The 40,371-nt window shown below is 69.5% G+C and carries 39 protein-coding genes (1 of these 39 running past the window's edge); 17 read left to right on the top strand and 22 right to left on the bottom strand.

Features of this window, described 5'->3' with window-relative positions:
- Positions 1-512: 512 nt before the first annotated feature.
- The 4 genes from ACZ7OI_RS27975 to ccrA all read right to left on the bottom strand — a co-directional run bounded on the left by ACZ7OI_RS27975 (position 513) and on the right by ccrA (position 4,877).
- Positions 513-1,637 (bottom strand): adenylate/guanylate cyclase domain-containing protein, encoded by a 1,125-nt coding sequence (locus ACZ7OI_RS27975; protein WP_470267116.1) that lies wholly within the window; start codon positions 1,635-1,637, stop codon positions 513-515.
- A gap of 4 nt (positions 1,638-1,641) precedes the next feature.
- Positions 1,642-2,091 carry a universal stress protein gene (locus tag ACZ7OI_RS27970; protein WP_470267115.1) on the bottom strand — a complete coding sequence of 150 codons (450 nt, stop codon included), beginning with the start codon at positions 2,089-2,091 and terminating at the stop codon, positions 1,642-1,644.
- 56 nt (positions 2,092-2,147) lie between these two features.
- Positions 2,148-3,407: a chromosome segregation protein gene (locus ACZ7OI_RS27965; protein WP_470267169.1), complete on the bottom strand. Its 1,260-nt coding sequence runs from the start codon at positions 3,405-3,407 to the stop codon at positions 2,148-2,150.
- A 129-nt stretch (positions 3,408-3,536) separates the two neighbouring features.
- On the bottom strand, positions 3,537-4,877 hold the full coding sequence (ccrA, locus tag ACZ7OI_RS27960; protein ID WP_470267114.1) for a crotonyl-CoA carboxylase/reductase: 1,341 nt from the start codon (positions 4,875-4,877) through the stop codon (positions 3,537-3,539).
- A gap of 201 nt (positions 4,878-5,078) precedes the next feature.
- Between ccrA and ACZ7OI_RS27955 the strand changes: the two genes are divergently transcribed.
- Positions 5,079-5,447: an SPW repeat domain-containing protein gene (locus tag ACZ7OI_RS27955; protein ID WP_116206640.1), complete on the top strand. Its 369-nt coding sequence runs from the start codon at positions 5,079-5,081 to the stop codon at positions 5,445-5,447.
- Positions 5,448-5,480: 33 nt separating this feature from the next.
- Positions 5,481-6,074, top strand: a complete 594-nt coding sequence (locus ACZ7OI_RS27950) for a TetR/AcrR family transcriptional regulator (protein ID WP_470267113.1) — start codon at positions 5,481-5,483, stop codon at positions 6,072-6,074.
- Positions 6,075-6,131: 57 nt separating this feature from the next.
- Here the strand turns inward: ACZ7OI_RS27950 and mce are convergent, their stop codons facing one another.
- Positions 6,132-6,587 carry a methylmalonyl-CoA epimerase gene (gene mce, locus ACZ7OI_RS27945; RefSeq protein ID WP_370939745.1) on the bottom strand — a complete coding sequence of 152 codons (456 nt, stop codon included), beginning with the start codon at positions 6,585-6,587 and terminating at the stop codon, positions 6,132-6,134.
- Positions 6,588-6,727: 140 nt separating this feature from the next.
- Between mce and ACZ7OI_RS27940 the strand changes: the two genes are divergently transcribed.
- Positions 6,728-7,915, top strand: a complete 1,188-nt coding sequence (locus tag ACZ7OI_RS27940; protein WP_470267112.1) for an acetyl-CoA C-acetyltransferase — start codon at positions 6,728-6,730, stop codon at positions 7,913-7,915.
- Position 7,916: 1 nt separating this feature from the next.
- Complete coding sequence (gene meaB / locus ACZ7OI_RS27935) at positions 7,917-8,879, top strand: methylmalonyl Co-A mutase-associated GTPase MeaB (protein WP_470267111.1); 963 nt, start codon at positions 7,917-7,919, stop codon at positions 8,877-8,879.
- 42 nt (positions 8,880-8,921) lie between these two features.
- Here the strand turns inward: meaB and ACZ7OI_RS27930 are convergent, their stop codons facing one another.
- Positions 8,922-9,890, bottom strand: coding sequence for a trypsin-like serine peptidase (locus ACZ7OI_RS27930; protein ID WP_470267110.1), 969 nt, complete (start codon positions 9,888-9,890; stop codon positions 8,922-8,924).
- Positions 9,891-10,007: 117 nt separating this feature from the next.
- Between ACZ7OI_RS27930 and ACZ7OI_RS27925 the strand changes: the two genes are divergently transcribed.
- The 4 genes from ACZ7OI_RS27925 (at position 10,008) to ACZ7OI_RS27910 (ending at position 12,252) form a co-directional block, all read left to right on the top strand.
- Positions 10,008-10,745, top strand: coding sequence for a peptidylprolyl isomerase (locus ACZ7OI_RS27925; RefSeq protein ID WP_470267109.1), 738 nt, complete (start codon positions 10,008-10,010; stop codon positions 10,743-10,745).
- A 108-nt stretch (positions 10,746-10,853) separates the two neighbouring features.
- Complete coding sequence (locus tag ACZ7OI_RS27920; RefSeq protein ID WP_470267168.1) at positions 10,854-11,060, top strand: hypothetical protein; 207 nt, start codon at positions 10,854-10,856, stop codon at positions 11,058-11,060.
- Entirely contained in the window at positions 11,057-11,515 is a 459-nt protein-coding gene (locus tag ACZ7OI_RS27915) for a carboxymuconolactone decarboxylase family protein (RefSeq protein ID WP_470267108.1), read from the top strand. The genes ACZ7OI_RS27920 and ACZ7OI_RS27915 overlap by 4 nt, the downstream gene beginning before the upstream one ends.
- Positions 11,512-12,252: an isocitrate lyase/PEP mutase family protein gene (locus ACZ7OI_RS27910; protein ID WP_470267107.1), complete on the top strand. Its 741-nt coding sequence runs from the start codon at positions 11,512-11,514 to the stop codon at positions 12,250-12,252. The genes ACZ7OI_RS27915 and ACZ7OI_RS27910 overlap by 4 nt, the downstream gene beginning before the upstream one ends.
- Before the next feature lie 55 nt (positions 12,253-12,307).
- On the opposite strand, the gene ACZ7OI_RS27905 is transcribed toward ACZ7OI_RS27910, so the two are convergent.
- From ACZ7OI_RS27905 to ACZ7OI_RS27855, 11 genes are all read right to left on the bottom strand, one after another.
- Positions 12,308-13,939 (bottom strand): solute symporter family protein, encoded by a 1,632-nt coding sequence (locus ACZ7OI_RS27905; RefSeq protein ID WP_470267106.1) that lies wholly within the window; start codon positions 13,937-13,939, stop codon positions 12,308-12,310.
- Entirely contained in the window at positions 13,936-14,286 is a 351-nt protein-coding gene (locus tag ACZ7OI_RS27900; RefSeq protein WP_470267105.1) for a DUF485 domain-containing protein, read from the bottom strand. The genes ACZ7OI_RS27905 and ACZ7OI_RS27900 overlap by 4 nt, the downstream gene beginning before the upstream one ends.
- A gap of 72 nt (positions 14,287-14,358) precedes the next feature.
- Complete coding sequence (locus ACZ7OI_RS27895; protein WP_470267104.1) at positions 14,359-16,071, bottom strand: sodium/solute symporter; 1,713 nt, start codon at positions 16,069-16,071, stop codon at positions 14,359-14,361.
- A 1-nt stretch (position 16,072) separates the two neighbouring features.
- Positions 16,073-16,423, bottom strand: coding sequence for a DUF485 domain-containing protein (locus tag ACZ7OI_RS27890; protein ID WP_470267103.1), 351 nt, complete (start codon positions 16,421-16,423; stop codon positions 16,073-16,075).
- A gap of 82 nt (positions 16,424-16,505) precedes the next feature.
- Complete coding sequence (locus ACZ7OI_RS27885) at positions 16,506-17,261, bottom strand: LytR/AlgR family response regulator transcription factor (protein WP_344269743.1); 756 nt, start codon at positions 17,259-17,261, stop codon at positions 16,506-16,508.
- A complete protein-coding gene (locus ACZ7OI_RS27880) occupies positions 17,258-18,307 on the bottom strand; it encodes a sensor histidine kinase (RefSeq protein ID WP_470267102.1) in 1,050 nt (349 codons plus the stop codon). The genes ACZ7OI_RS27885 and ACZ7OI_RS27880 overlap by 4 nt, the downstream gene beginning before the upstream one ends.
- A gap of 99 nt (positions 18,308-18,406) precedes the next feature.
- Positions 18,407-19,408, bottom strand: coding sequence for an ABC transporter substrate-binding protein (locus ACZ7OI_RS27875; protein ID WP_470267101.1), 1,002 nt, complete (start codon positions 19,406-19,408; stop codon positions 18,407-18,409).
- A gap of 31 nt (positions 19,409-19,439) precedes the next feature.
- On the bottom strand, positions 19,440-20,483 hold the full coding sequence (locus ACZ7OI_RS27870; RefSeq protein WP_470267100.1) for an ABC transporter permease: 1,044 nt from the start codon (positions 20,481-20,483) through the stop codon (positions 19,440-19,442).
- Positions 20,480-21,244 carry an ATP-binding cassette domain-containing protein gene (locus ACZ7OI_RS27865; protein ID WP_470267099.1) on the bottom strand — a complete coding sequence of 255 codons (765 nt, stop codon included), beginning with the start codon at positions 21,242-21,244 and terminating at the stop codon, positions 20,480-20,482. Before ACZ7OI_RS27865 ends, ACZ7OI_RS27870 begins: the two co-directional genes overlap by 4 nt.
- Before the next feature lie 5 nt (positions 21,245-21,249).
- The gene (locus ACZ7OI_RS27860; RefSeq protein WP_470267098.1) at positions 21,250-22,287 is read right to left on the bottom strand and encodes a class I mannose-6-phosphate isomerase; all 1,038 of its coding nucleotides are present in this window, start codon (positions 22,285-22,287) and stop codon (positions 21,250-21,252) included.
- A complete protein-coding gene (locus ACZ7OI_RS27855) occupies positions 22,284-23,267 on the bottom strand; it encodes a LacI family DNA-binding transcriptional regulator (RefSeq protein ID WP_470230535.1) in 984 nt (327 codons plus the stop codon). The genes ACZ7OI_RS27860 and ACZ7OI_RS27855 overlap by 4 nt, the downstream gene beginning before the upstream one ends.
- Positions 23,268-23,583: 316 nt before the next feature.
- On the opposite strand from ACZ7OI_RS27855, the gene ACZ7OI_RS27850 reads away from it, so the two are divergent.
- From ACZ7OI_RS27850 to ACZ7OI_RS27840, 3 genes are all read left to right on the top strand, one after another.
- Complete coding sequence (locus ACZ7OI_RS27850) at positions 23,584-26,829, top strand: GH92 family glycosyl hydrolase (protein ID WP_470267097.1); 3,246 nt, start codon at positions 23,584-23,586, stop codon at positions 26,827-26,829.
- 82 nt (positions 26,830-26,911) lie between these two features.
- Positions 26,912-29,299, top strand: coding sequence for a GH92 family glycosyl hydrolase (locus ACZ7OI_RS27845; protein ID WP_470267096.1), 2,388 nt, complete (start codon positions 26,912-26,914; stop codon positions 29,297-29,299).
- A gap of 315 nt (positions 29,300-29,614) precedes the next feature.
- Positions 29,615-29,983, top strand: a complete 369-nt coding sequence (locus ACZ7OI_RS27840) for a DUF3817 domain-containing protein (RefSeq protein ID WP_470230538.1) — start codon at positions 29,615-29,617, stop codon at positions 29,981-29,983.
- Between the two features lie 50 nt (positions 29,984-30,033).
- Here the strand turns inward: ACZ7OI_RS27840 and ACZ7OI_RS27835 are convergent, their stop codons facing one another.
- Complete coding sequence (locus ACZ7OI_RS27835; protein WP_370939727.1) at positions 30,034-30,534, bottom strand: MarR family winged helix-turn-helix transcriptional regulator; 501 nt, start codon at positions 30,532-30,534, stop codon at positions 30,034-30,036.
- 70 nt (positions 30,535-30,604) lie between these two features.
- On the opposite strand from ACZ7OI_RS27835, the gene ACZ7OI_RS27830 reads away from it, so the two are divergent.
- The gene (locus ACZ7OI_RS27830; RefSeq protein ID WP_470267095.1) at positions 30,605-30,910 is read left to right on the top strand and encodes a thiamine-binding protein; all 306 of its coding nucleotides are present in this window, start codon (positions 30,605-30,607) and stop codon (positions 30,908-30,910) included.
- Positions 30,911-30,925: 15 nt separating this feature from the next.
- Here ACZ7OI_RS27830 and ACZ7OI_RS27825 read toward each other — a convergent pair whose 3' ends face one another.
- The gene (locus ACZ7OI_RS27825; RefSeq protein WP_470267094.1) at positions 30,926-31,333 is read right to left on the bottom strand and encodes a hypothetical protein; all 408 of its coding nucleotides are present in this window, start codon (positions 31,331-31,333) and stop codon (positions 30,926-30,928) included.
- 155 nt (positions 31,334-31,488) lie between these two features.
- Here ACZ7OI_RS27825 and ACZ7OI_RS27820 point away from each other — a divergent pair, with 155 nt between their 5' ends.
- Positions 31,489-32,409, top strand: a complete 921-nt coding sequence (locus tag ACZ7OI_RS27820) for a tetratricopeptide repeat protein (protein ID WP_470267093.1) — start codon at positions 31,489-31,491, stop codon at positions 32,407-32,409.
- A 60-nt stretch (positions 32,410-32,469) separates the two neighbouring features.
- On the opposite strand, the gene ACZ7OI_RS27815 is transcribed toward ACZ7OI_RS27820, so the two are convergent.
- The gene (locus ACZ7OI_RS27815) at positions 32,470-33,912 is read right to left on the bottom strand and encodes a neutral zinc metallopeptidase (protein ID WP_470267092.1); all 1,443 of its coding nucleotides are present in this window, start codon (positions 33,910-33,912) and stop codon (positions 32,470-32,472) included.
- A 128-nt stretch (positions 33,913-34,040) separates the two neighbouring features.
- Between ACZ7OI_RS27815 and glgP the strand changes: the two genes are divergently transcribed.
- A complete protein-coding gene (gene glgP, locus ACZ7OI_RS27810; protein ID WP_470267091.1) occupies positions 34,041-36,584 on the top strand; it encodes an alpha-glucan family phosphorylase in 2,544 nt (847 codons plus the stop codon).
- Positions 36,585-36,672: 88 nt separating this feature from the next.
- Here glgP and ACZ7OI_RS27805 read toward each other — a convergent pair whose 3' ends face one another.
- Positions 36,673-37,068, bottom strand: coding sequence for a rhodanese-like domain-containing protein (locus ACZ7OI_RS27805; protein ID WP_470267090.1), 396 nt, complete (start codon positions 37,066-37,068; stop codon positions 36,673-36,675).
- A complete protein-coding gene (locus ACZ7OI_RS27800; RefSeq protein ID WP_470267089.1) occupies positions 37,065-37,610 on the bottom strand; it encodes a cysteine dioxygenase in 546 nt (181 codons plus the stop codon). The genes ACZ7OI_RS27805 and ACZ7OI_RS27800 overlap by 4 nt, the downstream gene beginning before the upstream one ends.
- Before the next feature lie 284 nt (positions 37,611-37,894).
- Here ACZ7OI_RS27800 and ACZ7OI_RS27795 point away from each other — a divergent pair, with 284 nt between their 5' ends.
- From ACZ7OI_RS27795 to ACZ7OI_RS27785, 3 genes are all read left to right on the top strand, one after another.
- Entirely contained in the window at positions 37,895-38,707 is an 813-nt protein-coding gene (locus ACZ7OI_RS27795) for an ABC transporter ATP-binding protein (RefSeq protein WP_470267088.1), read from the top strand.
- A 63-nt stretch (positions 38,708-38,770) separates the two neighbouring features.
- A complete protein-coding gene (locus ACZ7OI_RS27790; RefSeq protein WP_470267087.1) occupies positions 38,771-39,550 on the top strand; it encodes an enoyl-CoA hydratase/isomerase family protein in 780 nt (259 codons plus the stop codon).
- A 20-nt stretch (positions 39,551-39,570) separates the two neighbouring features.
- A protein-coding gene (locus tag ACZ7OI_RS27785; RefSeq protein ID WP_470267167.1) for a methyltransferase domain-containing protein crosses the window boundary here: on the top strand, positions 39,571-40,371 show its 5' portion. It continues 156 nt past the right edge of the window; 801 of the gene's 957 nt are visible here — the first part of the coding sequence; its start codon is at positions 39,571-39,573; its stop codon lies off the right edge, out of view.

Here is a 40,371-nt window from a genome sequence, read left to right as displayed (position 1 = left end):
GGTGGTTGGGGGGGGACACCCAGAGGTGGAGTGGGACGACGGTGGGGGGGTCTTTGCAAGGGGGGAAAAGATTCCTGAAAAACCACCTCCGCGCCGTGTTTTTGGCTTCGTGTCGGGGTGCGGGGGGTGTGGCTGCGCTGAGTTGGCTGGGTGGGGTGGCTGCGGTGGGGTGGGGGGTGCGCGGGGGTGAGTGCTCTGGTGGGTATGGCGCGCGGCTGCTTGTTGGGAGGCTCGGCTAGTGCCTGGCGGCTTTGGCGTGCGGCTGCGCCGGTTGAGCAGGTGGGGCCTGCGGCTAGCGCCCGGCGAGTTCAGCGCGCGGCTGCCGGCTGAGCGGGTGGGGCGCACGGCTAGCGCCTGGTGACTTCAGCACCCGGCCCCGGTTGGGCGGGGGCTGTGAAGGGCCCCTTGAGGGAACCCAAGTCCGTGAAGGGGCTCCTCACGGACTACGGCGGGTCGTGAGGGGAACCCTGACGGAATCAGAGTCCCTCAGGGTGGCCCTCACGGAACGGGCGTCACCGGCGTCGGCGGCGTTTCCGTGACGTGGGGGGCGTGGGCGGAGTGGGGAAGTCGTCGGGGGCGGGAGTTTCGGGCGGAGCGGGGTCGCCTAGGCCCAGCATTTCCGCGGCCAGCGCCTGAGACGACGCGAAGCGGCCGGTGGGTTTGTCCTTCGCCCTGCGCAACGCCGACGGGCGGAGCCGGTTGTAGCCGCGTACTGCGATGGGGCGGCGGGTGCGGAGGTCGAACTCCGGCAGCGATTCCAGCTCCCCGGCGAGTTCTCGGTCCACCAGCACGGTTCCGGGGCGCGCGGCTGACGTGAGCCGGGCGGCCAGGTTCACGACGGAGCCGTAGACATCCCCGAAGCGGGACAGCACCCGGCCCGACGCCATTCCGGCTCGGACTGCGGGCAGGCCGCCGTCCTCGCCGGTGCGTTCGGCCAGCGTCAGGGCGATTTCCGCGCCGTCGGCGGGGGAGTCGGTGACGAAGAGGACCTCGTCGCCGATCATTTTCACGACCCGGCCGTGGTGTTCGGCGATGACCTCGGTGGCCAGGGATTCGAAGCCGTCCAGGACCTGGGTCAGCTCTTCCTCGTCGGCTTCTCTCGTGAAACGGGTGTAGCCGACCATGTCCACGAAGCCGACGACCAGGGCGCGCGTTTCCAGATCCTCATCGGGGCTGGCGAAGGCGCGACCGGCAAACGCGGCCAGGTGGCGGCGCCAGACGTAGTTCTGTACTTGCTCCAGTTCCGGCAGCAGGCGTTCCACCAGACGGGTCACCTGGCGGTCGCTGCGGGCGAGTTCCGGATTCTCGGTGATCAGTTCCCACAGCATGTGGACCTGCCACTCGGCCAGCCGGGAAAGGTGCTGGCCGAGGGCACGGGTCACCGCGACTTCCATGCCGGGCGCGACTAGTCCGGAGCTCACCAGACCGTCGGCGATGCGCATGGCTTCGACGTCCGCGTCGGTGAACACCATCTCGTCGTCTTCGACGGTGGCGAAACCCAGTGCCCGCCACAGCCGGCGCGAGCGTTCTTCGGGTACGCCCGCCCGTTTCGCCACTTCGAGCCGGGTGTAGCGGCGGGGCCCGCCGAGCAGGGCGCGTTCCAGGCGCTGCTGCAGGTCCCGGGAAGTATCGGCCACGGACTCAGGTGGTGTGCACGATCAGCACGTCGACGCCCGACTTCCGGGCCACTTCCGCCGGGACCGAGCCCAGGATCCGCCCGGCGAGGGTGTTCAGGCCGCGGTTGCCGACCACCAGCAGGTCAGCCTTGCGGTCCTTCACGACCTTCCGCAGCATGTCGACCGGCTGGCCTTCCAGCGCGACCGTTTCGATGTTCGCGGCACCGACCTTCGCGGCACGATCCCGCGCGGACTGCAGCGTGTCCTCAGCGGGCGCGGACCCGACTACCTGGTAAGCCTCGTCGCCCAGCTCGTCCTGCGCGCGTTCCACGTCTTGGCGGCTGGCCGGGTGGTACGCGCAGACGACGACGAGCGTCGCCCCTGCGTCAGCAGCCACCCCAGCGGCCTTGTCCACCGCGGCGAAGGACGAGTCGGACCCGTCCGTGCCCACCACCACAGTCCGATAGACAGCCATCCACAACCTCCCGGCGATCGGTCAGCGGGGCGGCGCGGCCCCTTCGCGGGGGAAGGTTACTCGCCAGTCGGTTTTCCCGCCGGGCGCGGTTGCGGCTGCGGCTTGGGCACGTCGGACGTGCGCAGCCGGACGGTCTGCTCGACGTCGCGGTTCGCCGCGGGCTTTCCGCTGTTCGCGGGGGCGTTTTTGGCACCCTGACCAGCGGAGTTCTGCCCGGCCGGAGTGCTGGGCTTGCCGCCCTGCGCACCCGCTGCGGTGGCGCCGCCTGCCTGCGTGCCGATCGCGGCGGACTTCGGCCCGGACCCGTTGGCCTCCTCGACGGCCGCCTTGATGTCCGCGGGAACGGCTCCGTCGGTCTCGCCGAGCACGTGCTGCGCCTCGGCCAGCACGGTGCGCGCCGACCGGACCTGCTCGGCCAGGCTCGCCCGGACCGTGCGCAGGGCCTCGACCCGCTCGTTGGCCTGGGTGATCCGGCGGTTGGACTCGTCGGTGGCGGTGCGGACGCGGCGGCGGGCCTCGTCGGCCGCTTCCGCGAGCCGCGCGTTGGCCTCGGTGATCGAGTCCTGGCGGCGCTTGTTCGCGTCGGCGACCGATTCGCGCTGGCGACGGTCGATGTCGGCCTTGGCCGCGGTCTCTTCTTCCAGCACCTTCGCCCGGATCGCGGCCGCGTCCTCGGCGGCCTCGCGGACCCGGCGTTCGGCCTCGGCCTTGCTGGCTGCCTCCTGCTCGGCCAGCACGCGCATCGCCTCGGCGCGGCGGGTGGCCATGGCGATCTCGAAGTCTTCCTCGACCTGCGTGCGGCGGGCCTCGGACTCCGCGTCGAGCTTCTTGCGCTCGGCCTCGGCCTCGTCGGTGATCCGCTTCGCCTCGGCGCGCGCGTCCTCGAGCACCTTGCGGTGCTCGGCTTCCATCTCCTTGCGGCGCAGGTCGAGCTCGGTGAGCAGCTGCTCGTACCGGGCGCGCATGGCGCTGGCGTCGGTCTCCGCCTTGGCCCGGATGTGGCCGGCTTCGGCCTCGGCGCGGGCGCGGGTGTCGGCGGCCTCGTCCTGCGCCAGCCGCAGCATCCGCTGGAGGCGCTCGGACAGGCCCTCGACGCTCGTCGGCGGCTGCGCGAGCCGGTCGACCTGACCGCGCAGATCGGCGATCTCGCCGCGCGCGACTTCCAGCTGCCGGGCCAGGTCGCCGGACTGGGCGATGGCGGCGTCGCGGTCGGCGGTGAGCATCTTCAGGTCGCCGTCGAGCCGTTCGAGGTGCTCGTCGACCTGCGCTCGGGCGTACCCCCGCTTCGCTACGTCGAAGCCGGCTCCCAGCGGCACGAGTTCGCGTTCATCGCCAAGACTCATGCCCCCACCGTAGTCGCTCCGCGGTCACGGACGGGTGAGCACCCACGGGGTCCGGCCGCTCGTGCGGCGAGCGGCCGGACCGAAGAGGCAGGTGGTCTGCCCTCAAGCGCCGCGGAAGGCGTTGATTCCGTCGAGGTGCTTGGCGCGCAGCTCTTCGTCGCGGACGCCGAGCCCTTCCTCCGGGGCGAGGGCGAGCACGCCGACCTTGCCCTGGTGTGCGTTGCGGTGCACGTCAAGGGCGGCTTGGCCGGTCTCTTCGAGCGAGTACGTCTTCGACAGCGTCGGGTGGATGAGGCCCTTCGCGATCAGCCGGTTGGCCTCCCACGATTCGCGGTAATTGGCGAAGTGCGAGCCGATGATCCGCTTGAGGTTCATCCACAGGTACCGGTTGTCGTACTGGTGCATGTAGCCCGAGGTGGACGCGCAGGTGACGATGGTGCCGCCCTTGCGTGCGGCGTAGACGGAAGCGCCGAAGGTCTCGCGGCCCGGGTGCTCGAACACGATGTCCGGGTCCTCGCCGCCGGTCAGCTCGCGGATCTTCGCGCCGAAGCGCTGCCATTCCTTCGGGTCCTGCTCGTTCTCGTTCTTCCAGAACTTGTAGCCCTCGGCGGTGCGGTCGATGATCAGCTCCGCGCCGAGCTTGCGGCAGATCTCGGCTTTTTCGGGGCTGGACACGACACACACCGGGATCGCGCCGCCGTTGAGCGCGTACTGCGTCGCGTACGAGCCGAGCCCGCCCGACGCGCCCCAGATCAGCACGACGTCGCCCTGCTTCATGTCCGCGCCGTTGCGCGACACCAACTGCCGGTACGCGGTCGAGTTCACCAGGCCGGGCGAGGCGGATTCCTCCCAGGTCAGGTGCGCCGGCTTCGGCATCAGCTGGTTGGCCTTGACCAGCGCGATCTCGGCGAGCCCGCCGAAGTTCGTCTCGAAGCCCCAGATCCGCTGCTCGGTGTCGAGCATCGTGTCGTTGTGCCCGTCCGGGCCTTCCAGTTCGACGTTCAGGCAGTGCGCGACGACCTCGTCGCCGGGCTTCCAGTTGTGCACGCCCGCGCCGGTGCGCAGCACGACGCCGGACAGGTCGGAGCCGACGACGTGGTACGGCAGGTCGTGCCGCTTGGCCAGCGGCGAGAGCTTCCCGTACTTGCGGAGGAATTTGAACGTCGGGATCGGCTCGAAGATCGACGTCCAGACGGTGTTGTAGTTGATCGCGCTGGCCATCACCGCGACCAGCGCCTCGCCCGGGCCGAGCTCCGGCGTCGGGACGTCGTCGACGTGCAGCGAGCGGCGCGGGTCCTTGTCCCGGCTTTCGAGGCCCTCGAACATGTCGACCTCGTCCGCGTGCACGGTGACGCCCCGGTAGGTCTCGGGCACGGGCAGCTCGGCGATCGCGTCGAGGCGGCCGTTCAGGATCGCCTGCTGGATCTCGTCGAGGTGCGACATCGGGAACCTCCAGGGGTCGGTCGCGGCGCGCGACAGGACGAAATTACTCGTCGGTAACCGGGGGCCTCACTGTACGAGACAAAGGCCTTGTGTACGAGTCGAAGTGTGACCAACGAATCTTGACCGGCTGGCCAGTCAAGGCGCATAGTCGGAATTGGGAAATCTCCCTGAACGGCTCTTTTCCGGCGGAGGTGAGCACGAATGAGTGAAGTCTCGACGCGCGCCTGGACGCGGCCCTACGACTGGGCCGAGGTCGTGATTGGTGTTGTCGCCGCTCTTTCACCCCTTTGGCTGAGCACGAACACCACGATGGTGTGGACGATGGTGGTCCTCGGTGCGCTGATCGCGATCGACGGCCTGGTGTCGCTCGCGACGCCGAGCATGGTTTACGGCGAGGGCGTGCAGATCGTCCTCGGCGCGTTGCTGTTCATCGCGCCGTGGGTGATGGGGTATACGGAATTCAACGGGGCGTCGTGGACGTCCTGGGTCGGCGGTGCGCTGACGATCATCGCCGGCGCGGCCGCGATGCCGGAGGCCAACGCCGCCCACCGGATGGCGGGCCAGCACTGATCGGGGCAGCGGAGCTCCGGCTAGGAAGGTGACATGACCGACGACTCGGCGAAGGAACGGATCCTGTGCGCGGCGGAGGAGCTGTTCGCCGAGTCCGGCTTCGAGGCGACCCCGACGTCCCGCATCGCGGAGCGCGCCGGGGTCCCGAAGGGCCTGGTCCACTATTACTTCCGCCGCAAGTCCGACCTGCTGGCCGCGTTGGTCGACCGGCTGCCGGACGAACGCATCGAACCCGCCGCGGTCGTCGTTCCCGGCGACCTGGCGGGTTCCCTGCGCAGACTGGTCGGCGAACTCGACCGTCGGTTCACCGGCTCGCTCGGGCTCTCGCACCTGTTGTGGCGCGAGGCCGACACGCACCACGTGGTCCGCGACGCGCTGTCCGAACGCTTCCAGCAACTGGTCCGGCTGATGCGGTCGGTGATCGTGGCCGCGACCGGCGGACGGCTCGCCGGGGCGGACATCGACAACGCGTCCGGGCTGTTGGCCCGAGCGGTCACCCACCGGCACGCGACGGCCCGGCACACCGGGGACGACCGACCGGCGGAGTTCGACGGCGAGCTGACGTTCGTGGCGAACGCCTTGGCGGCGCGGGTGCCGAAGGGAAAGCCGCCAGCTCCGGCTTCGTGAGAGTTCTCGTGAGTGTTTATGCCGGTTAGAACCGGCGTCGCCGCTCACGAGCTTTTTTTAGCGCGCGGGCTCGACCAGCTCGACCAAAACCCCGCCCGCGTCCTTCGGATGCACGAAGTTGACCCGGCTGTTCGACGTTCCGCGCTTGGCCGCGTCGTACAGCAGCCGCAGTCCCTGCGCCCGAAGCGCCTCCGCCGCGGCGTCCACATCGGACACTCGCAGCGCGAGCTGCTGAAGGCCGGGCCCGTTGCGGCCGATGAACTTCGCGATCGTCGAATCGTCCCGGGACGGGGCGAGCAGCTGGATCATCGTCTCGGTGCCCGCGGTACCCGGGGCGCGCAGCATCGCCTCGCGCACGCCCTGCTCGTCGTTCACCTCCTCGTGCGCGACCTCCAGGCCGAAGTGGTCGCGGTGGAAGGCGATGGCCGCGTCGAGGTCGGGCACGGCGATGCCGACGTGGTCGATCGCGGTCACGAAGGGCTTGAGCACGGATGCGCTGGGCTCGGTGTCCATACCGGGGAGGATAAGCCCCGCCCGGCCTCGGACAACCCCGCGTGCGCCCCCTCACACTGGCTCCATCAAGACGCGCCGGGAAGCCCGTCCAGGCCGTATCGTGGGAACACTGCCAGTGCACCGATGCTTTGGAGGACGACGTGTCCGGTTCCGTGATCCTGGGCGCTGCCCGTACCCCGATCGGGCGGCTGCTCGGCTCGTTGAAGGACTTCTCGGGAGCCCAGCTGGGCGGGATCGCGATCAAGGTCGCGCTCGAACGGGCGGGCGTCTCCCCGGACCAGGTCCAGTACACGATCATGGGCCAGGTGCTCACCGCCGGCGCGGGCCAGATCCCGGCGCGCCAGGCCGCGGTCGCCGCGGGCATCCCGATGGACGTTCCGGCGCTGACGATCAACAAGGTCTGCCTTTCCGGCCTCGACGCGATCGCGCTCGCCGACCAGCTGATCCGCGCGGGCGAGTTCGACCTCGTCGTCGCGGGCGGCCAGGAGTCGATGACGCAGGCGCCGCACCTGCTGCCGAAGTCCCGCGCGGGCTTCAAATACGGCGACACCACGCTGGTCGACCACATGGCCTACGACGGCCTGTTCTGCGCGTTCGACCAGGTCGCGATGGGCGTTTCGACGGAGAAGCACAACGCTCGCTACAGCGTCACCCGCGAGCAGCAGGACGCGTTCTCCGCGCGTTCGCACCAGCGGGCCGCGGCCGCGATCGAGGCCGGGTTCTTCCGCGAGGAGATCGCGCCGGTGTCGATCCCGCAGCGCAAGGGCGACCCGGTCGTGTTCTCCACCGACGAGGGCGTGCGCGCGGACACCACTGGCGACAGCCTCGCGAAGCTGCGTCCGGCGTTCGCCTCGGACGGCACCATCACCGCGGGGTCGGCGTCGCAGATTTCCGACGGCGCGGCCGCGGTGATCGTGGCCAGCCCGGAGAAGGCGGCCGAGCTGGGCATCACGCCGCTGGCCGAGATCGGCGCGCACGGCGTCGTCGCCGGTCCGGACGCGAGCCTGCACGAGCAGCCGTCGAACGCGATCCTCGCCGCGCTGAAGAAGGCGAAGCTGGAGGTCGGCGACCTGGACCTGGTGGAGATCAACGAGGCGTTCGCCGCGGTCGGCCTGGTGTCGAGCGAGAAGCTCGGGCTGGACGAGTCGAAGGTGAACGTCAACGGCGGCGCGATCGCGCTCGGCCACCCGATCGGCGCTTCCGGTGCGCGGCTGGCCGTGCACCTGGTGCACGAGCTGCGCCGTCGCGGCGGCGGTCTCGGCGCGGCCGCGCTGTGCGGCGGCGGCGGCCAGGGCGACGCGCTGCTGATCCGCGTTCCGTCGGCGTAAGTTGCCCGGCCCGGACCTCGATGAGCTGGTCGGCCGCGCGCGGGAAGGACAACCGCGCGCGGTCGCCCGGCTCATTTCGCTTGTCGAGGACTCTTCGCCGCGAGTCGCGGACATCGCCCGAGCGTTGACGCCCTACACCGGGCGCGCTCGCGTCGTCGGGCTGACCGGTCCGCCCGGGGTCGGCAAATCGACGTCGACGTCCGCGCTGCTCACCGCCTTGCGCGGCGAGGGTTTGCGGGTCGGGGTGCTGGCGATCGACCCGTCGTCTCCGTTCTCCGGCGGTGCTTTGCTCGGCGACCGGATCCGGATGACCGAGCACGCCACGGATCCCGGCGTCTTCATCCGCTCGATGGCCACCCGGGGACATCTCGGCGGCCTTTCGTGGGCTACCCCGCAGGCGGTGCGGGTGCTGGACGCCGCCGGGTTCGACGTGGTGCTGATCGAGACTGTCGGGGTTGGACAGTCCGAAGTGGACGTTGTGAAACTGGCCGACACCACGGTGGTATTGCTGGCCCCGGGAATGGGCGACGGCATCCAGGCGGCGAAGGCCGGTGTCTTGGAGATCGCGGACGTGTTCGTGGTCAACAAAGCCGATCGCGACGGCGCCGACGCGACGGTGCACGACCTGAAGCAGATGATCACCTTGGCGCGTCGCGAATTGCGCGGGCCGAGTTGGCGACAGCCGATCGTCCGCACAGTCGCGGCGAAGGGCGAGGGCGTCGATGAGGTGGTGTCGGCGTTGCGCACACATCACGAATGGCTTGTCGCGCATGGGGAATTGGACCGCCGCCGCGCCGCCCGCGCCCGGGAGGAAGTCGCCGCGATCGCGTTGCGGAGGTTGCACGCGGAGCTGGCGGATCTCCGGCACGGCGACCGGCTGGGCGACTTGGCGGCGCGAGTGGTGGCCCGGGAACTGGACCCGTTCGCGGCGGCGGACCGGTTGATCGCGGAGCTGAAGGGCTAACGGCTCGTGAGTGTTTATCCCGGTTCTAACCGGAATAAATACTCACGACCTTTGCGCGGTCTCGTACAACGGCTTCGTCACCTTGCTGCTGAACTGCGGCCCCACTAAGTACCGTGTGCAGCCCGCATCGCGCTCGCACGGTTTCCCGTCCGCGGCAAAGAATCCCGCGTGAGTGTTGTCTCCGACGACCGTGCCTAGACCGGTCGTCGGGTTGAAGTCCCGCAACCGGGGGCCGCCGCTCGAACCGCCGCCCATGACGCACGCCGTGCCCCACTGATCGGGAGAGTCCGGATAAGTCGGCGTGCCGGTCCACTGCCGTGCGGTGCCGGTGCAATACGCCAGCCGCGCCCCGGTGTACTCCGGCAGGCCCTCGCGAGCCGGATCGGATGCCGCCCGCGGGTAGCCGAACTGGGTCACCTTCGCCGCGCCTGGCCGGTCGAACCCGATCTGCTGCGCGCCGACCGCGTCCTGTACCAGTTGTCCTGATTCGTTCGGGCCGAGGACCGCGAAGGCTTGGTCGTAGGTGTCGAACTTCCGCGCGTTCTGCTGATCGTTCGCGAGCCAGGTGCGGTCGGCGACGCCGATCCGGGCGGCGAACTTTCCGTACGGCGCCTGGCCGTCGTGGTAGCCGGGGACGAACATGAGGTGCGCGTTCCAGGCGTTGTGCTCACCGAGGAGATCGGTGTCGTTGACGCAGTGCCCGGCCGTGACGATCGTGCTGCGGTTCTTGCTGCGGACGACGGTCGCCGTGCAGCTCGCGTCCTCGCCGTGGTCGGTGTAGAACAGCCGGCCGACCGTCTTCGGGAGCGGGTCCGGCCACGGGGCGCCGTCGGGACCGCTCTTCGGCGGGTTCTGCGACGACGGCTCGGTCAGCGCGGCCAGCCGTTGCGGGGTCCAGTAGGCGAACACCGCCTGCTGTTCGGCGGCGGAGGACGCGAGCGGTTGCTGCACGGGACCGGCGGGAACGGCGAGCAGTCCGGCGACCAGCCCGGCGAGAAGGGGAGTGATCATGAAACCGCACGGTAGGAGACGGGTGTCAGGAACCGGTCAGGATGCGACTTTCGCCGGAAGCGCGGGCAGTTTCCCGTCCCTATACTGCGATCCTCCGTGCACTGGGAGGGAACCGGAATGAAGAAACTGCTCGTGTCCGTGCTGACCGCGTTGTCGCTGGTCGCCGTTGCTGCACCGGCTTCGGCGGCTCCGGTGCCGCCGAAGGTCACCTCGGGGCCGTGCCAGTACACCTCGACGCCGGACGATCCCGCCGTGCGCCCGGTTTCGCTCCCGCGCGATCCGAAGCACACGCCGGACCGCGGCAGCGTCGACGTCGCCGTGTTCTCCAACCAGGGCCTGCTCCCGCTGAAGCTCAACCGCGCGCAGGCTCCGTGCACCGTGCAGAGCTTCCTGCACTTGGCGGCCAACGGCTTCTACAACCAGACGACCTGTCACCGGCTCACCGCGTACCCGACGCTGAAGGTCCTGCAGTGCGGCGACCCGTCGGGCACCGGCGAGGGCGGCCCTGGCTACAAGTTCCGCGACGAACTCCCCACGACGCTCCCGCCCGCGCCCTCCGACCCGACCGGCAAGCGCCGGACGTACGCGCGCGGCCTGCTGGCCATGGCGAATGCCGGACCGGACACGAACGGCTCGCAGTTCTTCGTGGTGTACGGCGATTCCAGCCTGCTGCCGAACTACACGGTCTTCGGCACGGTCGGCTCGGCCGGGCTGCGCACGCTGGACCGCGTCGCGGCGGGCGGCATCCAGCCGGACGCGGACACGCCGCCCGGGAAGACGCCGGTGGACGGGAAGCCGGTCCGGAAGACGGATCTCGAGCTGGTTTTGCCGTTGTGCTTGTTCTGTGGTCGCTGAGGTCGCGCCTGGCCGGGTAGAGGTGCGACCCGAGTCTGGCCAGGTGCTGCACTTCTCTGAAGACCCGGGGATCACGAGCCGCTCGGACCGGCGGAACCGGTCGGCGACCTGCTGCGCCTGCACGAGCAGGCGGGAATTCAGCTGCGAGTGCTGGCGAACCTCTGGCCGTTCTGGGACGCGGTGACCCGCCAGCACGCCGGAATTCAGCGGAATCCGGCTCCGCAACGCTCGGCCACGCGCCCTGACTGGCCCACGCCACCGACGCCGAACTGGACCACCCGCCTAGGCCAATCCCGATTAGCGTGGATGGCATGACGAAGCGAATCCCGCTCGCCACGGGCGGGTTGTACCAAGCGATGTCCCACCTGCAGGGCGAGGTGAAGAAGGCCAGCGCGAACGCGGGGCTCGACGTGAAGCTCATCGAGCTGGTCAAGATGCGCGCGTCGCAGATCAACGGATGCGCCTTCTGTCTCGACATGCACGCGGCGGAGGCCGTCGCGGCCGGGGAAGCGCCGCGGCGGCTTTACGTGCTCGAGGGGTGGCGCGAGACCGAACTGTTCACCGAGCAGGAACGTGCCGCGCTCGCCTACACCGAGGCGATGACCCTGATCTCGGACCACAAGGACGTTCCCGAAGACGTCTACGCCGAGGCGGTCCGCGTGTTCACCGAGGACCAGTATCGCGCGCTGGCGTGGTGCGTCGTCGCCATCAACACCTGGAACCGGCTCATGGTCGCGAGCCACGCCGCGTTGCCGGAGCGTGCGGAGTGACCGCCGGGAAGCTGCGGGCGCTGCATGTCCCGGGGAAACCGTTGATCCTGCCGAACGCCTGGGACGCGGATACCGCGCAGGCGGTGGAAGCGGCCAGATTTCCCATCGTGGCAACGAGTTCCGCGGCGGTCGCTGCGGCGCTGGGCCAGGCGGACCACGAGGGCGCGTCCGCGGACGAGATGCTCGCTGCGGCCAAGCGGATCGTGGACGCGGTGTCGGTGCCGGTGACCGTCGATGCCGAGGCTGGATACGGCTTGGCCGCGGCGGATCTCGCTGCCCGGTTGAAGGAAATCGGCGCGGTCGGCTGCAACATCGAGGACACCGACCACGGCAAGGGCAGTCAGCGACCGGCGGCGGAACAAGCGGAGTGGCTCGCCGAGCTGCGCCGCGCGGCCGGCGACGGGCTTGTGGTCAACGCGCGGGTGGATTCGTTCCTCGGGGCGCCGGACGAGCAAGCGGTGCTCGACGACGCTGTCGCCCGCGGGCGCGCGTACCTCGAAGCCGGCGCCGACTGCGTGTACCCGATTCTCGTGCGTTCGCCGGAAGTGCTGGCCGAATTCGTCCGTCAGGTGGGCGGTCCGGTCAATGCTTCGGCGCTTCCCGGCGGTCCGGGTCTGGCCGGGCTTGCCGAACTGGGGGTAGCCCGGATTTCCCTGGGGGCCGGGTTGTGGCGGTATCTGCGCCGTGTGCTGGAAGGCTCCCTCGACGGGATCGCGCAGGGGAAGCTGCCCTATTGAAAAAACCGCAGGGTGCCGCGAAGAAGCGGCACCCAGCGGTTTCAGTGCGTAAAACTCAGTGCTGCACGGCCTTTTCCGCGCCCGCGCCGGTCAGCGCCCGGACTTCCATTTCGGCGTACTTCGCCTTGTCGTGTTCCTTCGACAGGATCGTGCCGAGCCAGCCGAGGATGAACGCGATCGGGATGGACACCAGACCCGGGTTGTCGAGCGGGAACCAGTGGAAGTCGACACCCTGCAGCATCGACGCGCTCTTGCCCGTCTTCGGGTCGACCGGCTTCCCGGAAACGGCGGGCGAGAACACGATGAGCACGATCGTCACGATCAGCCCGCCGTAAATGCTCCACAGCGCGCCCTGGGTGTTGAAGCGTTTCCAGAACAGCGAGTACAGAATCGTCGGCAGGTTGGCCGAAGCCGCCACCGCGAAGGCCAGCGCCACCAGGAACGCGACGTTCTGCCCATTCGCCAGAATGCCGCCGAGAATCGCGACGATGCCGATCACCACGGCGGTGATCCGGGCGACCCGGACCTCCGAACCGGTGTTGGCCTTGCCCTTCTTCAGCACGTTCGCGTACACGTCGTGGGCGAACGAGGCGGACGCGGTGATCGTCAATCCCGCGACCACGGCGAGGATCGTGGCGAACGCGATCGCCGAGATCAACCCCAGCAGCACCGGGCCGCCGAGGTTCAGCGCCAGCAACGGCGCCGCGGAGTTCACGCCGCCCGGCGCCTTCTTGATCGCGTCCGGTCCGACCAGCGCGCCCGCGCCGTAGCCGAGCACCAGGGTGAACAGGTAGAACACGCCGATCAGCACGATCGCCCACACCACCGAACGACGCGCCTCGCGCGCGGTCGGCACGGTGTAGAAGCGCATCAGCACGTGCGGCAGGCCCGCGGTGCCCAGCACCAGCGCGATGCCGAGGGAGAAGAAGTCCAGCTTCGTCGTGCCGTCCTTGCCGTACTGCTTGCCCGGTCCGAGCAGCGCTTCGCCGGCGTGGCCCGCCTTGTCGACCGCGCCCTGCAGCAGCGCGGAGAAGTTGAAGCCGTACTTGCCGAGCACCCACAGCGTCATCGCCAGCGCGCCGATGATCAGCAGCGCCGCCTTGATGATCTGCACCCAGGTGGTGCCCTTCATGCCGCCGATGAGGACGTAGGCGATCATGATCACGCCGACCACCGCGATCACCAGCGACTGCGCGGCTTTGCCCTCGATGCCCAGCAGCAGCGCGACCAGACCGCCCGCGCCCGCCATCTGCGCCAGCAGGTAGAAGAACGACACCACGAGCGTCGAAACCGCCGCCGCCGCGCGCACCGGACGTTGTTTCATCCGGAACGCCAGCACGTCGCCCATGGTGAACTTGCCGGTGTTGCGCAGCAGTTCCGCCACCAGCAGCAGCGCGACCAGCCACGCCACCAGGAAGCCGATCGAGTACAGGAACCCGTCGTAGCCGTACACCGCGATGGCGCCGGCGATGCCGAGGAACGACGCCGCCGACAGATAGTCGCCGGAGATCGCGATGCCGTTCTGCGGGCCGGTGAACGCGCGGCCGGCCGCGTAGTAGTCGGACGCGGTCTTCGTGTTGCGGCTCGCGCGGAACACGATCACCAGGGTGATGACCACGAACAGCGCGAAGATGGTGATGTTGAGCGTGGGATTGCTGCCCTCGACGCTCGCGGCGAGTGTCTTCACTCCGCCTCCTTCGCCGGGTTCTCGATGTCGTCCTTGATCCGCTCGGCGAGCGGGTCCAGCTTCTTGTTGGCGTAGCGCACGTACAGCCACGTGATGAGGAACGTGGAGACGAACTGCAGCAGCCCGAAGAGAAGGCCGACGGTGAAGTTGCCGGTGATCTTCGTGCTCATGAATCCGTGCGCGTAGTCGGCGAGCAGGACGTAGAGCAGGTACCAGGCGAGGAACAGGCCGGCCATCGGGAACACGAACCGGCGCAGCCGGCCGCGGAGTTCGCGGAACTCGGCGCTGTCGTGCGCCTGCTCCCAGATCGTTTCCGGCGGTGCGCCGGACGGGTCGCCTGCGCTCATGGGATCTCCCTTGTGCGACGCTGCGGATGTGGCCCGCGACACAGTAGGGAGGACTCCGAGCCGGCGGAACCGTCAGCGGCTCAAACGTCTCGCCGCGCGACGAACGGTTGACGAACGGTCACCGGAAACGGACGAAGGGCGTTCGTCGAGGTGCAGCCGCAGCATCGCGGCCTCGGCCCAGGACGGTGGGCGCCCGCGCAGTGACACCATGGTCATCACGCCGAACGCGAGCGGCACCGACCAGGGTGCCGGTTGCGAGACCAAGATCGCCACCCAACCCTGCAACGGCGGTCCGGCCAGCGCGAAGAGGATTGACCCGGACGAGGCCGCCAGTCCGGTGAGCACACCCGCGATAGCGCCTGCCGCGGTGAGCCGCCGCCACCAGATGCCGAGCACGAGCAGCGGGCAGAACGTGGAAGCGGCGACGGTGAACCCCCACGTCACGAGCACTCCGGCGTCGAGCCGCGCGGACGGCAGCGCGAGCAGCACCATCGCGATCGCGGCGAACACGACTGTCACCCGCAGGCGGCGCAGGCCGCCGGGCATCAGGTCGTAGGCGATCGCGCCGGACATCACCAGCAGCAATCCCAATGACGTCGCCAGAAACGCCGCGAACGCGCCCGCAGTGAGCAAAGCGGTGAACAGTTGCCCGGCCCAGCTGTGATCGACTTGCGAGGGCAGCGCGACGACCACGGTGTCGGTGTTGCCGGACAGGTACAGCTGCGGCACGAGCACCCGGCCGAGCACGCCGTAGATGCCGGGGAAGAGGTAGAAGACTCCGAGCAGCGCCACGGTGATCGCGGCCGTGCGGCGCGCGGCGCGGCCGTCCGGGCTGGTGTGGAAGCGCATCAGGACGTGCGGGAGGCCCATCGTGCCGAGGACGGTCGCGATGAGGACCGCCCAGGTGCCGAGCAGCGGGTACCCCTTGTCGATCTCCAGCAGCGGACGCTGCCAGTCCGGCCCGCCGAGCGCGACCTCTCCGCTGACGCCGGGAACCTGGGTACCGGCGGCGAAGGTGAGCTGTTCTCCCTTGTGCACCGCCAATTGTCCCGGCGGGACGGTGCCGCGGCCCTCGATCGCGGTGGGTTCGCGGAGGGTGAGGGTGACGTCGTGGTCGAACTGCACCGGGGTGGCGTGCGAGAAGCGGGTGAACTCGACCGGCGTGAGGCTGGCGTCGCGGGTTTCGGAGCCGACGTGGAGCACCAGCCACAGCGCGGGAACGAGGAACAGCACCAGTTTCAGGAAGAACTGGAACGCCTGGACGTACGTCGCCGCGCGCATCCCGCCCAGAGCGAGCGTGACGCTGACTGCGGTGCCCGCGATGACCACGCCGACCCAGTACGGAGTTCCGCCGACTGCGGTGAGGACCAGCCCGGCCGTGCGGAATTGCGGGACTACGTAGATGGTTCCGATCACCAGCACGACAACCGCGGCGAGACGGCGCAGCGCGGGGGAGGCGAGCCGCGCCTCGGCGAAGTCGGGGACGGTGAGCGCGCCGGATCTCCGCATGGGCGCGGCGACGAGCACCAGCATCGCGACGTAGCCCGCGGTGAAGCCGACCGGATACCAGAGCGCGCCGACGCCGTCCTTCACCATCAGTCCGGCGACGCCGAGGAACGACGCGGCGGAGAGGTATTCGCCGGAGACCGCGGCGGAGTTCACGAAGGGGGAGATTCGCCGTGAGGCCACGAGGAAGTCGGAGGTCGTGCGCATGGCGGCGACCCCGCGCACGCCGATGAGCAGCGTGACGAGGACGACCGGGGCTACCGCGAGCGCGATGTCCATTTCACCGATCGTCCTCGATCTTCTCCGCGCGGCGCAGCTGCCACCACGAGAGCCCGGCCAGCACCGGGTACGGCAGGACCGCGATCAGCAGCCAGGACAGCGGAATTCCCCACACCCGCACGCTGTCGAGCGACGGGGCGAGCGAGAACAGCACCGGCAAGCCCAGCACCAGCACGAACATCGCCACGAGCGCGGGGATTCCGCGACGGCGCTGGATCCGGTACAGCACCGCCGCGCGTTCCGCTTCCGGCGCGCGCAGGCGGGGCATCCGCCACCGGCCGCGTTCGAGCCGCCGCGACCGGGCGAGCCTCGTCTGCGGACTGGTGACGGCGACGCGTCTGGTACGGCTCACCGGACGGCCCGCGCAACCTTCGTGCGCGGCAACGCCGGTTCTAACCGGGATTGCCGCTCACGAGCCGCGACGCACGAGCGGCTCACCGGGTGCTCCCGAGCTGCCCGCGCTGTGCCGCTTCCAGCAAGCGGTCCCGAAGATCCCGCGCGTGCCGTCGGCTCACTGGCACATCGCCAGCCTCGGTGTGCGCCAGCAATCCGCCGGTCGTGTCGCTGCGCAGCTCCAGCACCGCGCTCACGGCCAGCAGGAATCCGCGGTGTACCCGGGTAAATCCGGTGCCCTCCCAATACTCCTCGAGCCGCGAGATCGGCATCCGCACTGGATGCACGCCGCCGCGCGTGTGCAGCCGGACGTAATCGCCGTTGGCCTCGGCGAAAAGCACATCGTCGCGCCGGACGTAACGAGTGCGGCCGCCGGAATCGACCGGCAGAGCGGCCATCGCGTCCGGCGAGGACTTCCGGCGTCCACTCGGCACGAGGCGGGTTACCTTCGCCAGCGCGGCGGAAAGCCGTTCCGTACGAACCGGTTTGAGCAGATAGTCCACCGCGCCGATGCCGTACGCGGCCACCGCGTGCCCGTCGTGCGCGGTGACGAACACGATCACCGGCGGCTCGGACAGTTTCGCCAGCAGCGTCGCGAGTTCCAGCCCGTCCAAGCCGGGCATGGAAATGTCGAGGAAGACCGCGTCGAAATGGTCTGCTTGCAACAGTTTCAGTGCCTTCAACGCATCGCTCGCGCCGACGACCTCGCCGACTTCCGGTGCTTCGCGCAGCATCCGGCACAGTTCGTCCAACGCCGGCGCGAGATCGTCGACAGCCAGCACCCGCAGCCCGCTCACGGCAGCACCCCCGGCTGGAACCGCGGTACTCGCAGGACGACCCGGGTGCCTTCGCCGACCGCGGTTTCCACGGTCAGCCCGTACCAGGCCCCGTAGACCGTGCGCAGTCGTCTGTCCACATTGGCCATTCCGAGCCCGGTGCCGTCGCCGCTGCCCGCGAGGATGGCGGCGGCGCGCTCGGGCTCCATGCCGACCCCGTCGTCCTCGACGCTGATCACGCAGTCGTTCCCTTCCGCCTGTCCGTGCACCTGGACGAGCCCGGTGCCCGACCGCGGCTCGATGCCGTGCCGGATCGCGTTTTCCACGAGGGGTTCGAGTACCAGGTACGGCACCGCCACCGCAAGCACTTCCGGCGCGACGCGCACCTGCACCTTCAGTCTTTCGCCCAGCACCGCCCGCTGCAGCGCGAGATACGTCTCCACCGCGCGGAACTCCTCGGCGACGACGGTGTACTCGCCGTGCCGCGACAGGCTGTAGCGGGTGTAGTCGGCGAAATCCAGCATCAGATCGCGGGCGCGGTCCGGTTCCGACCGGACGAACGACGCGATGACGGTGAGCGCGTTGTAGACGAAATGCGGCGACATCTCCGCGCGCAGCGCCCGGAGTTCGGCTTGCGCTGCCTGGTCCGCCGAAGCTTCGAGCCGACCCCGCTCCAAAGCCTGCACCACGAGGTCCGAAGCCTGCCGGGTCACCGCGCCAGGCACCTCGCCGACCAGCAGCAACGCGCCCGCCAGTTCATCGTGGACATGCAACGGAACCGCCGTCACCCCGTTCGCGGCGATCGGTTCCTCTTGGTGCAGCACGTCGTCCAGAATTTGGGACACCGCGTCGTCGGCGCCGGGGCGGCCGGACCACATCAAGGTGCCGGACAGATCGGCCAGCCCCAGCCCGGCCACGCCGAACAGCCGTCGCAGACCGTGTGCGGCGCGTCGGGCGCGGACTCCGGACAGGCCGTCCTTCAGGTCGTCGGCGACTTTCCGCGCCGCGCCGAGCACGCCGACGGCGTCCGGGCGGGAGCGCCACGGCAGCCGGGCACTCTCGGTCATCGACGGCCTCCCCTCGGGTACCTGGGGGAGTTGATACTAGCGCCGAACACGGCGAAGGGGACTTTCCGTGCGGAAAGTCCCCTTCGGTCGAGCCTGAGGCTAGCAGCTCTGCTTGTAGAAGTACTTCGAATTGGCGTCCAGGTCGTCCTTGGTGATCGAGTGCAGCTGCGCGGTCAGGTTCCGCTCGTTCGGCTTGCCTTCGAGCGCGGCCACCGCCTGGTCGACGCCCTTCGTGCCGATCTGCGCCGGGTCCTGTGCGATGAGCGCCTGGTACTCGCCCTTCTTCAGACCGTCCACTTCGGACGGGCTGGCGTCGAAGCCGACCAGGTTGACCTTGCCGATCTTGCCCGCGTTGCGCAGGCCGGTCGCCGCGCCCTCGCCGGTGTTGAGGTTGGTGGCGAAGATCCCGACGAGGTCCGGCGTCGAGACCAGCGCCGCGGTCACCTTCGACGCGGCCTGGTCCGGTTCGTTCTTGGTGAACTGGATGCCCGCGGACTTGAGGTTCGGGTGGTTTTTCAGCTCGTCCTCGAAGCCTTTGGCGCGGGCGGCAGTGGTGGACGTGCCCGCGATAGTGTCGAGGATCAGCACCGAACCCGGCTTGTCGCCGACCAGCTTCGCCATGGTCTGCGCGGCGAGCTTGCCGCCCTCGGCGTTGTCCGAGGAAACCGACGACACCGCGACGCTCTTGTCCTTGAGCGAAGTGTCGACCTCGACGATCTTCGCGCCGCGGTCCTTCACCAGCTGGATCGGAGCGAGCATCGCCTGGTCGTCGGTCGGCGCGACGAGCAGCGCGGCGGGCGGGTTGGAGCCCATCGCGTTCACGATCGAGGTCTGCATGGCCGCGTCGAACTTCTGCGGCGCCTGCGTGGTCAGCTCGTAGCCGAGCTTCTTCGCTTCCGCCTCCGCGCCGCACTGCATCGAGATGTAGAACGGCTCCGCCTGCACGCCCGGCACCAGCGCCAGCTTCTTGCTGTTCGCGGAGTTCTCGCCGGGTTTGTCCCCGGACCCGCTCTGCCCGATCTGCCCGGCGCCGCACGCGGCCACCAGCATCGCCGCGGACGCGAGAGTCCCCGCGGCGAGGAAGGTTTTGCTGAACTTCATCGTAAGCACCTCTTTGTACTCGGGGACCGATTCAGCGGGAGTTGCGCTTGCGGCGACGGCGCTGGTCGAACCACACCGCCGCGATCAGGACCGCGCCGATCGCGATGTATTGCCAGTAGTCCTGCACGTGGGTGATGTTCAAGCCCTTGTTCAGCACTGCCGGGATGAACACCCCGATCACCGTGCCGAGCATCGAGCCGACGCCGCCGAAGAGGCTGGTGCCGCCCATCACCGTCGCGGAGATGGCGTTCAGATTGTCGTTGGTGTGCGCCGAGATCGTGGTCGAGTTCTGGTACGCCAGCGACATGAAACCGGCGATCCCGGCCAGGAAACCGGTGAGCAGGTACACCTTCAGCAGGTGCGCGGTCACGCCGATGCCGGAGCGGCGCGCCGCCTCGGCGTTCGAGCCGACCGCGAACGTGTAGCGGCCGAACCGCGTGGTGTGCAGCAGCCACGCGCCGATCAGCGTGATCACCACGGCCACCAGCACCAGGTCCGGGATCCCGCCGAACAGTGTGCCGTAGCCGAGCGTCTGGTTCAGTTCGGTGGGCACGCTGCGCACGTCCGACCCGTTGTTGAGCAGGTACGACACGCCGAGCGCGGCGCCCATGGTGCCGAGCGTGACGATCAGCGGCGGGATGCCCGCCACCGCGATGAGAAATCCGTTGATCAGGCCCCAGAGCGTGCCCGCGAGCACCGCCGCGACGAGCCCGACGGTGATGACGCCCCAGCCGGCGTGCGTGGCGTTGCCGCCGCTGAGCGCTTCCATGGTCTTGCCCGCGACCATCCCGGCGAAGATCAGCACTGATCCGACGGACAGGTCGATGCCGGAGGTGATGATCACGAACGTCATGCCGACCGAAAGCACCAGCAGCACGGACGTTTCGTTCAGCAGCGTCTGCAAGGTGAACAGATTCGCGAACTGGCCGCGCGCGATGGCGGTGAACACCGCGATCAGCGCGATCAGCACCAGCGCGATCCAGAACGTGTTGGCTCCGACGAGCCGTTTGCCCAGCGGAGGCTTGACGAACTCGCCGTCCACAGCGGTCTGGATGTCCTTGACCGGTGCGCTCATGCCGCCTCCTCCTGGACCAGCGCCCCGGTCATCGCCGCGACCAGATCCTCGAGTTTCGTGTCCGGCCCGGAGAACCGGGCGACGCGCCTGCCCTGCAGCAGCACCTCGATCCGGTCCGACACCGACAGCACCTCAGGCATGTTGTGGCTGATCAGCACCACCGCGATGCCCTTGTCCCGGACCTTCTTGATCACGTCCAGCACCCGTCCGCGCTGCCGCACGCCCAGCGCCGCGGTCGGTTCGTCCATGAACACGACCTTCGACGCCCAGGCCACCGACCGCGCCACCGCGACGCTCTGCCGTTGCCCGCCGGACAACGAGCCGATCGACACTTCGGTGCTCTGCAGCGTGACGCCGAGCTTCTCGAACTCGACCACTGCCTGGCGGCGCATCTCCGCCTTGTCCAGCATGCCGAGCTTTCCCAGAATGCCCTTGCGCGGGATTTCCCGGCCGAGGAACAGGTTCGCCGCCGGATCGAGGTCCGGCGCGACGGCGAGATCCTGGTACACCGTCTCGATCCCGGCCCGGCGCGCGGCCACCGGCGAATCGAGGTGGACCTCTTTCCCGTCGAGCAAGATCCGGCCCGACGTCGGCTGTTCGGCCCCGGACAGGCACTTCACGAGCGTGGACTTGCCCGCGCCGTTGTCGCCGATCAATGCGGTCACCTCGCCCGCACGCGCCTGGAAAGACGCGCCGCGCAAGGCTTCCACCGATCCGTAGTGCTTGGTCAGGTCCACCGCGTCGAGCAGGACCTCGCTCATCGGCGCTAACTCCCTTCGGGGGCAGGCGGGCGGCAGCGGATGACAGTGAGCGACCCGGACAGCTCGGTCTGGCCCGCGGAGAACGGCACCGCGTAGGTGTCGCCCTTGGCCATCGGGAACTCGCCGCCGTGCTCGGTACGCAGGATGCCCTCGCCGTCGAGCGCGACGAGCACGCTGAACGACGGGTCGAGAGAAAAGGCGTTGCCGGACAACTGAATCCGGTCAGCGCGGAAGAACTCCGCGGAGCCCGGCGCGAGCAAGTCCACAGTGGTCGCTTCGTCGCCGGAGGTGTGCTTCACGATCGTCTTGAGCCGGTCGTCGTCCCAGCCCGAGGCGTCGAGCGTTTCGATCGCGGTGTCGAAGCCGATCCCGAGGTGACCCTTTTCCGGCGAGGCAAGGAAATCACGCCACTCCAGGGTCAGCGAGAAGTCCGTCGGCTGCTGCAATTCGACGACGAACACGCCCTCGCCGATCGCGTGCGGCAGCCCGGCCGGGATGTAGACCGTGTCGCCCGCTTGCACCGGGATGCTGTTGAGCGCGCCCAGCATGCTCGGCGCGTCCTGCTCGCGGGTCCATTCGGCGACGGTTTCCTTGCTCAGCGTTTCCCGGAAACCCGGGTACACGCGCGGGTCGTCGCCGTAGGTGCCGACCACGATCCACGCCTCGGTCTTGCCGAAGTGCGAGTCGAAGTGCTTGCGGGCGAAGGAATCCGTCGGGTGGAAGTGCACCGGAAGCCGCTGTCCGGCATCGAGCAGCTTGACCAGCAAGCCGGTCGAGTCGCCGAGTTTGGCGACGTGCGCCGCGCCCAGCCACGCGTCCGGGTCGCCGCCGACCGCGTCGCGCAGCCAGATCCCGCTGGGCAGCTTGGTGAGACCGTTGGTCTCCTGGCCGTACATGGTCGTGACGGAACCGACCCAGTCCTCCGGCCCGAATTTCGAGTCGGTGCCGGTGGCGCCGCGCAGCGCGGCGATGGCGTCGCCGCCCCGGTAGAACTGCGGCGGCTGGTTGGCCGGGAGCGCGACCGGCTCGAGGTGCTTGGTCACAGGGCGGCCTCACCGGAACCGCGGGCGACTAGGTGCACGGGCAGAACTACCTTTCTCGGGGCGGACTGGTCTCCCTGGATGCGGGCGAACAGCAGCTCGGCCGCTGCGTGCCCGAGGGCGCTGACGTCGTGGGCGATCACGGTGACCGGCGGGTCGAGCAGGTCCGCCAGTTCGAAATCGTCGAAGCTCACCAGCGCGGGCCGGTGCTCGGAATGCGCGAGCGCGCGCAGCAGGTGCACCGCGACCCGGTTGTTGCCCGCGATCACGGCGGTGGCCGGATTCGGCCCGCCGATCAGCTTGCGCACGGCATGGCCGACGGTTTCCGGGGTCGGCGTCTGCATCGCCACGAGGCTCTCGTCGTAGGAGATCCCGTTGCGCACACAGCCTTCGCGGAACCCGCGGAGCCGTTCGGCGGCGGTGAAGATGTCCGGGCTGTCGCCGAGGAACGCGATCCGGCGGTGGCCGTGCCGCACGAGGTGGCCGACCGCCTCGATGGTGCCGCCGAGGTTGTCCACGAGCACGGTGTCGGCCACGATGTCGCCTGCCGGGCGGTCGAGGAACACGACTGGCGTGCCCGCGCGCATCTCCGGCACGAGATACCCGTGCTGCAGCCCGGCGGGCACGATCAGCAGCCCGTCCACGCGCCGCGCGCAGAACTCCAGCGACAGTTCGCGTTCGCGGTCGGAATTCTCGCCGGACGACCCGGTCAGCACGTGCCTGCCGAACGACGTCGCGATCCGTTCCACCGCGCGGTTCAGCTCGGAGTAGAAGGGGTTGCCGACGTCCTCGACGACCAGGCCGATGGTGCCGGTGGTCGAGCCGCGGCGCAGGTTGCGGGCGCCGAGGTTCCGCCGGAACCCCAGCTGTTCGATCGCGGCCACCACGCGCTCGGCGGTGTCCGGATGCACCGCGGGCTCGTCGTTGACGACCCGCGACACCGTTTTGATGCTGACGCCGGCCAGCCGGGCCACATCGCTCATCGTGGCCCGCCTGCTGGCGGGGCGGGGGAGTCCGTCCGCGTCCCGGCCCGAGTGAGACAACGTTGTCATAATGCGGGGGATTGGACACCATCCGGCCGCTCGGTGTCAATGCTTGCCGGTCCGCGCTGCCCGCTTCGACGAATCCGCTGGTGCGGATGGTGGACATCGTTGTCTTGAATCGGACAGGCTCTCACCGCGGTCTTGACGATCCGGTGAGCCATTGCCGAAGGTAGCCCGCATCGACGGTGCGCGACAAGGTTGTCATCGATGCCTCGACGGCTGGTGACGCAGTTCGCGCCGGACAACTGGAGAGGCGATGGCGATGGCGCGAGCGCGCTGGAGAGCCGGACTGATCTTCCTGACATCCGCGGTCGTGGCGGCCGGGGCCTGCGTGGTCCCCGCCGCCCCCGCACTGGCCGATCCCGCGAAGACCACCGACCTGGCGAAATGGGTGAACCCGTTCGTCGGCACCCGGCCCGGCGGCGCGGACCACGGCACCGGCGGCGGCGCGGGCAACACCTTCCCCGGCGCGGTGGCGCCGTTCGGGATGGTGCAGTGGAGCCCGGACACGAAGAAATCCCAGCCGGGCGGCTATTTCTACGACGACAACACGATCACCGGGTTCAGCCTCACGCACCTTTCCGGCGCGGGCTGCACCACGTACCAGGACCTGCCGTTCATGCCGTACGTCGGCGAGATCAGCACGTCGCCAGCGACCGATCCGGGCCACTACACCTCGACGTTCTCGCATCAGAACGAGCACGCGACTGCCGGCGCTTACGACGTCGCCCTCGACAACGGCGCGAAGGTCGAACTGAGCGCGACGCAGCGCACCGGTTCCGGGCGCTTCACCTACCCGGCGGGCGCGGCGTCCACCTTGCTGGTCAACACTTCCGGCTCGGTCAACGGCACCGACGACGCGTCGATCAGCATCGGCAAGGACACCATCAGCGGCTGGGCGACCAGCGGCCGGTTCTGCGGCGCGAAGAACTCGTACCGGGTCTACTTCTCGGCGAAGTTCGACACCCCGTTCGAGTCGGTCGGGACGTGGAAGAACGGCGCGGTGACGCCGGGCAAGACCGCGGAAACCGGCGGTGCCAGGGCAAAGGTCGCGCAGCCCAACGGCATCGGCTCCTCGATGGCGCGCCCGGCGGCGGCGAAACCGCAGGACACGACCGTCAGCGGACCGGGCAGCGGCGGTTACGTGACGTTCCCGAACCTGAACGGCGCGCAGGTCAACGTCCAGGTCGGACTGTCCTTTGTGTCCGTCGACGGGGCGAAGGCGAACCTGAAGGCGGAGAACAACGGCAAGAAGTCGTTCGACGCGGTGGCCGCGTCCGCGCGGAAGGCGTGGAACGACGAGCTCGGCAAGATCCAGGTCAGCGGCGGCAGCGACGCCGACACCACGACGTTCTACACCTCGCTCTACCACTCGCTGATCCAGCCGAACGTCTTCTCCGATGTGGACGGTCGTTACCCCGGCTTCGACGGCCGGATCCACCAGGCCGAACGCGGGCACGCGACGTACACCAACATCTCCGGCTGGGACATCTACCGCTCCGAGGTCCCGCTGCTGGCCACGATCGCGCCGAAGCAGACTTCGGATCTCGTGCGTTCGATGATGGCCTTCGCCGAACAAGGCGGCTCGTGGGACCGCTGGACGGTGGCGAACGACTACACCGGCGTGATGAACGGGGACCCGTACCACATCATCGTTTCCAGCGCCTACGCGTTCGGCGCGCGTGACTTCGACGCGCAGAAAGCGTTGCTGCTCATGATCAAGGGTGCGACGCAGCCGACGCAGGGCTACACCGAACGGCCGGGGCTGCAGGACTACCAACGACTCGGCTACGTCCCCGGCGCGGCGGCGGACACGCTGGAGTACACGAGCGCGGACTTCGCCATCGCCCAGTTCGCGAAGCGGCTCGGCGACAGCGCTACGTACACCACGTTCATGAAGCGTGCGCAGAACTGGCAGAACCTCTACAACCCGGGCAGCGGACACCTGCAGCCGCGCAACTCGGACGGCTCGTTCTCCGGGAACTACGACCCGGCCAGCTCGCAGGGCTGGGTCGAGGGCAACGGCGCGCAGTACGACTGGATGGTCCCGTACGACCTCGCCGGTCTCGTGACCGCGTTCGGCGGCACCACCGCCACGCAGTCGCGTTTGGACACTTTCTTCACGAAGCTGAACGCCGGAACCCATGAGCCGTATGCGTTCCTGGGCAACGAGCCGAACTCGAACGCACCCTACGTGTACTCGTTCGCGGGTGCCCCGGCGAAGACGCAGAACATCGTGCGCCGGGCGATGGACGAGCTGTACAACCCGCGCCCGGAGGGCCTGATCGGCAACGACGACCTCGGGCAGATGTCGTCCTGGTACGTCTGGTCCGCGCTCGGCGTCTACCCGGAGATCCCGGGCCGCGCCGAAACCGTGCTGACCACGCCGCGCTTCGCGCACGCCGAGGTGACCACCGGAGCGGGCAAGAAGATCACCGTCAATGCGCCCGGCACCGGCGAGTACACCAGCAGTCTCAAGGTGAACGGCACTTCGGCCAGCAAAGCCTGGCTGTCGGAAGGGCTGCTTTCGCAGGGCGGAAAGCTGGACTTCACGCGGTCGGCGACTGCTACGTCGTGGGGCTCTGCGGCCACCGACGCGCCGCCGTCGTTCCGTGAGCAGGAGAAGCCGAGCCTGTCCTTTGTGGACCCAGCACGCGCGGTGGTGCCCGCTGGCACGACCTCGACCGCTTCGGTGGGCGTGCAGGATCTGTCCGGCACCGCGAAGACCTGGACCTACTCGGCGGGTAGCACGGACGGCATCACGCTCACGCCCGCGACCGGTTCCGTCCAGGTTCCGGCGGCGGGGAAGGGCAGCGCTCAGGTGACCGTGAGCGTTCCGGCGGGCACTTCCGACGGTCCGCGCCGGATCCCGGTCACCTTCTCCTCGCCGGGTCTCGCCGACGCACAGGCGGTGCTGACCGTCCTGGTGGCGAAGCCGAACAGCTGGCTGGCCACAGTGGACAACACCGGTCTCTCGCCGGACGCGAACTCGGCGGCCGGGAACTTCGACGGCGGCGGCTGGAGCTATTCGGCGGACGCGCTGGCCAAGGCCGGTGCCAAACCGGGCAGCACAGTGTCGAGCGACGGGCTGAACTTCACCTGGCCGTCGTACCCGGTCGGCGACCCGGACAACGTCGTCGCCGCGGGCCAGACGATCAACCTGTCCGGTTCGGGACGGCTCGCGCTGCTCGGCTCCGCCAGCAACGGCAACGCACAGGGCACGCTCACCGTCACCTACACCGACGGCAGCAAATCCACCGCCACCGTCGGATTCTCCGACTGGACCCTCGGCGGCGGCGGAGCGCAGCCGGCGTTCGGCAACCGGATCGTCCTGTCCACCCCGTACCGCAACTCCGCGGGCGGCGACCCGCAGCAGATCCGCACGATGGTGTTCGCCACCGCGCCGATCACGCTGGACGCGGGCAAAACCGTCGCGAGCGTGACGCTGCCGAACGGCGTCAGCGGCGGCTCGCTGCACGTGTTCGCCATCGCCGCGGGCTGATCCAGACGCGTTCCGTGAAGGGCCCCTTGAGGGAATCCAATTCCCTCAAGGGGCCCTTCACGGACCTTTCCCAAGGAGTCGCATGAGGAGCAGAGTTTTGGCGGGCGCGATGGCGCTCGCTGTTACGGCGGCGGCGCTGACGCCGGTCGCGGCACAAGCGCGTCCGGCTGATCCGCTGGACGCGGTGAACACGTTCATCGGCACCCAGGACGAGGGCAACACCTTCCCCGGTGCGTCCGCGCCGTTCGGCATGGTCCAGTCCAGCCCGATCACGACGCACTACGCGGGCTATCTCTACACCGACACCGCGATCCGCGGCTTCGGCCATTTCTTCCTGTCCGGCGCGGGATGCTGGGAACAGGGCGGCCTGGTGTCCATGCTGCCCACCACCGGCGACATCGGACCGGGCGCGGCGTTCGACACCAGCAAGCCCGCGACCTTCGACCAAGCCAAGTACGCCGCGCCGTACACGCACGAAGGCGAGGTCGGCAAACCCGGCTACTACAAGGTGCACCTCACCGGCTACGGCGGCATCGACGTCGAAACCACCGCCAGCACTCGCAGCGGCGTCGAACGGTACTCCTTCGATAAATCCGGTCCAGCAAACGTTTTCGTGAACGTCGGGCAGGCGAACGCGAAGGAACCGGTCAGCGGCAGCAGCGTCCGGATCGTCGACGACCACACCATCGCGGGCACTGTCGAATCGCAGGCTTTCTGCGGCGGCAAGCCCTACACCACTTACTTCACCACGAAATTCGACCAGCCGTTTTCTTCCTACGGCACCTGGTCGCCAGATGGAGGCACGCCCGGCAGCCGCTCGGCACAAGGCGGTGCGGGCCTGCGCGGAGCATGGCTGACCTTCCCGAAGGGCGGTCAAGTCACTGCCACCACGTCGATTTCCCAAGTGGACGCTCGCGGCGCGGACATCAACCTCGCCGACTCGCGCGTCCGCCCGTTCGATGCGGTGAAGAACGACGTCCAGCGCGCCTGGCGTCGTGAACTGTCCAGTGTGGACATCACTGGCGGCACCCCGGACGACCGGACAGTCTTCTACACCTCCCTCTACCACGCCTTCCTGCAACCGCTGACCGCGAACGACGCCGACGGCCGGTACTACGGCTTCGACAAGAAGATCCACCGCGCCATCGGCTGGACGTACTACGACTTCTTCTCCCTCTGGGACACCTACCGTTCGCAGAACCAGTTGCTGGCGCTGCTGAAACCGGACCGGGCCAGGGATGTCGCGAAGAGCATTCTCGCCATCCACGACCAAGGAGGCTGGCTCCCGCGCTGGGCCTACGCGAGCCAGGAAACGAACACCATGACTGGAGATCCGGTCACGCCGTTCCTGGTCGACCTGTGGCGCTTCGGCGCGTTGAGCGGCGACGAAATGCACGCGTACCAAGCGTTGCTGCAGAACTCCCGCGAGATCCCGCCCGCGTCGTCGCCGTTCCAAGGTCGCTCCGGAAACGCGAGCTACCAGGCCGACGGATTCGTCCAATACGATCCGAACTTCCCGAAAAAGGGCCAGGACACCGATCCGGCACACGGTGCGTCAGCGACCCTCGAGTACGCCCTCGGCGACTGTTCCCTCTCCGTCATGGCCTCCGCGCTCGGCCGGAAACAGGACGCGAAACAGCTGGCGGCCAAGGGCCGGACGTACGCGACGCTGTGGGATTCGTCCGTGACCGACCGCGGCTTCACCGGCTACTTCCGCCCGAAGGTCACCGGCGGCAGCTGGTACACCCCGGCCGACGGCCCGTACAGCCCGCAAGGCCAGGACGGCTTCCACGAGGGCACGGCGTGGCAGTACCAGTGGCTGGTGCAGCAGGACGTGCCCGGCCTGGTCGCGAAGATGGGCGGCGCGGCCAACGCGGGCAAGCGGCTCGACGACTTCTTCGCCTACGACGACCTCGTGAAGGACCCGGCGAAGACCGCGCACGAGAAGTGGGTCGTCGGCCCGTACGACTACTACAAGCAGTTCCGCTACAACCCCAACAACGAGCCCGATCTGCACTCGCCGTGGATGTACACGCTCACCGGACAGCCGTGGAAGACCTCCGCGGTGGTGCGGGCCGCGCACACGCTGTTCACGAACGCCCCCAACGGCGTCACCGGAAACGACGACCTCGGCACCATGTCCGCCTGGTACGTCTTCAGCGCGCTCGGCCTCTACCCGGCCGTCCCGGGCACCGGCAACTTCGTGCTCAACGCGCCGCGGTTCGCCAAGTCCGTGCTGCATCTGCCGAACGGCCGCGACTTCACTGTCAACGCGCGCGGCGCGAACGGGGCGCAACTGCAGTACGTCTCCGGGCTGCGCGTCAACGGCACGGCGTCGGACAAAACGTTCGTCAGCCTCGAACAACTGCGCCGCGGGTCCACTCTGGACTTCTCGCTGACCGGCGACGCGCCCAAGGCCACGTGGGGAACGTCACGCGCCTCCGCGCCGCCTTCTCCTTGTGCCGGTTAGTAATCGCGGTAGGACAGTCGGTGAAGGCCGCCTCCCGGATCTTGGGATCGGGAGGCGGTCTTCACCGTTAACCGGGCATTTCCCGCACGTTTCCGCCTCTCGTCCGGAATTGGTGCAGACCAATGCCGGGATCGCTCGTGACCAGAGTCACGGGCCCCGGTGTTCCGGTGAGGCCGATCACGCCTCACACTGGTCTCATACCCGTTCGACAGCGCTGTTGACGCCAGGCGGTTTCCGTCCGCCTTGGACAGTCGCGTCGGACGTGTTTTTTGTGTGTGCAGTCAGCACGCACCAGGTGACGCACAGGAGGATGTCGTGTCCAGCAAGGCCGCTCTCGTGTTCCGCGTGGCCGCAGTCGCCGAGGCCCTGTCCTGGCTCGGCTTGCTGATCGGGATGTTTCTCAAGTACGTCGTCGGCGCCTCTAACGAGGGCGGCGTGCCCGTCCTCGGCATGGTGCACGGCGTCGTCTTCGCCCTGTACGTGATCACCTCCCTGTCCGTGGCGAAGCCGCTGGGCTGGCGGGGCAAGACCCTGGTGCTGGCGCTGCTCGCGAGCATCCCGCCGCTGTTCACCTGGCTGTTCGAGAAGTGGGCGCTGCGCAACGGCAAGCTCGACGGCCCGCAGCGGCTCACCCACGGCGGCGTCGGGCTCTTCGTCCGCGCGCAGGAGCCGGTCGGCGTCTGATCTTCCGCTTTTCCGAAGGGCCCGTGCGAACAGCGCGGGCCCTTCGTGCGTTACGAGGTGAAATCGCCCGCGGACTTGCGGACCTTGGTGAGCAGTTCGGTCAGCTGCTCCACCTGCCGCTCGGTGAGCCCGGTGAGCCCGAAGTCGATGCCGGTCACCGCGGCGGTGGCGGTTTCCCGCAGCGCGCGGCCGTCGTCGGTGATCTCGACGAGCGTCGTGCGCCGGTCGGTCGGATGCGGCACGCGCTTCACGAGCCCGTCGCGCTCGAGCCGGTCCACTATGTTGGTGACGCTGGTGGGATGCAGCTGCAGCCGTTCGCCCATCACCCGCATCGGCAGCCGCGCGTTGCGGGAGAAGGTGAGCAGCACGAGCGCCTCGTAGCGGGCGAAGGTGAGGCCGTGCGGCTTGAGAGCGCCGTCGACCGCCGACTGGATGATCTGCTGCACCCGCATCACACCGGTGACCGCGGCCATGGTTCCGGCCGGGCCGATCCGGTCTTCCCACAGCTGCGCGGCACGGGCGATCGGATCGAACGGCAGCGGACGGTTCATGGCAACCGAAGCTACCAGCGGGTACCCCGGTCGTGGGGGTCGCCCTGCGAGAACAGGGAAGGAAATCGACATGATCGTCGCGTTCAGCGTGAGCCCCTCGGCGGGGGAGCCGGACGGCGGAGTCAGCGAGGCCGTCTCGCGCGCGGTGAAGGTGGTGCGCGAATCGGGGCTGCCGAACTCGACCAGCTCGATGTTCACCGAGATCGAGGGTGAATGGGACGAGGTCATGGCGGTGGTGAAGAAGGCGGTGGAAGCCGCGGGCGAGGGCTCGGCGCGCGTCGGGCTGGTGCTGAAGGCCGACATCCGCCCCGGCTACGACTCCGGCCAGCTGGCCGCGAAGGTCGAGCGCGTCGAGGCGCACCTGCGAGAGGACTGAGCCGCGGAACCCGGGCTACGGAATCGGCGGTGTGAACGCGACCGTCCAGCGTCCCTTGGCGCTGGTGACCGCGAGCCGGTAGCTGAACTGCTCGCCGGCCCCGGTCTTCCCGCGCACGACGGCCGCGGTGGGGGAGTGCTCGTCCGGCGACAGCTGCACGGAGATGTCGCGCGCGTTGCCGTCCTTGAGGACGCTGACGTAGTCCTTGGCGAGATCGCCGCCGCCGGAGCCGGGGACGTCGAAGAGCCCGGCGAGCGCGTCCGCGTCCCGCCCGCTCAGCGCGGAGGTCAGTTCGGTGCGCAGTTCTGGCGGGGAGGCCGCCCCGGGCGGGTCCTGATGCCCGACGGTCACCGTGATGCTGACGATCCACGCCACCGCGACCACGACCGCGACGGCCACCGTGGCGTTGCGCCGGCTCAGCATCCTCGGGCCTCCTCGTTGTCCTCGCGGAGAGCATGCCTCAGTGGCGTGCTCATGCCAAAAGCGAACCTCGGGGCTGCTGCTGAACTCTCGCGGCGAGGCGTGCCAGGATGGAGGGCGTGACACACCCACGCGGATCTGCAGCGAACTCAGCGGCCATGTCCGCCGCGTTGTCCGGCGCGGTCGACCTGTCCGCGCTCAAGGCAAGGGCGGAAGCGAGCCGGAACCAGCCGCCTTCGGGCGCCGGGCAGCCGGACGGCGCCCCCGCCCCGTCGTCGGACGCGGTGCTCGAAGTCACCGAGGCGACCTTCCAATCCGTCGTCGAACTCTCGCTCAACCAGCTCGTGGTCGTCGACCTGTGGGCCGGGTTCTCCGAGCAGTGCCAGCAGCTGACCGCGGTGCTGGAGCGGCTGGCAGGCGAGAGCGGCGGAACCTGGGTGCTCGCGAAGGTCGACGTCGAGGCGAACCCGCGCATCGCGCAGGCGTTCGGCGCGCAATCGGTCCCGACCGTGGTCGCGATCGCCGGCGGCCAGCCCGTGGACGCGTTCTCCGGCGCGCTGCCGGAGCCGGAGATCCGCAAGTGGCTCGGCTCCCTGCTCGACGCCCTGCGCGACCGTCTCCCGGGCATCCGTGCCGCCGAGGAGGCCCGCGGCCCGGTCGAGGAGCCGGAAGACCCGCGCTTCACCGAGGCCGAGGAAGCCTTCGAGCAGGGCGACTACGCCGCCGCACAGGCCGCGTACGAGCGCATCCTGGACGCCGAACCGGCCAACGAGCTGGCGAAGAACGCCCTGGCGCAGGTCAAGTTCACCGCCCGCGCCGAAGCCGCCGACCCGAGCGCCCGCGAGAAGGCCGAAGCCGACCCGAAGGACCTCGACGCCCAGCTGGCGGCCGCCGACCTGGACATCGCGGAACAGGACGTCGAGGGTGCGTTCCGCCGCCTGGTCGACGTCGTCCGCCGCACCGCGGGCGACGACCGCAACCGCGTCCGCGAACACCTGGTCGCCCTGTTCGAACTCTTCGACCCGGCCGACGAGCGCGTCGCGAAGGCCCGCCGCGACCTGGCGAGCGCCCTTTTCTGAGCTGACGGACGAGAAGGGCCGCACCGGAGCGTTCCGGCGCGGCCCTTTTTCGTTCCCGGCTCAGGCGTATTGCTTGGAGCAGGAAGACGACCCCTCGAGATACCCGCGCCGCAGCGCCTCGACCCGGTCGAACCCGCTGTCCGGCCGCTCCCCGTTCACGTTCGCCGACACCAGCCCGTCCGGCCGGAGCAGATCCGCGATCGCCTCGTCCAGATCCCCGGACGACAGCTTCAGCCGCACCCCGCCGGTCGGATGGTTCGAGAACGCCGCCCAAGCCCCCACCAGGCACGCAGTCCGCAACCCGGCGTTAGGCGTGTCGATCGACGCCCCGACGCCCTTCTGAATCCCCACCGCATACCGAGACGCCAGCTCCGAGAAGGCCGCGAAGTCGCCGAGCCCGCCGCCGGCCTTGCCCGCCATCTCGGCTTCCTGATCCACCGGCTCGGCCAGCTTCTCCAGCGCCCGCTGATCGAAGTTCACCGTATTGTCGTTCGGGCAATAAGACGCGGGCGGCGTGCTGGGCCCGCCGGGGCAGCTGCCCGGCCCGGCCCGGAACTGCGGCCCCTGCACTCCCGCGCCCTTGAACGCCTCGTCAAGGCTGGCCTTGAGGTCCGACAGGGTGTTCTCGCCGAGTTTCGCGTCGCCCTTCCCCTTGTCGCCCGAGTCGAACGGCCGTTCAGTCAACCGCTTCTGCACGTTCTGCGCGTTCATCCCCGCGCATTCCTTCGGCCCCTTCTCGAACCCGGCCTGGAACGCATACGTCCGGTCGAACGCCGTGCCGTGCGCCTGCCGGTCGGTCGCGCTGGTCCCGGCCTGGTCGCGGATGAAGAACATCGCCGCCAGGATCTGGTCCAGCCCCTCGGCCGTCGACACCCGGTAGAACTTGCTCTTGTCCTCGGCCACCCACCGGAAATACCCGCCGGCGAAACAGTCCGCCTGCTGTTCCTTCACGACCGTCGGCGTCGACTTCGAAATCCCCGCCACGGAGCCGAGCCGGTACTGGATCGCATGGCCGAACTCGTGCGCCAGCACGGTCACCACCGACATCGGCCCGAACCGCTTGCGCAGCATCGGCAGCAGCACACCGCGGTCCCACGCCACCGAATCGTCGCCCGCGCAGTAGAAGGCGTTCACGAGCTGCTTGACGCTGCCGCACGCGGTGTTCTGGGTGTCGCGCTTCGAGTCGTACGACAGCAGCGACTTGACCGGCTCGAACCGCTTGCCGCCGAACTCCGCGGGCAGCGCCTCGCTCCAGTACGCCTGCACGTCGGCGATCGCGGCGGTGGCGAGCTGGTCGTCCTCGCCGCCGCTGGCGTTGCGCACCCGCAGGTCCGGCCGCGGCGCGTCCGACCGCAGCCCGCTTTCGAAATGCGTGACCGGCAGCCCGGCGACGTTCCCGGCGCCCGGCGTCGCCGCGGGAGCCTTGTCCCCGCACGCGGCTGTCCCCAGCACGGTCGCCACGACCAGCGCGACCAGCGCGTACCGGCGTCCCCCTCGGCTCATGTTCCCTCGTTCCACTTCCGCGTCCGACAACGAACCGGGACATTACTGACCCGGATGGCGCAACGTGCGGACAATCCCCGAAGTGGGGCGCGAGCGCGCGCGGAGCGGGCCGGATATCGTCGCTGACCATGCGTGCAGTCCGCCGGTTCACCGTCCGCGCCAGCCTGCCCGAGCCGCTCGCCGGGCTCGGGGCCCTCGCGACCAACCTTCGCTGGACCTGGCATCCGCCGACGCGCGACCTGTTCGCCTCGATGGACGCCGGGCTGTTCGACAAGATCCGCGACCCGCTGCGCATGCTCACCGCGCTGCCGCCGGAGCGGCTCGAGGAGCTGGCGAAGGACGAGGACTTCCTGAACCGCACCCGCGAGGCCGCGGCCGGGCTGGAGCGCTACCTGAGCGAACCGCGCTGGTACCAGCGGCGCACCGACGACGGCCTGCCGGAAGCGGTCGCGTACTTCTCGATGGAGTTCGGGGTCACCGAAGCGCTGCCGAACTACTCCGGCGGCCTCGGCGTGCTCGCCGGCGACCACCTCAAGGCGGCCTCGGACCTCGGCGTGCCGATGGTCGGCGTCGGCCTGCTGTACCGGTCCGGCTACTTCCGCCAGGGCCTGTCGCTCGACGGCTGGCAGGTCGAGCACTACCCGGTGATCGACCCGAACGCGTTCCCGCTGGAGCTGGTCGCCGAGGACGGCCGCCCGGTGCTGGTCGAGGTCGCCATGCCGGGCGGGCGCGACCTGCGCGCGCAGATGTGGCGGGCGCGCGTCGGCCGGATCCCGCTGCTGCTGCTCGACACCGACATCGAGGCCAACGACGAGGACCTCCGCTCGGTCACCGACCGGCTCTACGGCGGCGACGCCGACCACCGGATCCGCCAGGAGATCCTGGCCGGGATCGGCGGATTCCGCGCGGTGCGGAAGTTCTGCGAGCTGACCGGGCATCCGCAGCCGAAGGTGTTCCACACCAACGAGGGCCACGCCGGATTCCTCGGCCTGGAGCGCGCCCGCGAGATCATCCAGTCCGACCGGCTCGCCTTCGACGAGGCACTGCCCGCGGTCCGCGCCGGCACCGTGTTCACGACGCACACGCCGGTCAGCGCGGGCATCGACCGCTTCCCGGTCGATCTCGTGCAGCGCTACTTCTCCGACGGCAGGCTCGTCCCGGACGTCGACGTCCGCCGCGTGCTGCAACTCGGCGCGGAGGACAACCCGGGCCTGTTCAACATGGCGCACATGGGACTGCGGCTGGCACAACGTGCGAACGGCGTCTCCGAGCTGCACGGCCGCGTCACGCGCCGGATGTTTTCCCGGCTGTGGCCCGGTTTCGACGACGCCGAGGTGCCGATCGCGTCCATCACCAACGGCGTGCACGGGCCGACCTGGGTGGCGCGCGAGCTGAGCGCGCTGCTCGGCGGCAACCACGAGGAGTTCGGCCACGAAGGCCGCACGCCGGACAGTTCGCTGCGCGACGGCGTCAGCGACCAGCAGCTGTGGGAACTGCGCCGGGAACTGCGGGGAAAGCTCGTCGGCGAGGTCCGGCGGCGGGTGCGGGCGGCGTGGATGCAGCGCGGCGCGTCAGCACTGGAACTCGGCTGGACCGACCGCGTTTTCGACCCGGACGTGCTGACCGTCGGCTTCGCCCGCCGCGTCCCGACGTACAAACGGCTCACGCTGATGCTGCGCGATCCGGACCGGCTGCGCGCGCTGCTGCTGGACGAGAAGCGGCCGATCCAGATCGTGATCGGCGGCAAATCGCATCCCGCCGACGAGAACGGCAAGCAGCTGATCCAGCAGATCGTGCGCTTCGTCGACGATCCCGCGGTCCGGCACCGCATCGTCTTCCTGCCGGACTACGACATGTCGATGGCCCGCTACCTCTACCGCGGCTGCGACGTGTGGCTGAACAACCCCGTGCGGACGCTGGAGGCGTGCGGCACGTCCGGGATGAAGTCGGCGCTCAACGGCGGCCTGAACCTGTCCATCAAGGACGGTTGGTGGGACGAGTGCTACGACGGCTCCAACGGCTGGGCCATCCCCACCGCGGACGGCGTCACCGACCCGCTCCGCCGCGACGACCTCGAAGCCGCCGCGCTGTATGACCTGCTGGGCCAGCAGATCGCGCCGCTCTACTACGACACCGGCGCGGACGGCGTGCCGACCGGCTGGCTCGCGATGGTCTGGCACACCCTGGAAACGCTGGGCCCGCGCGTGCAGGCGTCGCGGATGGTGCGCGAGTACGTCGATTCCGGCTACCTGCCCGCGTCGCGGATGGTCGCCGCCGCCACCGACAACAGCCACCAGGGCGCGCTTTCGCTGGCGGACTACCGGACCAAACTGGAAGTCGCCTGGCCGCGCGTGCGGATCTTCGACGCCGAACTCCAGTACGACCACACCGGACGCCTCGTGGTCGGCGCCGAGGTCACCATCCGCGCCAGGATCGACCTCGCCGGGCTCGAACCGTCCGAAGTGGACATCCAAGCCGTGGTGGGCCAGGTCGGCGACGGGGACGAACTCGCGGACTCGGTGCAGGTCCCGATGACGCCGGACGGAATCGGCGCGTTCGCCGCGACCCTGCGCCTGCCGCGCGCGGGCTCGGTCGGCTACACGGTGCGGGTGCTGCCGAAACACCCGCTGCTGGCGAGCCCGGCGGAGCTGGCGCGCGTCGTACTGGCCTGACGCTCCCAGTCCCGCGACGGTCCGTGAAGGCCACCTTGAGGGAATCAGATTCCCTCAGGGTTCCCCTCACAGACCTTCGCGCTTCGGCTCACGGGACCGCGGGCGACCCGCCCTCCCGCACCGGCAACCCCGCCGCCGCCCAAGCCCGGAACCCGCCCACGAGATCCGTAGCCCGCACCAGCCCCAGCCGCTGCAAATCCGCCGCCGCCAGGCTCGACGCGTACCCCTCGTTGCACACCACCACCGCGACGGTCTCGGCCGAAACCCCCGGCAGCCGCCACTCGCTGTCCGGGGCCAGCCGCCACTCCAGGTGAATCCGCTCGACCACCACGGACCCGGGGATCTCGCCCTCGGCGACCCGGTTGGCGTGCGGCCGGATGTCGACGATCAGCGCGCCCTCGGCCTGCAGATCAGCGGCGCGCGCCGGGTCCGCCCGGTCTAGCGCGGACCGGGCGTCGGCGAGAAAACCTTCGATAGCGGTCATGACCGCACAATGGCAGGCAGCGGCGGGATCTCGTTCGGCACGTCGGCGAGGCTCGTGTATTCGCGGGTTGGCACCAGCGGCGGCGAGTAGGCGTGCACGCTGGCCGCCGGTTCCTCGCCGACGCCGAGCACCTGGTGCGCGCGCCCGGCGCCGAAGCCGATGCCCTGCCCGGCGGTGTGCGTGCGACGGCGCACCGGACCGCCGGGGTAGCGGTACTCCTCGCCGAGTTCGCCCTGCAGCACGGTGAACGAACCCGACGCGCCGCCGTGGTCGTGCGGTTTCGTGTGCTGGCCGGGCAGCCACGACAGCAGCCACAGCTCGACGCCGTCGGTGAGCGCCAGGCGCGCCCACCAGCGCCGGTCCTCGTCGAAGCGCAGGACGTCGCGCAGGCTGGTGGTCAGTTCGGTGGTGACCGTGCGGGTCAGGTCGGCCAGCTCGCGCGGCGTCCACAGCAGCCGCGACGGGTGCAGCAGCTCGGACAGCAGCGGATCGGTCAGCTGAGGGTGGATCTCGACTTCCGGACGGACGATGGACGTGGTCAACGGAGGCTCCCGGAAAATAGCTCGGATGGTGCCGGACGCGAGGCGACGCGGCACGCCGACGAGGATCAGCGTGCGTGCCGCGCCCGGCTACACCCGCTGGAAGCCACCAGGAGAAGGTCGATCGCGCGACGGCGCCACAACACGGGGCGCGCGGACCTGACCATGCCGTGGATGCTGCCACAGCGCCGCGGGCGCGGCCGGTCGTCCCATCCGCTGGACACCCCGCGCGCCGTTACCCCCGGGCGGGTGCGCGACCGCGCCCGGGCGACCGCCACAATGGGCTCGTGAGCGAGCCGATCCTGCCCAGCGATCCTGACGACCTCGTCGTGCGGATGTCCGGTGTCGGCGTCCGCCGTACCGGAAACGACCTCCTCGCGGCCCTCGACTGGGCGGTCGAGCTGGACGAGCGATGGGTGGTGCTCGGGCCCAACGGGGCCGGCAAGACCACCCTGCTGCGCCTGGCCGCCGCCGAACTGCACCCCACCTCCGGCACGGTCGACCTGCTCGGCGACCGCATCGGCAAGGTGAACATCTTCGACCTCCGCCCGCGCATCGGGTTCACCTCCGCCGCGATCGCCCAGCGCGTGCCCGGCGACGAGCAGGTCGCCGACGTCGTGGTCAGCGCCGGCTACGCGGTGATGGGCCGCTGGCGCGAGCAGTACGACCGGATGGACCTCGACCGGGCGACCGAACTGCTCGGCACGCTCGGCATCGCGCACCTGGCCGAGCGCACGTTCGGCACGCTGAGCGAGGGCGAGCGCAAACGCGTGCTGATCGCCCGGTCGCTGATGACCGACCCGGAGCTGCTGCTGCTCGACGAGCCCGCCGCCGGCCTCGACCTCGGCGGCCGCGAGGACCTCGTGGCCCGGCTGTCGGTGCTCGCGATGGACCCGGACGCGCCGGCGATGGTGCTGGTCACCCACCACGTCGAGGAGATCCCGCCGGGCTTCACTCACGCGCTGCTGCTGCGCGAGGGCCGCGCGGTGGTGTCCGGGCTGGTGGACGACGTGATCACCGGCGAGAACCTGTCCAAGACGTTCGACCAGGACCTGGTGCTGGAGCGTTCGGGCGAGCGGTTCTTCGCCCGCCGCAGGTAAGTTGTCCCTACCGGCCGGTAGCCTGCAAGCGCCGCGTAAACGCCGTTAACGAGGAGGAGTCGCGTGGGAGAGTTCGTAACCCTGGAGGTCGAGGGCGGAGTCGGCACGATCCGGCTGGACCGGCCGCCGGTCAACGCGCTGAACAACCAGGTGCAGGCCGAGCTCGCCGAGGCCGCGCGCGAGGCGTCCGACCGCGACGACGTGCGCGCGGTGATCCTCTACGGCGGCGAGAAGACCTTCGCCGGCGGCGCGGACATCAAGGAGATGTCCTCCCGCACGTACCCGGAGATCGCGAAGTTCGGCGCCGAGCTGACCGCGTCGCTCGCCCGGGTCGCGAACATCCCGAAGCCGGTCGTCTGCGCGATCACCGGCTACGCCCTCGGCGGCGGCCTGGAGCTGGCGCTCACCGCGGACTGGCGGATCGCGGGCGACAACGTGAAGGTCGGCCAGCCGGAGATCCAGCTCGGCATCATCCCCGGTGCGGGCGGCACGCAGCGGCTGACCCGGCTGATCGGCCCGAGCAAGGCCAAGGACCTGATCTTCACCGGCCGGTTCGTGAAGGCCGAAGAGGCTTTGAAACTGGGCATCGTCGACGAGGTCGTGGCCCCGGACGACGTGTACGCCGCCGCGCACAAGTGGGCCTCGCAGTTCGCGAACGGCCCGGCGGTGGCGCTGCGCGCGGCCAAGACGGCGATCGACTCCGGCCTCGACGTCGACCTGGCCACCGGCCTGAAGATCGAGACGCAGCTGTTCACCGCGCTGTGGGCGACCGAGGACCAGCGCAACGGCATGCAGTCGTTCATCGACAACGGCCCCGGCAAAGCCAGTTTCGAGGGGAAGTGACTTCCGTGTCCGACTCAGGAGTGTCCGACCCGGCGCCGAACCCGCACGCCACTGAAGACGAGGTCAAGGCGGCCTACGCCGACCCGAAGCTCGCGAACGTCCTCTACCACGACTGGGAAGCCGGGACGTACGACGAGAAGTGGTCCATTTCCTACGACGAGCGCTGCATCTCCTACGCCACTGACGTGTTCAACGCGGTCGCGGGCGACGACGGCCAGCCGTACCAGCACGCGATGGAACTGGGCAGCGGCACCGGTTTCTTCCTGCTGAACCTGATGCAGGGCGGCGTCGCGAAGAAGGGTTCGGTCACCGACCTGTCGCCGGGCATGGTGCAGGTCGCGCTGCGCAACGCCGAAGGCCTCGGCCTGGACGTCGACGGCCGGGTCGCCGACGCGGAGCGGATCCCTTACGACGACAACACGTTCGACCTCGTGGTCGGGCACGCGGTGCTGCACCACATCCCGGACGTGCGCCAGGCTTTCGGCGAGGTGCTGCGCGTGCTCAAGCCGGGCGGGCGGTTCGTGTTCGCCGGCGAGCCGACGAAAATCGGCGACCGCTACGCGCGCCGGCTGGGCCAGTTCACCTGGTACCTCACCACGAACATCACCAAGCTGCCCGCGTTGAGCGGCTGGCGGCGTCCGCAGTCCGAATTGGACGAGTCCTCGCGCGCGGCGGCGCTGGAGGCCGTGGTCGACATCCACACCTTCGACCCGTCCGAGCTCGAGTCGATGGCGCGCGGCGCTGGTGCCCAGGACGTTCGCGCGGTCACCGAGGAGTTCTCGGCGGCGCTGGCCGGCTGGCCGATCCGCACCTTCGAGGCC

The organism is Amycolatopsis sp. NPDC114503 (assembly GCF_055633655.1).
The sequence above is the reverse complement of the archived record's forward strand: the minus strand, read 5'-3'. Positions and strand labels throughout refer to the sequence as shown.

Bases quoted from the DNA above. Each gene is read 5' to 3' on its own strand.
- ACZ7OI_RS27970 (WP_470267115.1), bottom strand. From the start codon at position 2,091: ATGGCTGTCTATCGGACTGTGGTGGTGGGCACGGACGGGTCCGACTCG.
- ccrA (WP_470267114.1), bottom strand. From the start codon at position 4,877: ATGTCGCACCTCGACGAGATCCAGCAGGCGATCCTGAACGGCCGCCTC.
- ACZ7OI_RS27955 (WP_116206640.1), top strand. From the start codon at position 5,079: ATGAGTGAAGTCTCGACGCGCGCCTGGACGCGGCCCTACGACTGGGCC.
- ACZ7OI_RS27950 (WP_470267113.1), top strand. From the start codon at position 5,481: ATGACCGACGACTCGGCGAAGGAACGGATCCTGTGCGCGGCGGAGGAG.
- mce (WP_370939745.1), bottom strand. From the start codon at position 6,587: ATGGACACCGAGCCCAGCGCATCCGTGCTCAAGCCCTTCGTGACCGCG.
- ACZ7OI_RS27930 (WP_470267110.1), bottom strand. From the start codon at position 9,890: ATGATCACTCCCCTTCTCGCCGGGCTGGTCGCCGGACTGCTCGCCGTT.
- ACZ7OI_RS27925 (WP_470267109.1), top strand. From the start codon at position 10,008: ATGAAGAAACTGCTCGTGTCCGTGCTGACCGCGTTGTCGCTGGTCGCC.
- ACZ7OI_RS27915 (WP_470267108.1), top strand. From the start codon at position 11,057: ATGACGAAGCGAATCCCGCTCGCCACGGGCGGGTTGTACCAAGCGATG.
- ACZ7OI_RS27900 (WP_470267105.1), bottom strand. From the start codon at position 14,286: ATGAGCGCAGGCGACCCGTCCGGCGCACCGCCGGAAACGATCTGGGAG.
- ACZ7OI_RS27895 (WP_470267104.1), bottom strand. From the start codon at position 16,071: ATGGACATCGCGCTCGCGGTAGCCCCGGTCGTCCTCGTCACGCTGCTC.
- ACZ7OI_RS27880 (WP_470267102.1), bottom strand. From the start codon at position 18,307: ATGACCGAGAGTGCCCGGCTGCCGTGGCGCTCCCGCCCGGACGCCGTC.
- ACZ7OI_RS27875 (WP_470267101.1), bottom strand. From the start codon at position 19,408: ATGAAGTTCAGCAAAACCTTCCTCGCCGCGGGGACTCTCGCGTCCGCG.
- ACZ7OI_RS27870 (WP_470267100.1), bottom strand. From the start codon at position 20,483: ATGAGCGCACCGGTCAAGGACATCCAGACCGCTGTGGACGGCGAGTTC.
- ACZ7OI_RS27865 (WP_470267099.1), bottom strand. From the start codon at position 21,244: ATGAGCGAGGTCCTGCTCGACGCGGTGGACCTGACCAAGCACTACGGA.
- ACZ7OI_RS27855 (WP_470230535.1), bottom strand. From the start codon at position 23,267: ATGAGCGATGTGGCCCGGCTGGCCGGCGTCAGCATCAAAACGGTGTCG.
- ACZ7OI_RS27850 (WP_470267097.1), top strand. From the start codon at position 23,584: ATGGCGATGGCGCGAGCGCGCTGGAGAGCCGGACTGATCTTCCTGACA.
- ACZ7OI_RS27845 (WP_470267096.1), top strand. From the start codon at position 26,912: ATGAGGAGCAGAGTTTTGGCGGGCGCGATGGCGCTCGCTGTTACGGCG.
- ACZ7OI_RS27835 (WP_370939727.1), bottom strand. From the start codon at position 30,534: ATGAACCGTCCGCTGCCGTTCGATCCGATCGCCCGTGCCGCGCAGCTG.
- ACZ7OI_RS27830 (WP_470267095.1), top strand. From the start codon at position 30,605: ATGATCGTCGCGTTCAGCGTGAGCCCCTCGGCGGGGGAGCCGGACGGC.
- ACZ7OI_RS27825 (WP_470267094.1), bottom strand. From the start codon at position 31,333: ATGCTGAGCCGGCGCAACGCCACGGTGGCCGTCGCGGTCGTGGTCGCG.
- ACZ7OI_RS27820 (WP_470267093.1), top strand. From the start codon at position 31,489: ATGTCCGCCGCGTTGTCCGGCGCGGTCGACCTGTCCGCGCTCAAGGCA.
- ACZ7OI_RS27815 (WP_470267092.1), bottom strand. From the start codon at position 33,912: ATGAGCCGAGGGGGACGCCGGTACGCGCTGGTCGCGCTGGTCGTGGCG.
- glgP (WP_470267091.1), top strand. From the start codon at position 34,041: ATGCGTGCAGTCCGCCGGTTCACCGTCCGCGCCAGCCTGCCCGAGCCG.
- ACZ7OI_RS27805 (WP_470267090.1), bottom strand. From the start codon at position 37,068: ATGACCGCTATCGAAGGTTTTCTCGCCGACGCCCGGTCCGCGCTAGAC.